52 protein-coding genes and 2 riboswitches (2 of these 54 only partly in view) are annotated in these 56186 nt (G+C 72.7%); of the genes, 22 read left to right on the top strand and 30 right to left on the bottom strand.

Features of this window, described 5'->3' with window-relative positions; genetic code table 11:
* Positions 1-888, bottom strand: the 5' portion of a protein-coding gene (locus tag AB0B57_RS12185) for a PrsW family intramembrane metalloprotease (RefSeq protein WP_357068183.1). It extends 594 nt beyond the left edge of the window; only the first 888 of its 1482 coding nucleotides appear in the window; it begins with the start codon at positions 886-888; its stop codon lies beyond the left edge, outside the window.
* Between the two features lie 22 nt (positions 889-910).
* A riboswitch (SAM riboswitch) is annotated at positions 911-1031 on the top strand.
* 70 nt (positions 1032-1101) lie between these two features.
* Here AB0B57_RS12185 and AB0B57_RS12180 point away from each other — a divergent pair.
* On the top strand, positions 1102-2346 hold the full coding sequence (locus AB0B57_RS12180; RefSeq protein ID WP_357068444.1) for an aminotransferase class V-fold PLP-dependent enzyme: 1245 nt from the start codon (positions 1102-1104) through the stop codon (positions 2344-2346).
* 60 nt (positions 2347-2406) lie between these two features.
* Here the strand turns inward: AB0B57_RS12180 and AB0B57_RS12175 are convergent, their stop codons facing one another.
* Complete coding sequence (locus AB0B57_RS12175) at positions 2407-3609, bottom strand: FUSC family protein (protein WP_357068442.1); 1203 nt, start codon at positions 3607-3609, stop codon at positions 2407-2409.
* 141 nt (positions 3610-3750) lie between these two features.
* Between AB0B57_RS12175 and AB0B57_RS12170 the strand changes: the two genes are divergently transcribed.
* Positions 3751-4413 carry a metal-dependent phosphohydrolase gene (locus AB0B57_RS12170; RefSeq protein WP_357068181.1) on the top strand — a complete coding sequence of 221 codons (663 nt, stop codon included), beginning with the start codon at positions 3751-3753 and terminating at the stop codon, positions 4411-4413.
* Here AB0B57_RS12170 and AB0B57_RS12165 read toward each other — a convergent pair.
* Entirely contained in the window at positions 4379-4669 is a 291-nt protein-coding gene (locus AB0B57_RS12165; RefSeq protein WP_357068179.1) for a DUF4031 domain-containing protein, read from the bottom strand. The two genes, AB0B57_RS12170 and AB0B57_RS12165, sit on opposite strands and share 35 nt — an antisense overlap.
* Before the next feature lie 56 nt (positions 4670-4725).
* Between AB0B57_RS12165 and AB0B57_RS12160 the strand changes: the two genes are divergently transcribed.
* Positions 4726-6126, top strand: a complete 1401-nt coding sequence (locus tag AB0B57_RS12160) for an FAD-linked oxidase C-terminal domain-containing protein (RefSeq protein ID WP_357068177.1) — start codon at positions 4726-4728, stop codon at positions 6124-6126.
* A gap of 12 nt (positions 6127-6138) precedes the next feature.
* On the opposite strand, the gene AB0B57_RS12155 is transcribed toward AB0B57_RS12160, so the two are convergent.
* Both AB0B57_RS12155 and AB0B57_RS12150 read right to left on the bottom strand, forming a co-directional pair.
* The gene (locus AB0B57_RS12155; RefSeq protein WP_357068175.1) at positions 6139-6672 is read right to left on the bottom strand and encodes a hypothetical protein; all 534 of its coding nucleotides are present in this window, start codon (positions 6670-6672) and stop codon (positions 6139-6141) included.
* Positions 6673-6760: 88 nt separating this feature from the next.
* A complete protein-coding gene (locus AB0B57_RS12150) occupies positions 6761-8575 on the bottom strand; it encodes a glycerol-3-phosphate dehydrogenase/oxidase (protein ID WP_357068440.1) in 1815 nt (604 codons plus the stop codon).
* 275 nt (positions 8576-8850) lie between these two features.
* Here AB0B57_RS12150 and AB0B57_RS12145 point away from each other — a divergent pair, with 275 nt between their 5' ends.
* The 3 genes from AB0B57_RS12145 to AB0B57_RS12135 all read left to right on the top strand — a co-directional run bounded on the left by AB0B57_RS12145 (position 8851) and on the right by AB0B57_RS12135 (position 12740).
* Positions 8851-11412, top strand: coding sequence for a S8 family serine peptidase (locus AB0B57_RS12145; RefSeq protein ID WP_357068173.1), 2562 nt, complete (start codon positions 8851-8853; stop codon positions 11410-11412).
* A 68-nt stretch (positions 11413-11480) separates the two neighbouring features.
* Positions 11481-12413, top strand: coding sequence for a GNAT family N-acetyltransferase (locus tag AB0B57_RS12140; protein WP_357068171.1), 933 nt, complete (start codon positions 11481-11483; stop codon positions 12411-12413).
* A gap of 78 nt (positions 12414-12491) precedes the next feature.
* Positions 12492-12740 carry a hypothetical protein gene (locus tag AB0B57_RS12135; RefSeq protein WP_357068169.1) on the top strand — a complete coding sequence of 83 codons (249 nt, stop codon included), beginning with the start codon at positions 12492-12494 and terminating at the stop codon, positions 12738-12740.
* Between the two features lie 58 nt (positions 12741-12798).
* Here the strand turns inward: AB0B57_RS12135 and groL are convergent, their stop codons facing one another.
* From groL to AB0B57_RS12120, 3 genes are all read right to left on the bottom strand, one after another.
* Positions 12799-14421 (bottom strand): chaperonin GroEL, encoded by a 1623-nt coding sequence (gene groL / locus AB0B57_RS12130; protein ID WP_030490078.1) that lies wholly within the window; start codon positions 14419-14421, stop codon positions 12799-12801.
* Between the two features lie 315 nt (positions 14422-14736).
* Positions 14737-15039, bottom strand: coding sequence for a hypothetical protein (locus AB0B57_RS12125; protein ID WP_357068167.1), 303 nt, complete (start codon positions 15037-15039; stop codon positions 14737-14739).
* Positions 15040-15111: 72 nt separating this feature from the next.
* Positions 15112-15315 carry a cold-shock protein gene (locus AB0B57_RS12120; protein WP_053654337.1) on the bottom strand — a complete coding sequence of 68 codons (204 nt, stop codon included), beginning with the start codon at positions 15313-15315 and terminating at the stop codon, positions 15112-15114.
* A 275-nt stretch (positions 15316-15590) separates the two neighbouring features.
* Between AB0B57_RS12120 and AB0B57_RS12115 the strand changes: the two genes are divergently transcribed.
* A complete protein-coding gene (locus tag AB0B57_RS12115; RefSeq protein ID WP_357068165.1) occupies positions 15591-16121 on the top strand; it encodes a GNAT family N-acetyltransferase in 531 nt (176 codons plus the stop codon).
* Positions 16122-16295: 174 nt separating this feature from the next.
* Here AB0B57_RS12115 and paaN read toward each other — a convergent pair whose 3' ends face one another.
* The 4 genes from paaN to AB0B57_RS12095 form a co-directional block, all read right to left on the bottom strand.
* On the bottom strand, positions 16296-17969 hold the full coding sequence (gene paaN / locus AB0B57_RS12110; RefSeq protein ID WP_357068163.1) for a phenylacetic acid degradation protein PaaN: 1674 nt from the start codon (positions 17967-17969) through the stop codon (positions 16296-16298).
* A gap of 150 nt (positions 17970-18119) precedes the next feature.
* On the bottom strand, positions 18120-19139 hold the full coding sequence (locus tag AB0B57_RS12105; protein ID WP_357068161.1) for a GNAT family N-acetyltransferase: 1020 nt from the start codon (positions 19137-19139) through the stop codon (positions 18120-18122).
* 470 nt (positions 19140-19609) lie between these two features.
* Positions 19610-20896 carry a threonine synthase gene (gene thrC / locus AB0B57_RS12100; protein ID WP_357068438.1) on the bottom strand — a complete coding sequence of 429 codons (1287 nt, stop codon included), beginning with the start codon at positions 20894-20896 and terminating at the stop codon, positions 19610-19612.
* Between the two features lie 11 nt (positions 20897-20907).
* Positions 20908-21043, bottom strand: a riboswitch (SAM riboswitch).
* A 100-nt stretch (positions 21044-21143) separates the two neighbouring features.
* Positions 21144-22106 carry a DMT family transporter gene (locus AB0B57_RS12095; RefSeq protein WP_357068159.1) on the bottom strand — a complete coding sequence of 321 codons (963 nt, stop codon included), beginning with the start codon at positions 22104-22106 and terminating at the stop codon, positions 21144-21146.
* A gap of 91 nt (positions 22107-22197) precedes the next feature.
* On the opposite strand from AB0B57_RS12095, the gene AB0B57_RS12090 reads away from it, so the two are divergent.
* Positions 22198-22503 (top strand): metalloregulator ArsR/SmtB family transcription factor, encoded by a 306-nt coding sequence (locus tag AB0B57_RS12090; protein WP_357068157.1) that lies wholly within the window; start codon positions 22198-22200, stop codon positions 22501-22503.
* 95 nt (positions 22504-22598) lie between these two features.
* Here AB0B57_RS12090 and AB0B57_RS12085 read toward each other — a convergent pair whose 3' ends face one another.
* Positions 22599-23054 (bottom strand): DoxX family protein, encoded by a 456-nt coding sequence (locus AB0B57_RS12085; RefSeq protein ID WP_357068155.1) that lies wholly within the window; start codon positions 23052-23054, stop codon positions 22599-22601.
* A 472-nt stretch (positions 23055-23526) separates the two neighbouring features.
* Here AB0B57_RS12085 and AB0B57_RS12080 point away from each other — a divergent pair, with 472 nt between their 5' ends.
* On the top strand, positions 23527-24207 hold the full coding sequence (locus AB0B57_RS12080) for a DUF4232 domain-containing protein (RefSeq protein ID WP_357068153.1): 681 nt from the start codon (positions 23527-23529) through the stop codon (positions 24205-24207).
* A gap of 9 nt (positions 24208-24216) precedes the next feature.
* Here the strand turns inward: AB0B57_RS12080 and AB0B57_RS12075 are convergent, their stop codons facing one another.
* Both AB0B57_RS12075 and AB0B57_RS12070 read right to left on the bottom strand, forming a co-directional pair.
* A complete protein-coding gene (locus AB0B57_RS12075; RefSeq protein ID WP_357068151.1) occupies positions 24217-25083 on the bottom strand; it encodes an ABC transporter permease subunit in 867 nt (288 codons plus the stop codon).
* Positions 25083-27947, bottom strand: a complete 2865-nt coding sequence (locus AB0B57_RS12070; RefSeq protein WP_357068149.1) for an alpha/beta fold hydrolase — start codon at positions 27945-27947, stop codon at positions 25083-25085. The genes AB0B57_RS12075 and AB0B57_RS12070 overlap by 1 nt, the downstream gene beginning before the upstream one ends.
* A gap of 371 nt (positions 27948-28318) precedes the next feature.
* Here AB0B57_RS12070 and AB0B57_RS12065 point away from each other — a divergent pair, with 371 nt between their 5' ends.
* The 8 genes from AB0B57_RS12065 to AB0B57_RS12030 all read left to right on the top strand — a co-directional run bounded on the left by AB0B57_RS12065 (position 28319) and on the right by AB0B57_RS12030 (position 37559).
* Entirely contained in the window at positions 28319-29497 is a 1179-nt protein-coding gene (locus AB0B57_RS12065; protein ID WP_357068147.1) for a hypothetical protein, read from the top strand.
* The gene (locus AB0B57_RS12060; RefSeq protein WP_357068145.1) at positions 29484-32009 is read left to right on the top strand and encodes an ATP-binding protein; all 2526 of its coding nucleotides are present in this window, start codon (positions 29484-29486) and stop codon (positions 32007-32009) included. Before AB0B57_RS12065 ends, AB0B57_RS12060 begins: the two co-directional genes overlap by 14 nt.
* Positions 32006-32479, top strand: a complete 474-nt coding sequence (locus AB0B57_RS12055; protein ID WP_357068143.1) for a roadblock/LC7 domain-containing protein — start codon at positions 32006-32008, stop codon at positions 32477-32479. Before AB0B57_RS12060 ends, AB0B57_RS12055 begins: the two co-directional genes overlap by 4 nt.
* The gene (locus AB0B57_RS12050; protein ID WP_357068141.1) at positions 32476-32964 is read left to right on the top strand and encodes a DUF742 domain-containing protein; all 489 of its coding nucleotides are present in this window, start codon (positions 32476-32478) and stop codon (positions 32962-32964) included. Before AB0B57_RS12055 ends, AB0B57_RS12050 begins: the two co-directional genes overlap by 4 nt.
* A complete protein-coding gene (locus AB0B57_RS12045; protein ID WP_357068139.1) occupies positions 32942-33688 on the top strand; it encodes an ATP/GTP-binding protein in 747 nt (248 codons plus the stop codon). Before AB0B57_RS12050 ends, AB0B57_RS12045 begins: the two co-directional genes overlap by 23 nt.
* A 38-nt stretch (positions 33689-33726) precedes the next feature.
* The gene (locus AB0B57_RS12040) at positions 33727-34272 is read left to right on the top strand and encodes a hypothetical protein (RefSeq protein ID WP_357068137.1); all 546 of its coding nucleotides are present in this window, start codon (positions 33727-33729) and stop codon (positions 34270-34272) included.
* 36 nt (positions 34273-34308) lie between these two features.
* Complete coding sequence (locus AB0B57_RS12035; protein ID WP_357068135.1) at positions 34309-36534, top strand: AAA family ATPase; 2226 nt, start codon at positions 34309-34311, stop codon at positions 36532-36534.
* Between the two features lie 92 nt (positions 36535-36626).
* On the top strand, positions 36627-37559 hold the full coding sequence (locus AB0B57_RS12030; RefSeq protein WP_357068133.1) for a superoxide dismutase: 933 nt from the start codon (positions 36627-36629) through the stop codon (positions 37557-37559).
* A 70-nt stretch (positions 37560-37629) separates the two neighbouring features.
* Here the strand turns inward: AB0B57_RS12030 and AB0B57_RS12025 are convergent, their stop codons facing one another.
* The 10 genes from AB0B57_RS12025 to AB0B57_RS11980 form a co-directional block, all read right to left on the bottom strand.
* The gene (locus tag AB0B57_RS12025) at positions 37630-38121 is read right to left on the bottom strand and encodes a GNAT family N-acetyltransferase (protein WP_357068131.1); all 492 of its coding nucleotides are present in this window, start codon (positions 38119-38121) and stop codon (positions 37630-37632) included.
* 132 nt (positions 38122-38253) lie between these two features.
* Complete coding sequence (locus AB0B57_RS12020; RefSeq protein WP_357068129.1) at positions 38254-39159, bottom strand: hypothetical protein; 906 nt, start codon at positions 39157-39159, stop codon at positions 38254-38256.
* Positions 39128-39442 (bottom strand): hypothetical protein, encoded by a 315-nt coding sequence (locus AB0B57_RS12015; protein WP_357068127.1) that lies wholly within the window; start codon positions 39440-39442, stop codon positions 39128-39130. The genes AB0B57_RS12020 and AB0B57_RS12015 overlap by 32 nt, the downstream gene beginning before the upstream one ends.
* Positions 39412-39726, bottom strand: a complete 315-nt coding sequence (locus AB0B57_RS12010; RefSeq protein WP_357068124.1) for a DUF3618 domain-containing protein — start codon at positions 39724-39726, stop codon at positions 39412-39414. The genes AB0B57_RS12015 and AB0B57_RS12010 overlap by 31 nt, the downstream gene beginning before the upstream one ends.
* A 22-nt stretch (positions 39727-39748) precedes the next feature.
* Positions 39749-40144, bottom strand: a complete 396-nt coding sequence (locus tag AB0B57_RS12005; protein WP_088950443.1) for a phage holin family protein — start codon at positions 40142-40144, stop codon at positions 39749-39751.
* Positions 40141-40788: a hypothetical protein gene (locus AB0B57_RS12000; protein WP_357068468.1), complete on the bottom strand. Its 648-nt coding sequence runs from the start codon at positions 40786-40788 to the stop codon at positions 40141-40143. Before AB0B57_RS12000 ends, AB0B57_RS12005 begins: the two co-directional genes overlap by 4 nt.
* A gap of 184 nt (positions 40789-40972) precedes the next feature.
* Entirely contained in the window at positions 40973-41377 is a 405-nt protein-coding gene (locus AB0B57_RS11995) for a DUF3263 domain-containing protein (RefSeq protein ID WP_357068122.1), read from the bottom strand.
* Positions 41378-41523: 146 nt separating this feature from the next.
* On the bottom strand, positions 41524-42540 hold the full coding sequence (locus tag AB0B57_RS11990; RefSeq protein WP_357068120.1) for an ABC transporter permease subunit: 1017 nt from the start codon (positions 42538-42540) through the stop codon (positions 41524-41526).
* Positions 42537-43547, bottom strand: coding sequence for an ATP-binding cassette domain-containing protein (locus AB0B57_RS11985; protein WP_357068118.1), 1011 nt, complete (start codon positions 43545-43547; stop codon positions 42537-42539). The genes AB0B57_RS11990 and AB0B57_RS11985 overlap by 4 nt, the downstream gene beginning before the upstream one ends.
* Positions 43548-43668: 121 nt before the next feature.
* Positions 43669-44454, bottom strand: coding sequence for a DeoR/GlpR family DNA-binding transcription regulator (locus AB0B57_RS11980; RefSeq protein ID WP_357068116.1), 786 nt, complete (start codon positions 44452-44454; stop codon positions 43669-43671).
* Between the two features lie 197 nt (positions 44455-44651).
* Between AB0B57_RS11980 and AB0B57_RS11975 the strand changes: the two genes are divergently transcribed.
* The 3 genes from AB0B57_RS11975 to nagA are packed head-to-tail and all read left to right on the top strand — an operon-like array spanning position 44652 to position 47667.
* Complete coding sequence (locus AB0B57_RS11975; RefSeq protein ID WP_357068113.1) at positions 44652-45581, top strand: sugar isomerase; 930 nt, start codon at positions 44652-44654, stop codon at positions 45579-45581.
* Positions 45578-46561: an ROK family protein gene (locus tag AB0B57_RS11970; protein WP_357068111.1), complete on the top strand. Its 984-nt coding sequence runs from the start codon at positions 45578-45580 to the stop codon at positions 46559-46561. The genes AB0B57_RS11975 and AB0B57_RS11970 overlap by 4 nt, the downstream gene beginning before the upstream one ends.
* Positions 46558-47667: an N-acetylglucosamine-6-phosphate deacetylase gene (nagA, locus tag AB0B57_RS11965; protein WP_357068109.1), complete on the top strand. Its 1110-nt coding sequence runs from the start codon at positions 46558-46560 to the stop codon at positions 47665-47667. The genes AB0B57_RS11970 and nagA overlap by 4 nt, the downstream gene beginning before the upstream one ends.
* Positions 47668-47743: 76 nt before the next feature.
* On the opposite strand, the gene AB0B57_RS11960 is transcribed toward nagA, so the two are convergent.
* Complete coding sequence (locus AB0B57_RS11960; protein ID WP_357068107.1) at positions 47744-48967, bottom strand: DUF4032 domain-containing protein; 1224 nt, start codon at positions 48965-48967, stop codon at positions 47744-47746.
* A 118-nt stretch (positions 48968-49085) separates the two neighbouring features.
* Between AB0B57_RS11960 and AB0B57_RS11955 the strand changes: the two genes are divergently transcribed.
* On the top strand, positions 49086-49823 hold the full coding sequence (locus AB0B57_RS11955) for a phosphatase PAP2 family protein (protein ID WP_357068436.1): 738 nt from the start codon (positions 49086-49088) through the stop codon (positions 49821-49823).
* A gap of 10 nt (positions 49824-49833) precedes the next feature.
* On the top strand, positions 49834-51072 hold the full coding sequence (locus AB0B57_RS11950) for an APC family permease (RefSeq protein ID WP_357068105.1): 1239 nt from the start codon (positions 49834-49836) through the stop codon (positions 51070-51072).
* Between the two features lie 28 nt (positions 51073-51100).
* Here the strand turns inward: AB0B57_RS11950 and AB0B57_RS11945 are convergent, their stop codons facing one another.
* The 4 genes from AB0B57_RS11945 to AB0B57_RS11930 form a co-directional block, all read right to left on the bottom strand.
* Positions 51101-51889 carry an ABC transporter permease gene (locus tag AB0B57_RS11945; RefSeq protein ID WP_357068103.1) on the bottom strand — a complete coding sequence of 263 codons (789 nt, stop codon included), beginning with the start codon at positions 51887-51889 and terminating at the stop codon, positions 51101-51103.
* Positions 51886-52875, bottom strand: coding sequence for an ATP-binding cassette domain-containing protein (locus tag AB0B57_RS11940; RefSeq protein WP_357068101.1), 990 nt, complete (start codon positions 52873-52875; stop codon positions 51886-51888). The genes AB0B57_RS11945 and AB0B57_RS11940 overlap by 4 nt, the downstream gene beginning before the upstream one ends.
* A 30-nt stretch (positions 52876-52905) precedes the next feature.
* On the bottom strand, positions 52906-55818 hold the full coding sequence (locus tag AB0B57_RS11935; protein WP_357068099.1) for a BTAD domain-containing putative transcriptional regulator: 2913 nt from the start codon (positions 55816-55818) through the stop codon (positions 52906-52908).
* A gap of 69 nt (positions 55819-55887) precedes the next feature.
* Positions 55888-56186 carry the 3' portion of a GNAT family N-acetyltransferase gene (locus AB0B57_RS11930; protein WP_357068097.1) on the bottom strand. The gene runs 223 nt beyond the window's last position, so 299 of the gene's 522 nt are visible here — the last part of the coding sequence; its start codon lies off the right edge, out of view — the gene reads right to left on this strand; its stop codon occupies positions 55888-55890.

The following is a 56186-nucleotide window of genomic DNA, read 5'->3' as shown; positions in this document are numbered from 1 at the left end:
CATGATCAACGCCTCGCCGGTGGCCTGGGTCAGCGTGGGCAGCAGGTTCCACGTCCCGTGCAACATCATCGCCAGCAGCAGGCCGGCGATCGGGGCGAGCACCCGGACCCGGCGGTCCGCTGTCCGGGCCGCGATGCCCAGCCCCACGCCGGTCATCGAGGTGAAGAGCGGGTGGGCGAACCCGAACAACAGGATCCGCAGGATGAAGATCCCGATGACCTGCTGGATGCCGGTGACCGGGCCATAGCGCTCGGCACCCGCCGCGTAGCCCAGACCGCCCAGGTAGAGGATGTTCTCCACCATCGCGAAGCCGACCGCGGACAGCCCGCAGTAGACCAGGCCGTCGGTGATCCCGGACCACTCCCGCCGGCGGAACACCAGCAGCAGGATCGGGCCCAGCGCCTTGGTCAGCTCCTCGATGAAGGGTGCCACCAGCACGCCGGTGAGCGCGTCCGGCAGCCCCCAGTCAGCGAACCGCCCGGCGGCGAACTCGTTCACCCTGAGTGAGGCGGCGGTGGAGACGAACGCCCCCCAGGTGAAGCAGAAGACCAGATACCGCAGTGGCTCCGGCTCGTACCGGTCCAGCCAGAGGAAGCAGGCGACCAGCACCGGCACCGGCAGGACGGCCGCGAGCAGGCCGACCAGCAGCGCCTGCAGCCCGAGCGACTGGCCGAGCTTGAGGACGATGAACGACGCGCACGCGGCGATGAACACCGCCACCCCGGCCAGCGCCAGGAACCGCCAGATCTTGTTTTGCTGCGGCATCGGGGGCGCCTCGCCGGTGGACTGGGCCGCGGGCACGGGCGGCGGCGACGGCAGCGGTGAACCGGGCGGGGTGTCGGCCATGCGGTCAGCGTAGCCATCCGCCGCCGGCTGGTCCGGTCGCATCGGCAGCGGTATGCTGCGGGCAGGTCACGAGCGCCAGCGTCAAGCCCCGGCTTGCTGGCCGGCAACCCTCGTCGAGTTCGCGGTGGGGTGCCCCGGGTGATGACCGGGCCCAGCCCGATCGGCGTGCTGGGCAAGCGCGGACCCCGTCCCGATGCCGCACCCGGGGTCCCTGACCCCGGAGGTTCCGGCGTGTCCGTCACCCTCGTTCCCTCGCTGCCCACCCTGCCCACCGTCGCGCCCGCGTCGTCGGCGCCCCTCGACGTCCTCGGTGTGCCGGGTGAGACCAACCTGGACTACGCGGCCACCGCACCGTGCGCGCGGGCCGCCGCCGACGCGGTGGCCGAGCTGCTGCCCTGGTACGCCAGCGTGCATCGCGGCGCGGGAGCGCTGTCCCGGCGCTGCACCCTCGCCTACGAGCAGGCCCGGCAGACGATCGGTGACTTCTTCGGCGCCCGCGCCGACGATCACGTGCTCTTCACCCGCAACACCACGGACGCGCTCAACCTGCTGGGGCGGGCGCTGCCGGCCGGCACGACAGTCGTCACCTTCGCGGGCGAGCACCACGCCAACCTGCTGCCCTGGCCGCGCGGCTCGGTGCGGCTGCCGGTGCCCAGCGATCCCGCCGGGGCGGTACGCGACCTCGCCGCCGCCCTCACCGAGTTGCGCCGGGGCAACAGCCCGGCGCTGCCGGTGCTCGTCGCGGTGACCGGGGCGAGCAACGTGACAGGTGAGCGGTGGCCGGTCGCCGAGCTGGCCCGGGTGGCCCACCGGCACGGTGCCCGGATCGTGCTCGATGCCGCGCAACTCGCCCCGCACGCCCCGGTCGACCTGCCCACGCTCGACGTCGACTACCTGGCCGTGTCCGGCCACAAGCTGTACGCGCCGTTCGGTGCGGGCGTGCTGATCGGCCGGGCGGACTGGCTGGACGCCGCCCCGCCGTACCTGGCGGGTGGAGGCGCCACCAGCCACGTCGGGCCGGCCACCCACGACGTGACCTGGGCGACCGGTCCGGCCCGGCACGAGGGCGGCACCCCGAACCTGCTGGGCGCGGTGGCGCTGGCGGCGGTGTGCGCGGCGCTCGACGACGCCGACCGGGTCGCGCTGGCCGCCCGTGAGCAGGCGCTGCTGGCCCGACTGCGGACCGGCATCGCCGCCCTGCCGCACGTGGTGGAGCTGCGCACCTTCGGCCCGGACGCGCCCCGCGTTGGCATCGTCTCGTTCGTGGTGGCCGGCTGGGACTCCGCCGACGTGGCCGCGCGGCTGGCCAGCGAGCACCGGATCGGCGTACGCGACGGGTTGTTCTGTGCCCACCCGCTGGCCCGGCGGCTGCTCACCGAGGCGGCGGGGCGCAGCGGCCGACGGGACCTTCCGCCCACCGCGTTGCGGGCCAGCATCGGCCTGGGCAGCACCGTCGATGAGGTGGACCGGCTCCTCGCGGCGCTCGCCGAGCTGGGCTGAGGCCCGACCGGCGGCGGAGGCCCGACCGGCGGCGGAGGCCCGACCGGCGGCGGAGGCCGTTCAGCCGACCGGCGGCGCGGTGGGCGGCTTCGGTGCCTCGCCCGCCTCGGCCGGCTCACCGGCCGGTCGTTCCTGCTCGTCGAAGGCGGTGCGGATCCACCGGTTCGCCTCCTCCTGCTCGATGCCGGAGGCCACCAGCAGGTCGCTGGCGGTGGTCCGGATCTGGGCGACGATCACGCTGCCGGAGAAACCGACGCCGGCACCGTACGCCCGGCCGGCCTCGCTGACCGCCCGCAGCGACCGTTCCCGGGCCTTCGCCGGTTCCTCGCCGACGGCGAACTCGTGTTTGAGCAGCCGGACCGACTCGGCGAGGTGGCCGATCGCGTCCGGCATCGGATCCGGCACCGGTTCCTCGTCCTCGACAAGCGTGACGGACCGGCGGATCAGCGTGCCGCTGTTGCGCATCGCCCGGTCGATCGGGTCGGCCGCCTCCGCGTAGTGGGTCAGCTCGCTGCGGCGGTGCCAGCGGGCCGGGGAGAGCGTGGCGGTCTCCTTCGCGCCCTCGATCGCCTCGGCCAGCGTGGCCAGTTCGTCCTTGTTGTTGCGCAGCCGGTCCAGGGCCCGCTGGATGCTGGCCCGGTCCCGGCTGCGCAGCCCGTCGGCGGTGACGTCGAGCTGGGCGGCGAGCAGGTCCAGGGCGGGTCGGGCGGCCCGGTTGATCACGCGGAGTGGATTCAGTGGCAGCAACACCGCGGTCACCAGCAGTGCGACCCCACCCCCGAGGAACGCGTCGACGAAGCGTGGGATCTCCAGGTTCTGCGTCGACGGGCTGAGCGTGACGATCAGCACGGCCGTGGCCGCCGCCTGGATGACGATGGCGACGCTCGCTCCGGCGAAGATGGTGAGCAGGATCGCCACCGTGACCACCAGGCCGAGCTGCCACGCCCCGGTGCCGAGCAGGTAGATCAGCAGGTCGCCGACGAACACCCCGACCCCGACCCCGACGATCAGCTCCACGGTCCGGCGGAATCGCTGGCCGACCGACGCGGCCAGGGTGCCGACCGCGGAGATCGGCGCGAAGACCGGTTGCGGGTTGCCGAGCAGCTTGTGCGAGATCAGGTACGCGAGCCCGGCGGCCAGTCCCGCCTGCACGGCCAGTCCACCGGCCATCCGGACCCGGTGCAGCCGGTCGTGCAGGGTGGCCCGGCCGCGATGGCGCAGTTGCTGGGTGGCCTCGGCGATGCGTGCGCCGTCGACGTCCACCAGCCCTTCGCGTAGTGCGGTGCGTCGCACCACGGGTGGTCGCTTGTCCCGGGCCACGGCCATGGGCGCGACTACCCGGGACAGGCCCGCTGAATCCTGCCGTGCAGGCGCGGCCTGGGTGGGATGCGGCAGACTCGGGCGGTGGTCGATCTCCTGGAACGGTGGCGGGCGGCAGCCCGGGGCGCTGGTGCGAGGGCGGGCGCGGGGTCGACCCGTGCCGGCGAGCAACTGCTGGACCGGTGGCGGGAGCCGCACCGGCACTACCACACGGTGGCCCACCTGACGGCGGTGCTCGACGTGGTGGACCAGCACGCCGGGCTGGCCGACCGGGCCGACCTGGTGCGGTTGGCGGCCTGGTGGCACGACGCGGTCTACGACCCCCGGGCCGCGGGTGACGCCAACGAGCAGGACAGCGCCGCGCTGGCCGAGAGCGTGCTCACCGGGCTCGGGGTGCCGGTGTCCACGGCGGCCGAGATACGCCGGCTGGTGCTGCTCACCGCCGGACACGCCGTGGGCCCGGACGACCGGGACGGTGCCCTGCTGTGCGACGCGGACCTGGCCGTGTTGGCCGCGCCCCCGGCCGTCTACGACAGGTACGCGGCGGCGATCCGACGGGAGTACGCGCACGTGCCGGAGCCCGCGTTCCGGGCTGGACGGGCCGCCGTGCTGGGCGGACTGCTGGCGCTGCCCGCGCTGTTCCGGCTGGCGCCGCTGGCCGACCGGTGGGAGGAGCCCGCCCGGGGCAACGTGCGCCGCGAACTGGCCACCCTCACCGCTGCGGTGCCACCGGCGGGCGCGGGCTGACCAGGTGTTTCGGGCGGCGCAGACCGGCGGCGCGGAGCAACTGGACCAGCTCCCGGCTCGGCACCACCTGCGCGCCGAGCCACACCGCCGCCGCGAACCGGTCGGCCGGGATGTCGTAGTGGTCCCGGTCGAAGCCGCGTCGGGGCGCGCCGAGTGCCTCGGCGAAGGCGTGCAGCTCGGCGTACGAGACGTCGCTGATCAGGTGCGACCAGAGCCGACCGCGCCACGGCCAGGCCGGCCGGTCCAGGTAGAGCATGGTGCCCAAGCTAGCCCGCGTTGATGATCGCCGGCCGGCGACCTAGCCTCGGCTGCATGGCCCCCACCACACTCCTCGACGACCTGCGCGCCGCGCTCGGTGCCGACGCGGTGCTCACCGACCCGGACCTGCTGCGCACGCACCAGCGGGACGAGGCCGACCTGTGCCCGGCCGGCACCCCGCTGGTGGTGACCCGCCCGCGCAGCACCGAACAGGTGGTCGCGGTGGTCCGGGCGGCGGCCCGACACGGCGTACCGGTGGTTCCGCAGGGCGCGCGGACCGGGCTGGCCGGCGCGGCGAACGCGGTGGACGGCGCGGTGGTGCTCAGCACCGTCGCGATGACCGAGATCCGGGAGATCGACCCGGTGAGCCGGATCGCGGTGGTCCAGCCGGGGGTGGTCAACGCGGCGCTGGCCGGAGCGGTGGCCAAGCAGGGGTTGTGGTATCCGCCGGACCCCGGCTCCTGGGAGTCGTCCACGATCGGCGGCAACGTGGCCACCAACGCCGGCGGCATGTGCTGCGTGAAGTACGGCGTGACCACCGAGTACGTGCTCGGCCTGGAGGTGGTGCTCGCCTCGGGTGAGGTGCTGCGCACCGGCCGGCGTACCGCCAAGGGGGTGGCCGGCTACGACCTGACCCGGCTGTTCGTCGGCTCGGAGGGCACCCTCGGCGTGATCACCGAGGTGACCGTGGCGCTGCGGCCCGCACCGGCCGACTCGCTGACCATGGTGGCGGTCTTTCCGTCCACGGCGGCGGCCGGCGCGGCGGTGGCCGACATCGCGGCGCGTGGGCTCACCCCCAGCCTGCTGGAGCTGCTCGACCAGACGCACCTGCGGGCGATCGAGGCGTACCAGCCGATGGGGCTGCGGACCGACGCGCAGGCTCTGCTGCTGGCCGCCACGGACACCGGCACCCGGGCCGCCGACGACCTGGCCGACCTGGCCGAGGTGTGCACGGCCGCCGGCGCCGACGAGGTGTACGCGGCCACCGACGCGGTGGAGGCGGCGGCGCTGTTGCAGGCGCGGCGACTGGCTCACCCGGCGATGGAGAAGTTCGCGGCCGACACCTATCCGGGCGGCAACGGCGGTCTGGTGATCGACGATGTGGCGGTGCCGCGTGGTTCGCTCGCCGCGCTGCTGGACGGCGTGGCCCGGATCGCGGCGGAGTGCGAGGTGCCGATCGGCGTGGTGGGGCACGCCGGGGACGGCAACATGCACCCGAACATCGTGGTCGACCGGGCCGACCCGGCGAGCGTGCAGCGCGGCCGGCGGGCGTTCGACGAGATCATGCGGCTCGGCCTGGACCTCGGCGGCACCTGCACCGGAGAGCACGGGGTGGGGCTGCTCAAGCGGGACTGGCTGGCCCGGGAGATCGGGCCGGTCGGCGTCCGGGTGCACCAGGCGATCAAGTCGGCGTTGGACCCGGCTGGTCTGCTCAACCCGGGCAAGGTGCTCTGAGCTGGCCCGGGGTCAGCCCTTGATCTCGGCCGGGGTCGCCTGCGTGAGCAGCAGCAGGATCTCCCCGGCGACCGGAGTGCGCTCCTCACCGGGGCAGTCCTGGGAGGTGATCAGCCCGGTGGAGGTCAGGAGGCTGGACGTCAGCGCGTCGATGCAGGTGGTCCGGTACCGCCGGGCCTGATCTGTCTCATCGGCCAGCGCCGGGGTCGCGAGCAGCACCTGGAGCCGTTCGGTCAGCTCCGGGGCGAGAGTGCCCCGGGAGGTGACCCCGTCGCCGGCGCAGTCGACGCACTGCCACGCCCCGTTGCGCTCGACGCTCAGGGTGCGCAGTGGGCCGTCCTCGCCGAGCCGCTGAATCAGGCTGACCTGGCCGGCGGCGACCGTGGTGGGGATCTCCAGCTGCGCGCCGCCACCGGCCGAGGCGGACGACTGTGCCTGCGGTGTGCCCGGCTCGTCCCGGTCGAAGAACGAACACCCGGTCAGGGCACCGCCGAGCGCGACGGCGAGAAGGGGTACGAGCAGACGAGGGTGCGCGCGGGGTAGCACGCGCGGAAACCTACCCCACCGTAGGTAGCGTTCGAAACCACCATCCGGGCCGGTATCGCCGGTTACCCTTCGGTAACGTCGCAATTCGTCACAGAGCGGACGGACGCAGCCCAACCTGGTCGTCGCCACCCCGATCGGCCGCGTAACCCCGGACGTCCGGAGCGCCCAACCGGGCCGCGTCCGCCGCGGCGTCGTCCGGCATCAACTGCGACTGCCGCTCCGCCTCCACCCGGGCGCGGTAGTGCTCGACCTCCCGGGCCCGCGTCGCCGCGTCCCAGCCGAGCACCGCACCCATCAGCTCGGCGGTGTGCTCCGCCGACTCCAACCCCCGGTGGCTGGTCTCGAAGGAGATCCGGGTCCGCCGGGTCAGCACGTCCTCCAGGTGCAGCGCACCCTCGGCCCGCGTCGCGTAGGCGACCTCCGCGGCCAGGTATTCCGGGGCACCGGCCAGCGGGGAGGCGAGCAGCGGATCGGTGTCGATGAGCGCCAACAGGTCCAGGGTGAGGGTGCCGTACCGCTCCAGCAGGTGCTCCACCACGCCCACCGGCACGCCGTGCCGGCGGGCCAGGTCGGCCCGGTCCCGCCACATCGCCGGGAAGCCATCCGCACCCAGCAGCGGCAGATCGGCGGTACGCGACGAGCGCCCGCCGCCGAGCCGACGGACGGCGCGGTCGACCACGTCGGACGCCATCACCCGGTAGGTCGTGTACTTGCCACCGGCCACCAACAGCAGCCCGAGCATCGGCTCGAAGACCGCGTGCTCGCGGGAGAGTTTCGAGGTCGAGTCGGCCTCGCCGGCCAGCAGTGGTCGCAGCCCGGCGTACACCCCCTCGATGTCGGCGGTGGTCAACGGGCGGTCCAGCACGGTGTTGACCTGCTGCAACAGGTAGTCGATGTCACGGGCCGAGGCGGCCGGGTGGGACCGGTCCAGTCGCCAGTCGGTGTCCGTCGTGCCGATGATCCAGTGCCCGCCCCACGGGATGACGAAGAGCACCGACTTCGCCGTCCGCAGGATGAGCCCCGTCTCGCCGGTGATCGCCGAACGGGGCACCACCAGGTGCACCCCCTTGGAGGCGCGCACCCGGACGCCGGGCCGCAGGCCCACGTCGTTGAGCATCCGGGACATGTCGTCGCTCCACACACCGGTGGCGGCGATGACGGTACGGGCCTGCACCTCGAACTCCGCGTCCGGTGAGCCCGCCGGCGCCTCCAGGTCCCGGACGCGTACGCCGGTCACCTCACGCGCCTGCCGGATCAGCCCCACTGCTCGGGCGCTGCTCACCACCGTGGCGCCGAGGCTGGCCGCGGTGCGGGCCAGCGTGACGACCAGCCGGGCGTCGTCGACCTGACCGTCGTAGTAGCGGATCGCCCCGGCCACCGCGTCGGCCCGCAGGCTCGGAAAGATCCGCCGGGCGCCCTCCCGGGTCAGGTGCCGGTGCAGGGGCATGCCCCGGCCAGCGCCGAAGACGCCAGCGAAGGCGTCGTAGGCGGCCACGCCGGCGCCGTAGTAGGAGCGGCGGAAGATCCGCGCCGGCAGGTCCCGCAGGCCCCGCCCGGCGGGCAGCGGCACCAGGAACGGCACCGGGCGCACCAGGTGCGGGGCGAGTCGGGTGGCCAGCAGCCCGCGCTCGGTGAGCGCCTCGTGGACCAGGTGGAACTCCAACTGCTCCAGGTAGCGCAGGCCACCGTGGATGAGCTTGCTGGACCGGCTGGACGTGCCCGCGGCGAGATCGCGCGCCTCGACCAGGGCCACCTTCAGGCCCCGGGACGCCGCGTCCAGGGCGGCACCCGCACCGGTCACCCCGCCTCCGATGACCAACACGTCGAAGCGCTCGGCGCGCAGTCGACGCAGGTCGGACGCACGGCGGATCGGCGAGAGCTGACCGGCGACGGATCGGGAGATATTGGGGTCACGCACCAGTCCACCGTAACCGCAGCGGCGGCATGTCGACATTCGCCGCCGCCGGTCCTGCACCCACCGCACGCGGCACGCCCGCTGCCCCCACCCACTCACCCGCCGCCGCGGCGAGCCCGACCCAATCGAAGATCTTGGACACTTTCCGTCCGGCGCGGACGGAAACCGTCCAAGATCTCACGCTCGGCCATGCGCCACTCTCGGGCGACGCACCGCGCGACCGTCGGGTCCGAAACCCTCCGTCGTGGTCGTAAGGTTCTCGGATGCACGCTGAGCCTGCGTACCCCGGAACCAGCGACCACAGTTCTCCGTGGCCGGTGGTCGCGGCCGTGTTCGTCGGCTGTTGGACGGTCGCGGTCACCGTCGCGGCGCAGGCCGGTGGCTGGCTCACCGATCAGGTGCTGCTCAGCTTCGGACGCGACCGGGTCGGCTGGCTCTGGCCGGTGCTCGGCTTGGCCACCGTCGTGCTGGTGGGCACACCCGCCCTGCTGTTGGCCGTGCTGCCCCGGTCGACGACGGTCCGGGCCACCGGGCGGGTCTGGCTGGCCGCCACACTCGCCCTCGGCGTGCTGACCCTGCTGCGAGTCGTACCGCCGGTGCACCACGAGGCGTACCTCGCCGCGCTGGCCGGCGGCGCGTTGCTCGGCGCGCTCGCCGTGCGCCTGTCGGCGCGCCGCCGGGCGTACCCCGGGCTGGTTGCCTCGGTCGGCGGCCCGGCAGCCGCCGGAAACGGCGACGCCATCCGGCCCGAGACCACCGGACACGCCGACCCCACCCGGCCCGGGACCACCGGACACGACTACGCCACCCGGCCCGAGACCACCGGGAACGCGGAGCCGGCCCGGCGCGGGCCCGGTGCGGTGCCGCTGCTCGCGGTCGCCGCCGGGTTGGCGCTGCTACTGCCGTGGGCCTGGCTGGGCGCGCTCGGCGGGCTCCTGGAGACCGCGCTCGCGCTCCTGGCCGCCGCCGCGCTCGGTGTGCTGGCCGCGACGCTGCTGGACGACACCTTCTGGTCCCGGTTCGCGACCGGCCGACCGCCCCGGCCGGCTCGGCTGGTGCTGGTCGGAGGTCTGGTCGCCGGGGTGGCGCTGCTGCTGCTCGCGGCCGGCACCGGCCAGTCCGGCGCACAGTTGCCCGCGCTGCTGATCCTGCCGCCGGTGGGTTTCGCGCTGGCCGCGCTGTGGGCGGCGGCCTGGCGGCCCGCCGTCGACCCGGCCGACGCCACCCGGGCCGGCCGATCGGCGACCGGCTGGCTGGTGGGCCTGGCCGCACTCGGGCCGCTGGCCTTCACCGACCCGGAAGAGATCACCCTGCTGCTGGTCGGCACCCGGGACGTCCCGTTCTGGGTGGCGGCCGCCGCCGGCGCCGGGCTCGCCGTCGCGGTCCTGCTCGCCATCGGGTACGCGGTGCTGCTCGCCCGGCCCACGGCACGTACCCCGAGCCGGCGGGTCGCCGCGGTGGCAGCCGTGGTGCTGCTCGTGGCGTTCGGCGTGGTCGACCTCGGCCCCGGCCAGCCGGGCCTGTACGGCGAGCGGCTGTTCGTGGTGCTGCGCGCGCAGGCCGACCTGAGCGATCTTCCGGCGGGCCAGCCCGGTCGGGCCGGGCGGGACGCCCGCGCGGCGGAGGTCTACCGGCGGTTGGTGACGACCGCCGAGCAGAGTCAGGGTGACCTGCTGCGGGGGTTGCACCGGCTGCGTCTCGACCCGGTGTCGTACTACCTGGTCAACGCGGTCGAGGTGGACGGCGGCCCGGCGGTACGGGCCTGGCTCGCCCGCCGGCCGGAGGTGGCCCGGGTGCTGGTCAGCCAGCGCCTGCGCCCGCTGCCGGCCCCGGCCGGGCAGAGCCGGGGCACCGCGCCCAGGCCCACCGGCCCGGAGTGGAACATCCGCCAGATCGGCGCCGACCGGGTGTGGTCCCAACTCGGGGTCACCGGCACGGGCATCGTGGTCGGCAGCTCCGACTCGGGCGTGGACGGCACCCATCCGGCGCTGCGAACCGGGTTCCGGGGTGGGGACGACTCCTGGTACGACCCGTGGGACGGCAGCCGCAGCCCGACCGACACGGGCGGGCACGGCACCCACACGGTGGGCAGCGCGGTCGGGCGCGACGGCATCGGGGTGGCACCGGACGCGCAGTGGGTGGGCTGCGTCAACCTGGACCGCAACCTGGGCAGCCCCGCGCACTACCTGGACTGCCTCCAGTTCATGCTGGCGCCCTTCCCGGCCGGCGGCGACCCGTTCACCGACGGCCGCCCGGAGCGCGCCCCGCAGGTGCTCACCAACTCGTGGGGCTGCCCGCCCATCGAGGGGTGCGACAACCGCGTGCTGCGGCCGGCCACCGCCGCGCTGGACGCCGCCGGGATCTTCGTGGTCGCCGCGGCCGGCAACACCGGCCCCTGGTGTGCGTCGATCGACGACCCGCCCGCACCGTACGCGGACGTGTTGACCGTGGGGGCGGTGGACGCGCAGCGGCGGGTCGCCGAGTTCTCCTCGCGCGGGCCGGTGGCGGGCGGCACGGGTAAGCCGGACGTGTTGGCACCGGGGGTGGGTGTGGTGTCGGCGATGCCAGGGGGCACGTACGCGGCGCTGGACGGCACCTCGATGGCGACCCCGCAGGTGGCGGGGGTGGTCGCGCTGATGTGGTCGGCGAACCCGGCGCTGGTCGGTGACGTGGACCGCACCCGGCAGATCCTGCGGGACACCGCCACCGCGGCGACGCCCACGTACCGCTCCGACGACCCGTCCGACGCCTGCGGTGCTCCGGCGAACGTCACAGGCGCCGGCCAGGTCGACGCCTTTGCCGCCGTCCGCGCCACCCAACAATAGGCAGGTTTCCTTCCTGATCCGACGGGCGGGAGCGCGGGCCGGCACGCGGTCATCTATGGTCGGCGACCATGGACGCCGAGATCACCGTCACCGAGCTGACCGCCGACCTGGCCCCCACCGTGGTGCGGCTCTGCGAGCAGGCCCTCGACCTGCCCGAGGACGCCGCCGAGGCCGCGTGCATCGTGGACGTGCTCTGGCCCCGAGGCAGCGCGGACCGATCCGTGGTCGGGCTGGGCGCGTACCGGGGCGTGGAGCTGGTCGGGGTGCTGTTCTGCTCGGTGTCGTCGACCGAGCCGGTCAGCGGGCACGTGGACCTGGTCGCGGTCCTGCCGGAGCACCGCCGCCGGGGCGTCGGCCGGGCGCTGCTGGGGCAGGCCGAGCGGGTGCTGGCCGAGCGCGGAGCGACGGAGGTGCTGCTGGCCGGGAACCCGCCGTACTACGCCTGGCCGGGCATCGACGTCCGCTACACCCCGGCGGTCTGCGCGGCCCTCGCGCTGGGCTACCAGCAGGACCGGACCGCCTGGAACATGACCGCCGACCTGTCGTACGACGGGTCGCCGGCGCTGCGGTCCACCGAGACCGCCGAGCGGCGGCTGGCCGATCAGGGCGTCACCGTACGCCGGGCGGAGCCGACGGACCTGCCGGCACTCACCGCGTTCGCCCGGTCCACCTTCGGCGGCACCTGGGACGGCGAGCTGGCCGGTTCGGTGGGGCGGGACGGCGCCGGTTGTCACCTCGCGGAGCGGGGCGGCGAGGTGCTCGGCTTCGCCGCGTACGGGTCGTCCCGGCCGAGCTGGTTCGGGCCGATGGGCACCGCGCCGGCCGCCGAGGGGCTGGGCATCGGTGGTGTGCTGCTGCGACGCTGCCTGGCCGACCAGCGGGCGGCGGGGCTGACCAGGGCGGAGATCGGCTGGGTGGGGCCGGTGCCGTTCTACTCGGGCAGCGCGGGTGCGCGAATCGAGCGGGTCTTCTTCCTGTACCGACGGACGCTGTCCGGATAACCAGGGCAAACAGGACATAGATCCATTCGCCCGCATCGGCCTTCGACGCCCCCTACCGTCTTGGTAGAGGAGGCAGCCATGACCACGGATGACGACCAGACCGAGGACGGCCCGCCGATCACCTGGAAACCGGTCGGCGAACTCCCCGGCCAACTGCCGTTCGACCGGCTCGACTACGGCGACGCCGAACAACTGGCCGAGATGACCACCGACGGCGAATCGTCGGTGGTCGAGCAGCCGCAGGAGATGGTGGACGCGCCGATCCAACTGCTCCCGCCGTACGACCGGGCGCACAAACGGCGCAACCAGCGCCGACTGCCGACCTGACGACGAACGGGGCGGACCGCGTCAGCGGCCCGCCCCGTTCGGTGTGTCGGAACTGGACTCAGAAGTCCATGTCCCCGCCACCCGGGCCAGCCGGGGCAGCCGGGGTCTTCTCCGGCTTGTCCGCGACGACGGCCTCGGTGGTGAGGAAGAGCGCCGCGATCGAGGCGGCGTTCTGCAGCGCCGAGCGCGTCACCTTGGCCGGGTCGATGATGCCCGCGGCCAGCAGGTCGACGTACTCGCCGTTGGCGGCGTTGAGGCCGTGACCCGCTTCGAGGTTACGGACCTTCTCCACCACGACGCCGCCCTCGAGGCCGGCGTTGACGGCGATCTGCCGCAGCGGGGCGTCCAGCGCGACCTTGACGATGTTCGCACCGGTCGCCTCGTCGCCGACCAGGTCGAGCTTGTCGAAGGCGGTCTTGCCGGCCTGGACCAGCGCGACGCCACCACCCGGGACGATGCCCTCCTCGACGGCGGCCTTCGCGTTGCGAACGGCGTCCTCGATGCGGTGCTTGCGCTCCTTGAGCTCGACCTCGGTGGCCGCGCCGACCTTGATGACCGCAACGCCGCCGGCCAGCTTGGCCAGCCGCTCCTGCAGCTTCTCCCGGTCGTAGTCGGAGTCGCTCTTGTCGATCTCGGCCCGGATCTGGTTGACCCGGCCCTGGATCTGCTCGGCGTCACCGGCACCGTCGACGATGGTGGTCTCGTCCTTGGTCACCACGACCTTGCGGGCGCGGCCCAGCATGTCGAGGCTGGCGGCGTCGAGCTTGAGGCCGACCTCCTCGCTGATGACCTGGCCACCGGCGAGGATCGCGATGTCGGTCAGCATGGCCTTGCGGCGGTCACCGAAGCCCGGCGCCTTGACGGCGACCGACTTGAAGGTGCCACGGACCTTGTTGACCACCAGGGTGGCGAGGGCCTCGCCCTCCAGGTCCTCGGCGATGATCAGCAGCGGCTTGCCCGACTGCATGACCTTCTCCAGGATCGGGAGCAGGTCCTTCACCGACGAGATCTTGCTGTTGGCGATCAGGATGTACGGGTCGTCGAAGACGGCCTCCATACGCTCCGGGTCGGTCATGAAGTAGGCCGAGATGTAGCCCTTGTCGAAGCGCATACCCTCGGTGAGCTCCAGCTCCAGCCCGAAGGTGTTGCTCTCCTCGACGGTGATGACGCCTTCCTTGCCGACCTTGTCCATCGCCTCGGCGATGATCTCGCCGACGGTGCTGTCGCCAGCGGAGATGGAGGCGGTGGAGGCGATCTGCTCCTTGGTCTCGACGTCCTTGGCGAGCTTGGACAGCTCCTCCGAGACGCTCGCGACCGCGGCCTCGATGCCCCGCTTCAGGGCCATCGGGTTGGCGCCGGCGGCCACGTTGCGCAGGCCCTCGCGAACCAGGGCCTGGGCCAGGACGGTCGCCGTCGTCGTGCCGTCACCGGCAACGTCGTCGGTCTTCTTGGCGACCTCCTTGACCAGCTCAGCGCCGATCTTCTCGTACGGGTCCTCGAGCTCGATCTCCTTGGCGATGCTCACACCATCGTTGGTGATGGTGGGGGCACCCCACTTCTTCTCGAGCACGACGTTGCGGCCCTTGGGGCCGAGGGTCACCTTTACGGCGTCGGCGAGCTGGTTCATGCCCCGCTCGAGGCCGCGGCGCGCCTCTTCGTCGAACGCGATCATCTTGGCCATACGGCGTTGTCCTCCTGGACACTCACGGGCCACCCGAGATGTGTGCCCCGGATGGGCCGCCTGGTGTACGCACCTTGGGACGTCGCCACCTGGCGACGACGACGTCCTTCGGCCGGGCCGGATAGCCCGCGACGACCGGCCATGTGCCGCCCCGGCGTCTCCACGCCGGTGCAACCTGGCCCCACCGTCCCGACCATTGGCACTCACGGTATGCGAGTGCCAATGACTTGTTTAGCACTCTCCCCTGCCGAGTGCAAGCACGATGGGGCCGCTCAGCCGAGTTCCGTCGTCAGTCCGGCAGTGTTCACCGGCTCCTCATGGGCGCGCTGCTCGGCGTACGTCACCAGCAGACCGACCTGGCTGGGCGAGGTAGGCCGGCAGGACCAGCACGGCGGTGACCCCGATCACCACCACCGCCCCGATCGCGGTGCCCGGCGACGAGAGGGGATCCGTGCCGAACGCGGCCGTGCCCGCCTCCTCCAGGCCACCGGAGATCACGTTGACGACGATGACCGCCAGGGCCACCCGACCGAGTAGGAGGTCGGGCCGGTCGTGGAACATCCGAGACGAGCGGCCGATCGGGTTGCGGTGTTCGAAGAGGTAGACCGGGCCGGCCAAACGGGCCCGATCTACCCGGTTGCGCGCCTCTGCCGCCAGCCCCGACGCGCGGGGCCGATCGAGGAGGAAAACTCAGGCGACGACGCGGACGTGCTCGGCCTGCGGGCCCTTCTGACCCTGGGCGATCTCGAACTCCACCCGCTGGCCGTCGTCCAGCGCCTTGTAGCCGTCCATCTCGATCGCGGAGAAGTGGACGAACACGTCCTGACCGCCGTCGACGGCGATGAAGCCGTAGCCCTTTTCGGCGTTGAACCACTTCACGGTGCCCTGTGCCACGGTGCACTTCCCTCACTCTGCGCGGTGTTGCCTGACCTGGCGCTCGGCACGGCCGGACGCCCACCGGCCACCACCTCGGCAATCGATGGCGACCATTGAATAAGGTGACCGAAATCGCACGCTACACGAGGAGTGACGGCCGCGCACGGCCACAAATCTGACACCTTCCGGGGCGGTCCGACCGGCTTGATTTTTCGATCCACCGGATCCACGTCGATGACTGCCCGGCGCAGCTCGACCGTGCCGGGCACCGCCCCTGTGGTAGGCATGCGGGCATGACCACCGATACGGGCGCCACTGCCCTACGGCGGGCGGAGATCCGCCGGGTCCGGCCGCAGGACGCCGCCCGGATGCGGGCACTGCGTCTGGAGATGCTCGCCGACGCACCGTTGGCCTTCCTGGAGACCCTGGCGGACGCGGCGGCCCGACCGCACGCCGAGTTCGCCGCCCGGGTCGCGTACACCTCGGCCGGCCCCGGCAACGCGCAGTTCGTCGCCGACCCGGGTGGCCGGCTGGTCGGGCACGCCGGTGGCACGGTCGCCCCGAACGAACCCGGGCTCACCGTGGTCTACGCCGTGTACGTCACGCCGGCCTGGCGGGGCAGCGGCCTGCTCGGCGAGCTGATCGACGGGGTGGCCGCCTGGTCACGGGCCTGCGGCCGGCCGAAGCTGCTGCTGGAGGTGGTGGTCGGCAACGACCGCGCCTACCGCGCCTACCAACGGCTGGGCTTCAAAGACACCGGCGAACGCGTCCCCCACCCCACCATCCCAGCCCTGACCGAGCTACAAATGCGCCGAACTGCATAACCCGAGAACCATCCTCCCAAGGCAAAACCACTCTGATGCCCCTAAAAAAGCCGGCACCGAAGCCACCAGCGTGCCCACGAAGGGTTTCCGGGGCAGCCCGCCCCGCGCAGGGATCAAGCCTGACCGCCCGGAGCGGGGCGGGCTGCCCCGGAAACCCGAACCGCAACCAAAGACTCAGACGTGACGCCGAGACTGCACGATCCGGAACCGGTTGGCCACGTACGCCCCGTCCGTCAGCGCCGAGTTCGCCGCCGCGTTGGCGCCACTGCCGTGGAAGTCGGAGAACGCCGCCGACTGGTTCACGAAGACCCCGCCGGTGAGGTTGCAGGACAGGTGCACACCGACCTCGACCGCCACCGCCTCGGTGGCGTCCAGCACCGCCTCGTCGGTGGAGTAGACCCCCGCCGTCAGCGCGCCCTTCTCGCCGACCGTCCGGCGCAGCAACTCCAGGCTGTGCGCGGTGGAGTCGGTCGCGATGGCGAACGAGATCGGCCCGAACCACTCCCGGCCGTACGTGTCCGCGTCGTCCGCGGCCAGCTTCACGATCGTCGGGGTACGCACCACCGCGTCGGCGTACGCCGGGTGGGTCACGGCCCGTGACTCCAGCACCGGCTCGCCCACCTTGGTGACCTCGGCCAGCCGATCCAGCACCCCGTCGTTGACGATGGCGCCGGTCAGCTCGACGCCCCGCGCCGGGTCGGCGGTCAGCTTGCCGACGGCGGCGGCGATCCCGCCGGCCACCTCGTCGAAGCTCTTGTGCCCCTGGTCGGTCTCGATGCCACCGGCCGGAATGAGGATGTTCTGCGAGGTGGTGCACATCTGACCGCTGTAGAGGGTCAGCGTGAAACCGAGGTTGCGACACATGCCGGCGAAGTCGTCGGTGGAGTCGATGACGACGGTGTTCAGGCCGGCCTTCTCGGTGTAGACCGACGCCTGCCGGGCGTGCGTCTCCAGCCAGTCGCCGTACTCGGTGGAGCCGGTGAAGTCGACGATCTTCACGGCGCGGTGCAGGGCCAGGTCGCTGGCGAGCTTCTCACCGGGCGCCTCGGCCGCCAACATGATCAGGTTCGGATCGAAGCCGGCCTCGGCGAGCACCTCCCGGGCGTACTTCACGGTGATGGCCAGCGGCAGCACCGCGCGCGGGTGCGGCTTGACGAGCACCGGGTTGCCGGTGACCAGCGAGGCGAACAGCCCGGGGTACGAGTTCCAGGTCGGGAAGGTGTTGCAGCCGATCACCAGCGCCACCCCACGCGGCACCACGTGGAACGTCTTGGTCATCCGCAGCGGGTCACCCTTGCCGGCGGCCTTCTCCCAGCCAGCCGTGCCCGGGTGCCGGGTCATCTCGGCGTACGCGTACGCCAGCGCCTCCAGCGCCCGGTCCAGCGCGTGCGCACCGCCGGCCTGGAAGGCCATCACGAACGCCTGCCCGCTGGTGAACTGCACCGCGTTGGCCAGCTCGAAGATGTGCTTGTGCAGCCGGTCGAGGATCTCCAGGCAGACTCCCACCCGGGCCTGCGGGCCGGCATCACGCCACGCCGGCAGCGCGGCGGAGGCGGCGTCGACCAGCTCGCCGGGGCCGGCATGCGGGTAACGCACCGCCAGCTCCACCCCGAACGGGCTCGTCTCGGTGGCGACCCGATCGCCGGTGCCCGGCTGGTCGAGCGGAAAGTCACCACCGAGGTACGCCTCGAAGGCGGCCTTGCCGTCGGCGGCGGCGGTCTCGCCGTACACCCGGGGGCTGGGAGATTCGGGATAGGCGGACCAGTAGCCCCGCTCCGTGATCGCGGTCAGCGCACGGGTGAGGGTGTCGGCGTGCCTGTCGTACAGGGGATGCGGGGTCTCCGTCATGCCCGCCATCATGCCTGAGTACGGCCCGCGAGCAGTAGCGCGAATGCCCGGCAGCGGCGCATGCCTGAGTACGGCCCGCGAGCAGTAGCGCGAATGCCCGGCAGCGGCGCATGCCTGAGTACGGCCCGCGAGCAGTAGCGCGAATGCCGGTCAGAGCGTGAGCTGCCAGTCGGTCCAGGCGTCCACCGGACGGAAGCCGAGCTGCTCGTTGATCGCCACCATGTAGCTGTTGCTGGCCGCGTTCCAGGTGTCGATCACGCGGACGGCAGGCTCGTGGGTGAGCAGGTGGTGCAGGTTCTCGGCCTTGGCGATGAGGCCGAGCCGGTGCCCACGGTGATCCGGGTCGACGATGGTGATCTGCTGGAACGCGTGCCAGTCGGCGGAGGCGCCCACGTCCAGCATGGTCCAGGCGACCAGCCGACCGGTCGCCTCGTGCCGCATCCCGAGGTGGTAGCACCGCCGGCCCTGGGCGTCCAGCGCCCGTTCGTTGCCACGGATGCGCTCGGCGTCCACCCGCTCCGGTTCCCACTGCACGTCACCCATGGGCGCGTCCGTGAGCAGCCGGCCGTCCAGGTAGGCGATGTCCGCGACGTACTCCTGCGGGGTTGCCCCCTGCCAGCAGACCGACCGGTAGCCCTCGGCCCGCGGTCGAGCCTCGGCCAGCGCCGCACGCAGCGCGACCCGGTCGATCTCCTCGACCTCGAGCCGGCGCCGCACCTCGGCGAGGGCGGGCTCGGCACCGGTGGCGGCGGCGAACGCGTCGCCCGCCCCGCTGCGGGCTGGCCCGTCGGGCAGCGCGGAGACGGCCATCGCGACCACCCGCTTGCGGCCGTGCTCCCGCAGCAGGCGCACGCCGTACTCGTGCAGCGCCCGGCCGACGCCCCGCCGCCGCAGCTCGGGATGCACCGTCAGCTCGGCGCCGGCGTTGTCGGGGTTGTCGAGGTACGGCAGGTCCAGCTGGAGAAAACCGGCCGCCACCCCGTCGAGCCGGGCCAGCGCCCAGAGCGACCTGGTGCCGGGCCTCGGCGTGTGGAAGTACGCGTCGAAGCGTCGCCGGCAGAAGGGCGGCAGATCCGGCAGATCGGCGTCTTTGGCCGCCGCGCCGATCCGGTACGCCTCGTCGACGGCTGCTCGGTCGGCTCCGTCGAACGACGCGATCGTGATGCTCATGCGGTGAGCGTGCGCCTCCGGAAAGCGATCGGGCCAGCGAATTATTCGCTGGCCCGATCGGACGTGGTCGGGAGGGACACTCGCACAACGCCTCCGGCGTTGGGTCGCAAGAACTTCAAAAGTCTTCGGCGAAATGCCCTCCCGCACGGAGCATCTTGCGCCGTCCGGTTCCTGCCGTCAAGTCCGCAGGGGCGGGTTTTCCATACTCACAGCGAAAGCCCAGTTACACGAATGATCAACCCGGTCCCCCGTTCGGGCGATCCCCCACTCCCCGCCAAGCCAGCACGACCTGCCGTGCCCCGGCACGGCACGGCACGGCACTTGATCCACTCGGGTTCCCGAAAAACGGGGTGTCCGGGCCCGCCGGATACCGCACCTTTCAGGAACCCGAGTGGATCAACCTGACCGACAGCGGCCGGCGAGCCACGGCCGAGCGGCGAGGCGGCCGAACGGCGAGGCGGCGAAGCGGATCAGCCGAGGAGGCCGGCGTCGCGGGCGGCGCGCAGCGAGGGCTTGATGTGGTGGGTCGGCCCGACCTGGCCGGCGACGGCGTCGATGGTCTTCAGACCTTCGCCGGTGTTGAACACGACGGTCTCCACGGTCGGGTCGAGCCGACCGGACTCGACAAGCTTGCGAAGCACCGCCACGGTCACCCCGCCAGCGGTTTCGGCGAAGACCCCTGTGGTGCGGGCCAGATCGCGGATGCCGGCGCGGATCTCGTCGTCGTCGGCGTACTCCATCCAGCCGCCGGTGCGGCGGACCGCCTCCAGGGCGTAGAGGCCGGCGGCCGGGTCGCCGATGTTGAGCGACTTGGCGATGCCGGTGGGCTTGACCGGGATGATCGTGTCGGTGTCGGCGTGCAGCGCGGTGGCGATCGGGTTGCAGCCGGCGGACTGGGCGCCGAACACCTTCCAACCGCCGGCCGGCGCCTCGACCAGGCCGATCTCGACCAGCTCGGAGAACGCCTTGTCAATCTTGGTGAGCAGCTCGCCGCTGGCCATCGGGATGACCACCTGCGCCGGGATACGCCAGCCGAGCTGCTCGGCCACCTCGTAGCCGAGGGTCTTGGAGCCCTCCGCGTAGTACGGCCGGACGTTCACGTTGACGAACGCGGTGTCCTCGAATTCGTCGGTCTCCACCAGCTCGCCGCAGAGCCGGTTGACGTCGTCGTACGAGCCGTCGATGGCGACCAGCTCGCCGCCGTAGACAGCGGTGGTGATGACCTTGCCCTGTTCCAGGTCGCTGGGGATGAAGACCACCGAGGGCACCCCGGCGCGGGCGGCGTGCGCGGCCACCGAGTTGGCCAGGTTGCCGGTCGACGCGCAGGCGAACCGGGTGAAGCCGAGCGCCTTCGCGGCGGTGAGCGCCACCGAGACGACCCGGTCCTTGAACGAGTGGGTCGGGTTGGCGCTGTCGTCCTTGACCCACAGCGGCGCGGAGATGCCCAGCTCGGCGGCGAGGTGCGGGGCCGCGACCAGCGGGGTCAGCCCCGGGTCGAGGGTGACCCGACCGGCCGGGTCCTGACCGGCCGGGAGCAGCGCGGCGTACCGCCAGATGTTCTTCGGACCGGCCTCGATCTGCTGGCGGGTGACGGTGGCCAGCGCGGCAGTGTCGTAGTCGACCTCCAGTGGGCCGAAACACTCATAGCAGGCGTGCTGGGCGGCGAGCGGATAGCGGGCCGAACAGGCACGACAGACCAGGGCGCGGGCGGGGCTGGCGGAGGTGTCGATGCCGGAGGCGGCGAGCGTCGACGTCATGTCGAGAAGTCCTCTCATCTTTCCCCACATCGCACCGTGCGGCGGGGACGGAATTGGCACCTGCCCCGCGGGTCGCTCAGCGGTGAGCGCGCGGGGTGGTTGCCGGGGCGTCGTCGGGCCGTATCCCTCAGCCCCTCTGGATGAGGTATGCAGTTGTGCTGCCGAGTCTAGGCAACTCTGCCCGCCGCTTCCACCGCGGATCCCACGCTGTGAGCCGACCGACTCAGCCAGTTACCGGCAGGTGGGGTCAGTGGGCGCTCACCGCCACCGGGTCGATCACCGCGATCCGGTCCGTGGTCGCGGTCGACTGCGGCGGAGCCGAAGGCCGGGTCCGTGGCCTGGTGGCGAGGTTCGCGGCGACCAGCGCACCGATCGTGATGGCGGCACCGACCAGCTCGATGGGCTCCGGGCGGTAGCCGCGGGCGATCTGCACCGCGAACGTCACGACCGGGACCAGGTTCATGAACAGCGCGGCGTTGGCGGCACCGAGCCGCTGCACACCGGTGTTCCAGGCCAGGACGGCGATCACCGCGCCGATGACCACGGCGTACGCCAACTGTGGGGTGACCGCCGCGAGGTCGGCGGCGGACGGCGCGTGCTGCCAGCCGACGGCGTCGGCGGCGATGCTCGCGGCCAGCATGGCCGCCGTGCCGGCGAGCGCGGTCAGGGTGGTGAAGCGCAGCGGTGACCAGGCACCGAACCGGCTGGCGCCGTGCGTGTAGATGCCCCAGCCGAGCACCGCGCCGACCATCATCAGCCCACCGAGACCGAACTGGCCGAGCCCGGCCAGGCTCCCGCGGGTGATCACCAGGCCGACTCCGAGGAGCGCCACCAGGGAGAGGACCAGCAAGAGCGGCTTCGGCCGTACGCCGTCACGGGCCCAACGGACCAGTTGGGTGATCAGCGGGGTGGTGGCCACAAAGAGAGCGATCTGCTGCGGGGCGGCGTGTTCGAGCGCCAGGTTGGTGAGCACGTTGAAGCCGGCGAAGCCGACCACGCCGAGCACCACGATCTCGCCTGTGCGGTGCCGCAGCGCACCGGTGCCTTCGCGGAGCAGTAGGACGGCGACCAGGATGGCGGCGGCGAGCAGGTAGCGGGCGGTGGTCAGGTTGAGCGGGTCGACCCGGGTCAGCGCACTGGCCAGGACCGGAAACATCACGCCCCAACCGAGCACGGCGAGCAGCGGATAGGCGGCGGCGCGGGATCGCATCGTCAGCTCCAATGTTCGAGTATCGTCGAACCAATGACACCGACCATAGGGCGTTGTTCGATTCTTGTCGAACAAGGGTTACACTGGTCACATGGAGCCGCACGAACCCGACCTGACCGACATTCCGGTCACCGCTGTGCTGGCCGCACTCGCCGACGACGTGCGGCTACAGATCGTTCGGGCGCTCGTCGAGAATGGCGAGGCCGCCTGTGGCAGCTTCGACTTCGGCGTCTCCAAGGCGACCCGCAGCCACCACCTCAAGGTGCTGCGCGAGGCTGGCCTGACCCGCACCCGAGCCGCCGGCACCAGCCGCCTGGTCCGGCTACGCCGCGACGAGGTGGACCGCCTCTACCCCGGCCTCCTGGACGCGGTGCTCAGCACGCGCTCTTCGGCCTGACACTCCCGCCCCTCCTGTCGTCGCTTTAACCCCGGACCGGGCGCGTCGCCGGACCTGCCTCGTCGAGGCCCGGCGACGCGCGGTAGCAAGTGCGGTCAGATGACCATCGAGCTGGGCTCGGTCATCGGTGCCGCCGGCGCGGGCCGAATGTCGCGGCGACGGGCGAGCAGCGTGTCGAGCGCCCAGGAACCCGGACCGAGGGCCGCCACCAGCAGGAACGACCAGCAGAAGAGCGCCGACAGTTCACCGCCGTTGTGCAGTGGCAGCAGATCGTCCGGCTGGTGCACCACGAAGTAGGCGTATGCCATCGAGCCGGAGGCGAGCAGAGCGGCGGGTCGGGTGAGGAGCCCGGCCAGCACCAGTGCGCCGCAGGCCAGTTGGATCAGCGCGGCCCACCAGCCCGGCCAGGTGCCGAGGGGTATCGCCGCACCGGTCACCGGGTTGCCGCCGAACAACCCGAAGACCGAGGTCAGGCCGTGCAACGTGAACAGCAGGCCGATCACGATGCGGAACAGGGACAGGGTCGGTCCGCCGAGCCGAGAAACGTCCATGGGAACCTCCATCGAAGGAATCTGATCTCTTCAATGTGAGGCATGAAACTATCGAAGCTCATAAATTCCTTGCTGGTGGGAAATTCCCCGGTCGGAATGTACCGGTGTCCACGGTCCCACGTCGAGCGTCGGTAGCGCCGCAGGCCGGCCGCCAGGGCCCCTGAGCTGCAGATAGCACGAATTCGAAGGCACGCCAACCAGCGTGGGCACGCTCCCATACTGTGGGTACGACCTGCCCGACGGGCGACCTTGGGGCCAGTTCGACTCGATCGCGGATGCCCAGCGTCGATCGCGGATGCCCAGCGTCGATCATGGATGCCCAGCGTCGATCATGAGGTTATTGTCACGACACGCCGAGAAGGACGGCAATAACCTCATGATCGACGGGCCGGGGGGCGGGGGCCGGGCCGCCGGGGGGCGGGGGGGCGGGGGCGGGCGATGGCGGCGCGCATAGGTGGGCGAGGATCAGGCGATGGTCTCCCGCGACACGTCAGCACGGCGGCGCATCAGCGCGACGGTCGCGATGGCTCTCGCACTCGGCGGCTGTGCTTTCGACGACCACCACGGCCAGGGCGGGGACCCGCCGAGCCGGCCGCGGACCGCGCCGAGCCCGGCGGCGAGCACCGATCCGCCGCCCGACTGCCCGGCCTCCGGTGTCCGGATCCGGTCGACCGGCGGGGACGCCGCGATGGGGCTGCGCGCCCTCGGGCTGGAGCTGGTCAACTGCGGTGACCAGCCGTACCAGCTCACCGGGTACCCGGTGCTGCACGTGTTCGACGACCAGCGCGAGCCGATCATGTTGCGGGTGGTCAACGGCGGCAAGGAGATCACGTCGGGCTTCGACCAGCCGCCCCGGACGGTCACCCTCGCGCACGGCGAGCGGGCCACGGCCGTGGTGCTCTGGCGCAACCTGGTCACCGATCCGACGGTGGTGGCCACCAACGGCGAGTACCTGACGGTGGCACCCGCGGCCGGGCAGCCGGGCGAAGAGGTCGACCCGGACGGGCCGATCGACCTGGGCAACACCGGCCGGATCGGCGTCAGCGCCTGGAAGAAGGCCGACCCGTCCGCGCCGGTGCCGACCCGTCCGGCCCCGCCGCCGGCGCCGAGCGCGGTGCCGTCCTCGGTGAGCCCACCCGACAGCCGGCTGTGAACCCCGCCGCTACGACGTGATGTCCTTGCGGGTGAAGCGCCAGAACGCCAGCCCCCAGAACAGCGTCGCGTAACCGATCGCCGAGATGCAGCCGCGCACCACGTCGTCGGTCTGCACCGGGGTCGAGAGCAGCCCCAACCAGGCGGTGCTGAAGTGGGTGGGCAGGAAGTCGCGCAGCGCGCCCAGGGCGGTGATCTGGTCCAGGATGCTGGACAGGATCCAGAGCAGCACCGCACCGCCGACCGCGCCGAGCGCGGCGTCCGTGGTCACCGACAGCAGAAATGCCAGCCCGGCCACCACCAGCAGTACGACAGCCAGGTAGCCGAGCACGGCCAGCAGCCGGAGCAGCCCCTCGGTGGGTTCCAGCTCGGCGGCGACCGTGCTGCGCAGCGGCGACCAGCCGTAGCGCAGGGTGCCGGCCAGCAGCGCGGTGCCCGCCAACAGGACCAGAGCCAGTCCGGAGTACGCGAGTGCGACCACCAGCTTCACCGTCAACAGCCGTGCCCGGGGCACCGGGATCGCCAGCAGGTAGCGCAGGCTGCCCCAGCTCGCCTCGCTGGCCACCGTGTCGCCACAGAACAGCGCGACGACGACCACCAGCAGGAACGACGCCGACACGAAGATCGAGAAGAGGGTGAAGTTGAGCCCGCCGGAGGTGGCCAGGTCGACCAGACTCGCGAACTCGTTGTTGCCGTTGTCGTCGTCGCCACCGGAGTTGAACTGGAACGCGATCAGGATGATCAGCGGCAGCAGCACCATGAACCCGAGCGCCAACTGGGTGCGCCGCCGGGACGCCTGCCGACGGAACTCCGCCGCGAACGGCATGGTGGCCGACGGCCGGTAGCCACGGGCCGCACCCGCGTCGGAAACAACCATCACCGGTCACCGCTTCCCCGAGAGTTGTCGCCCACCAGGGCGAGGAACGCGTCCTCCAGGCGGCGCCGGGGCACCACCCGGTCCACCCCGATGCCGGCGCGCACCAGCTCGGCCACCACCTCGCTGCGGGCCGTGCCGTTGGTGTCGACCACCAGCTGACCATCGCTCTCCGGCAGCACCCGTACGCCGTGCAGGCGGTCCAGCACCACCCGCGCCGCCGCCGGGTCGCTGACGTCGAAGAGCACACTCGGCGACTCGCCCACGATCTCCTCCACCGGCCCGGACGCCACGATCCGGCCCTTGTTCACCACCACGGCGTGCGTGCAGGTCTGTTCCACCTCGGCCAGCAGGTGGCTGGAGACCAGCACCGCCCGACCGTCGGTGGCGTAGCGCTGGAGCACCCGGCGCATCTCGGCGATCTGCGGCGGGTCGAGCCCGTCGGTCGGCTCGTCCAACACCAGCAGCTCGGGCAGGCCCAGCATGGCCTGGGCGATGGCGAGGCGCTGGCGCATACCGTGGCTGTAGTTCTTGATCCTCCGCTGCACGGAGTCACCCAACCCGGCGATCTCCAGGGCCGCGTCGAACTGGGCGTCCTCCCACGGCCGGCCGGTGGCCCGCCAGTACGCCTTCAGGTTGTCCAGACCCGACAGGTGCGGCAGGAAGCCGGGCCCCTCGACAAGCGCGCCGATCCGGGACAGCACCGGTGAGCCGGGCACCAGCCGACGACCGAAGACGTAGATCTCCCCGGCGGTCGGCTGGGTCAGCCCCATCAGCACCCGCAGGGTGGTGGTTTTACCGGCGCCGTTGGGCCCGAGCAGACCCACGACCTGACCGGGGTGCACCTCGAAGTCCACGTTCGACACCGCCACGAAGCCGTCCGCGTACTCCTTGCGCAGTGCGCGCACGGCCAGCGGCGTGTCCGCGTACTCCGGATGCACCGACCGGTCCTGGCGGCGATGCCGGCGGCGGAGCACGGCGACGACCACGACGAGCCCGATCACGATGGCGGCGAGCAGGCCGGCGAGCACCCAGCGCCAGATCGTCGCCGCGGTGGGGATCGGCTCGCCGCTGACCGTGGGCAGGCTGACCGCGCCGTCCGCGGCCACCGTGTAGACGGTCGGTTCGGCGGGCGTGGTGTACGCCTGGTCGGAGGTGGCCACCACCAGGCGCAGCCGGTGCCCGGCCTCTACCCGGCGGACGATCCCGGGCAGCGTCACGGTGACCGGGCGGGCGTCCTGCACCTGTTGCGGCAGGCCGGTGAGCCGGATCGGGGCGACCAGCCCGTTCGGCAGGGTCGCCGTGCCGTCCTTGTCGACGTCGTAGAGCTTGACGAAGAGCACCGCCGAACCGGTCGGCGAGGCGGCCCGCAGGGTGATGGTGGGCGCACCTGCCACGTCCACCGCCTCGGCCAGCGGCGTCGACTCGAACCGGGCGTGTTGGCCGGGCACGTCGCCGGCCACGCCGTCCAGCAGCGAGGTGAGCCCGCCGGCGAACGGGATCGAGGAGATCGCGGCCGGGTTGCCGTTCGGTGGGTTCGCGATCGGCTGGGCGGGACCGGCGACCGTGACCTCCCGGCGGGCGTTGCCGGTCAGGCCCGGATAGTCGGCGCGGCGGAAGCCGGTGGCGACCAGTCCCCGGTCGAGCGCGTCGAAGCCGGCGATCCGCGACCAGGTGAAGTCGTCGCCGGGCACTTTGCCCTCGCCCTTGACGTAGTGGTCGAGCCACTGGACGGTCAGGAACTTCACCCGGTCCTCGTCCGAGCGGGGTCCACTGCCACCGTCGTGCCCGCCGGTGAACCAGGCGACCCGGACCGGGGTGCCGATGGCGGCGATGCCCTTCGCGTTCGCGTCCGCCTCGCCGAGAGGAAAGAGCGTGTCCGCCTCGCCCTGCACCAGCAGGGTGGGCGCCTTGATCCGGTCCAGCACCCCGGCCGGGCTGGAGCGGCGCAGCAGGTCCACGGCCGCCTGGTCGGCCCGCCCGGTGGTGGCGATCCGCAGGTAGGCGGCGCACACGTCGGCGGCGAAGCGCCCGCAGGACGGGTCGGCCGCACCGGCCGGGGCACCACCGGGGCCGCTGCCCGGGCCGGCACCCGGTGCCGGGCTGGGTGGGCCGGCCGACGCGGGCGCGCCCTGCGGTTGGGCGGCGGTCTGGCCGGACAGGCCGGCCGGGCCGGAGCCCACGTTGCCGCCACCGCCGAAGAAGAGACCGGCCCAGCCCTTCTTGAACACGCCCTCGGTCGGCGCCCCACCGGTGCTCTCCGGCAGGAAGGCACGGGACAGGTCGTTCCAGGTGATCATGGGAACGATCGCGTCGACCCGACGGTCCTGGGCGGCCAGCAGCAGCGCGAGACCACCGCCGTACGAGCCGCCGACCACGCCGACCTTCGGGTCACCGGCGGCGTCGGTGCGGACCTCCGGTCGCGCGGCCAGCCAGTCCAGCAGCCGTTGCGCGTCGCGTACCTCGTAGTCCGGGCTGTCCAGGTGGATCTCGCCGCCGCTGCGGCCGAAGCCCCGCGCGGTCCAGGTGAGCACCGCGTAGCCGCGCCCGGCGAACTCCTCCGCGTCGGAGCGCACCGACTCCTTGGTGCCGCCGAACCCGTGTGCCAACAGCACCGCCGGGACCTGCCGACCGGACGACGCGTCGTCGGGCAGGTAGAAGGTCGTGTCCAGGTCCACCGGCTGGTCGTCGGACGGTCCGGAGCGGACGGTGAGCATCGCGCTCTCGGTGCGGACGCCCGGCCCCTGCGGCCACACCGCCCAGGTCACGGCGGCGGCCAGCAGCACGACGACCGCCGTTGCGGCGATCGCGCGACGGCGGGTGGGCAGGGCACGCCGGAACCACGCGGCCGGCGACGGCGATGTCATGCGGCACACGGTACGGCTCACAGCCTGAGCGTTGGCTGAGATCCGCCGTACGTCCGTCCGGTTGCCCCGATCGGTGCCCGGCCGGCTGCGAGCGCGCCTTGTCCGACGCGGCCCAGTGAGTTGAGTTCGGATCCCGTGAATTCCGATCTTTCACAGATTCCCCCTCAATCCCCACATGTCACACCCACTGACGAAACAGAGCGTGTCGGGAACGCGCGCAAATGGTGACGTTGCTCGAACTGACGCGAACCTGACTCGTCGACCGAGGTCAGAGCAGCGAGGGGTCGGTTAGTTTTCCGGTCCGGTGCACGGGACTTGTCGGGCCACCCGACACCGCGCCGATCCGCGCCCCCATGCCGGAGGAGACACACATGACAGTCCCCGCGCCGCGGGCCCGACGACGTCCGTCCACCCTGGGCCGACTGCTGCCGCTGCTCCTCATCGGGGCACTCCTGGCCCCGGTGGGTCTGCTCGGCACGTCCGCCTGGCGGCAGACCACCGCCGACCGGGACCTGGCCGTTCGGGAACGGCTCGGCGTGCGGTACCTCACCGCTCTGGGCTCGGTCACCGACGCCCTGGTCGAGGCCCAGTCCGCCGCGGTCAACAACCGACAGGTGTCCGGCGACGCGCTGAACCGGGCGGTCGAGGAGGCCGCAGCGGTGGACGCCCGCATCGGCACCGAGCTGCTCAGCCAGGAACGCTGGGCCGGGGTGCGAGCCAAGCTGGAGGCACTGCGCGGGCGCAGCCCCGCCGACCCAGAGTCCGCCTACACCGCGTACGGGGAGGTGTCGGACCTGCTGCTGGCGCTGCACCGCAAGGTCCGGGAGAGCTCCGGGCTGGTCCGCGATCCCGTCGCCGACTCCTACTTCCTGCAGGACAGCGCCGGCCAGGAGCTGCCCGAGGCGGTGGTGGCCGCCGGCCGGCTCGCCGATCTGGGCACGCTTGTCGCCCGCCGGCCAGCCGCCGAACAACCACGCGGCCTGCTGGAGCTGACCGGTCTGCGGGTGGCCGCCCTGGCACCCGCCGGTAACGCCGTCGACAACCTGCGTTCCGCCGTGGACGGCTCGGAGAGCACCGATCTCGGCGCCAACGTGCTGACCCCGCTGGACACCTACCAACGCTCGGTGGAGGCGCTGGCCGCGTACTCGGCCCCGGCCCGGGGCACGAGCGTGGTGGACCCCGGCCAGCTGAGCGCCGCCGGGCTCAACACGCACCGCGCGGCCCGCCAACTTCAGCCGGTCATCCTCGCCGAGCTGGACGCCCTGCTCGTCGAGCGCATCGATGAACTCGACCGGGACCGCTGGCAGACCGCCGCGGCGACAGCGCTCGCCGTGCTGTTGCTGGGCTGGCTCGCCGCGCTGCTGTTCGCCGCCCGCGGTCGGGCCCGACGCCGGGCCACCATGGCCGCGACCCACGCGGAGACCGCCGACACCCCGCCACCGGCGGATGCCTGGCAACCAGTGCCGGGCGACCTGCGCGGGCTGCAACCCGCCGGTACGGCCCGTGACCCGGAGCCCGCACAGTGGGGGGCCTTCGATGCTGCTCGGTAGGCTCCGGATCCGCGGCAAGCTCGCGCTGCTCGTGGTGATCCCGCTGCTCAGCATGGTCGGCCTGGCCGTGCCCGTGGTGCTCGACCGGGTGGCCGCGGCACAGCGGGCCAGCGACACCGCCGAGCGGGTACGGCTCGCCAGCCGGGTCGGCAGCCTGGTCCAGGACCTCCAGCAGGAACGCATCCTCTCGGTCGGTTTCCTGCTCGGCCGGGTCGAGCGCAGCGAGGTGGTCCGCAAGTCCGCCGACGTGGACGACCGGGTGGCCGACCTGCGGGCCGGCGGGAGCGACGCGCTGACCGACCAGGTCGACAACGCCCTGGACGGGGTGTCCAGCCTCATCGACCTGCGCACGTCCGTGCTGGCCCGGGTCGCCAACCCGGGCCAGGTGATGGAGGCCTTCGGCCCGGTGAACGTGGGGCTGATCGAGTCGCTGCGGCTGGCCTTCGGTGTGAACACCGAGACGTTGCCGGGTCGTCAGGTGCTCGCCCTCGACGGGCTGCTGCGCGTCGACGAGGGCCTGGGCGCCTGCGCCACCCTGAGCCTGCTGGTCAAGGCGATCGGCAGCTCGGACACCATCACCGGGTACGTGGCGTGCATCGCCGCGCTCATGGTCGACAACTCGCGCTTCCGTAGCCTGATCACGCCCGAGCAGCTCAAGGTGGCCCAGCTCAACGACGCGGCAGTGGCCGCGCGTACCAGCTCGGACTTCCTGGTCACCAGCGCCCGGGACCCGGCCGCAGCGGTCCGCGACGTGCCGCTGGAGGCGCTCTTCCCGGCCGTCCGCACGATGATCCGGCTCGGTCAGTTCGTGGAGAAGAAGCTGGTCGCCGACGTCCTCACCGAGGTGACCGCCGACCAGCGGCGCGCGCTGACGGCCGCGTACCTGGTCGGTGCCGCGGCGGCACTGATCCTGGCGTTGGTGGTGCTGCTCAGCGCGGCGGTCGCGCGGACGGTGGCCCGACCGCTGACCCGCCTCACCCACTCGGCCGACCGGGTCGCCCGGGTCGCCGAGGCCGAGCTGGTCCGGGTCACCGACGACGAGGGGGAGAGCCCACAGCCCATCCGGCTGGAGCCGGTGGACATCCGGGCCAACGACGAGATCGGCGACCTGGCGCGGGCCTTCGACCGGGTGCAGAGCACCGCCGCGCGGCTGGTCGAGCGGCAGGTCGCCGGCCGACGCAACGTGGCGCAGATGTTCGGCCACGTCGGGCGGCGCACCCAGAACCTGGTGGGCCGGCAGATCGCACTCATCGACCGGCTGGAGCAGCAGGAGGCCGACCCGGGTCGGCTGGAGCACCTGTACCGGCTCGACCACATCTCCAGCCGGTTGCGGCGCAACGCCGGCAGCCTCGTGGTGCTCTCCGGCTCGGCCGGTGCCGACGCCCACACCGCACCGGTGCCGCTGGCCGACGTGGTCCGGTTGGCGCTCGGCGAGATCGAGGACTACACCCGCGTGGAGGTGCGGGTGCCGGCGGGCATCTCGGCCGCGCCGGCCGTGGTCGGTGACCTCATCCTGGCGCTGGCCGAGCTGATGGAGAACGCCACAGCCTTCTCCCCGCCGCACACCCGGGTGCTGGTCACCGCCGAAACGTCCGGCATCGGCGCGCGGATCACCGTCGTGGACCACGGCATCGGCATGGGTGAGCAACGGCTGGCCGAGGAGAACGCCCGGTTCACCCGCCGGGAACGGCTCGACCTGGCGCCGACCGAGGTGCTCGGTCTCTTCGTGGTGGGCCGGTTGGCCCGCCGCCACGGCTGGCAGGTGGGCCTGGCCGCCACCGCCGGCGGTGGGGTGACGGCATACCTGGAGATCCCGTCGGCGGCACTGGTGCTGCGCCGCGCCGACCGGGCCGGGAGCACCGTCGCCCGGGCCGCGGTGCCGGAACGGGACAGGCGTACGGCGGCAGCGTCCGATCGCGGCGCGCGGTCCAGCACGGCGGCCGTCGCCGAGCCAGCCCGCTTCGACTCGGACCTGCTCAGCCGGGCCACTCGCAGCCTGGACGCCAGCCCGTCCTGGAACGCGTTCGGCTCCGGCCAGCCACCGCAGCCCGACCCCGCGCCCCCGGAGCCGGCGCGGTCGGGCTCGCCGAGCACGCCGCGGATCCGGCAGCGGGTGCCCGGGGCCAGCCTGCACGCCGCCGCCGCACCGACCCGGCCGGTGGACGCCACCGGCGCGGACCCCGCCGCCGCCCGCGCGCTTGTCGAGGCGTTCCAGGCCGGTGTACGCCGGGCCGAAATGCACACCGTCGACCTGCCGAGCACACCCGGAGGCGTCGGCCCGACGGCGGCCGGTGGCGTCGGCCCGTCCGACACCAAGTCGGATCGACCCCGACTGAGCCGACGGGTGCCGGGGGCGAACCTCACTGTCGTCCCGGCCTGTCAACCGCTCAGTACGCACCTCGGTGACCCGGCCGAGGTCCGCAAACTCATCACCGACTTCGAGGAGGGCGTCGCCCGCGCTCTCCGCGAAGTCAGCCCAGACCGCCGGAACGAAGAAGGATCATCACGGTGACCAGCCCCTTCCTGCACGAAAACATCGACCAGAGCCAGTCCGGTGCCAACGGGGACCTCAGCCCGGAGGCCCGTACGTTCAACTGGTTGCTGGACTCCTTCACCTCCGGCACCGCTGGTGTCCTGGAGGCGATCGCGGTCTCCTCGGACGGCCTGTTGATGGCCATGTCGGCGATCAAGGACCGGTCCAACGCGGAACGGTTGGCCGCGGTGGTCTCCGGGATGACGAGTCTCGCCGGTGGGGCGGCCAGTTGGTACGCGCTCGGCGGCCTCAACCGGGTGATCGTCGACATGGCCGACGGCTACCTGCTGATCAGCGCGATCAGCAGTGGTTCCGTGCTCGGGGTGGTCGCCGACCGGTCGGCCAACCTGGGCACCGTCGCGTACGAGATGACGCTCTTCGCCGGTCGGGCCGGTGGTGCCCTGACCCCGCGGCTGATCGTCGAGTTGAAGAACGCCGCTCAGCAGTGACCCCCGACCTCGCCGGCGAGGACCCGGACCCGGAACCGACGGTCCGGATCCGTCCGTACCTGCACACGGCCAGCCCGACCGAGGCCGACGTGGTGGAGACACCGGCGCAGCCGGAGCCGGAGTCGGGTGGCGGTCGCCCGGCCGGCCCCCGCCCGTTCGTGCTCACCTCCGGCCGGGTCGCGGGTGCCGACCCGGCGATCGGCTTGGAGACGCAGGTGACCGCCCGTACGGACAGCGGCTGGTCGACCGGGCCAGCCGGTGCCCTGCTGGCACCGGAGTTCCAGGCGATCATCGCGCTCTGCGCGGAACCGATCTCGGTCGCCGAGATCTCGGCCCGCGCCCGGTTGCACCTCGGCGTGACGCGGGTCCTGGTCGGCGACCTGCGGGCGGCCGGACACCTGGACGTGCACGTCACCGACACCAACGACGCCGTCGACCCCGACCTCATCCTGCGAGTGATTGATGGACTCCGTGCGATCTCCTGAATGGCCGGTCGCCCCGCTCGGCGGGGTTGCCGGAAACAGCGCCGCCGGCCGTTACGCGGTGCCGGGCACCGGGCCGGTCATCGGGCGTGCCGGTCCACCGCCGCCGCCGTACCAGCCGCCGTCCGGCGCGGGAGCGTCGGCGCCGCCGGTCGGCAAGCCGGCGGCGCCGCCGATCCCGGTCAAGATCCTGGTGGCCGGTGGGTTCGGGGTGGGCAAGACCACCACCGTGGGTGCGATCTCCGAGATCGCTCCCCTGACCACCGAGGCCGAGATGACGAGCGCCGGGATCGGCGTGGACGATCCGGGTGTCCGCTCCACCAAGACCACCACGACTGTGGCGATGGACTTCGGCTGCGTGACCATCGACCGCAGCCTGAAGCTCTACCTGTTCGGCACGCCGGGGCAGGCCCGGTTCGGCTTCATGTGGGACGACCTGGCCCGGGGGGCGCTCGGCGCGCTTGTGGTGGTGGACAGCGCCCGGCTGGACGACTGCTTCCCGGCGATCGACTTCTTCGAGCGGGCCGGGCTGCCGTTCGTGGTCGGGGTCAATGCCTTCGACGGGCGGTTGGCCCTGGAACTCGGCGAGATCCGCTGGGCGCTGGCCATCGGCGACCATGTGCCCCTGGTGCAGTTCGACGCCCGGGACCGACTGTCGGTGCGGGACGCCCTGTTGGTCGTCCTGGACCGTGCGCTGGAACGTGCCACCCGGGAGAGACAGGCCTGAGCCGACCGGCTCGGGCCGTGACGGGAAGAGGTGATCTGGTGAGGGGCGACCTGGACGAGACGCTGGCCCGATTGGCCCGGCGCGAGGAGGCGCTGCGCCGGCGGGCCAACGACCGTGACGACACCGCGCCACCCTCGGGCCTTCCCGGTCCCGGCGGCGGCGATGCCCCGAGCGCCGGGCCGGGCCGTGGCGACGCCCCGAACGCCGGGCCGGCACGGCACGACGCCCGGCACGCGGGGGCGGACTCCCCGGGCGACGTGGCCGGGTGGGGGCCGGTCGAGGAGGTGGCCGAGGCGGTCCGTCAGGTCGTCGGCACCTATCCCGGGCTGGTCGTGACCGTGCAGGTGCAGCACGAGGGTCGGACGTACCCCCTGCGGGTCTCCTGGGACGGCCCGGACGTCACGGTCGGGCCGGTGCCGCCGACGGCGCCGGTGGAACCCCCGCCGGCGTGGCCCCTGTCCGGCCGGACGGTGCCCGGGTGGGCGCCCGGCCCGGACGGGTTGACCCCGGACCCGGCGGCCCGGTTGGCCGAGCTGATCCGGCGGGACCCGTCGTTGTTGGACGAGTTGGATCCGCGGCGCTGACCGGCGGGGCTGGCCGGCGGCGGCTACGGTCGGGCGGTGGCGCAACCCGACCTGACCCTGACGGCGAGCCTCCGGCCGGCCGCGCTGGACGCCCGACGGGGCATCGTGCGGCTGCATCCGGAGGCGCTGACCGCGCTGGGGCTGCGGCCCGGCGACCCGGTCCGGCTTGCCGGCCGCCGGGAGACGGCGGGGATCGTGGCGACCGCCGCGCCGGGCGCGAGCAGCGCCCTGCTGTACGCCGACGACCTCACGCTGGGCAACCTGGGCGTGCGCGACGGCGCTCAGGTGCGGGTCAGCCCGGTGCCGCTGGTGCCGGCGGGGCGGGTCGTCCTGGCCGGGCCGGTCGGGGTGGTCGCGGCGGTGAGCCCGGAGATGCTGCGGCTGGCACTGCTGGGCAAGGTGCTCACCGCCGGCGACGACGTGTCGCTGCTGCCGCAGGACGTGCTGCCGGACGCCTCGGTGCGCAGCCTCATCGAGGCGGCTCGGGGCAGCCTCGCCAACACTGTCGGTTTCGCCTGGACCAGCACCCTGCTCACCGTGCGCACGGTCGAGCCGGCCGCCGGCGCGCTGGTCACCATGGACACGGTGGTCGGCTGGGAGCACGGGCCGGCCACCCACGGCGGGCCCGTCGCGGTCGACGCCGAACGGGCGCGGCCGCCTCGGACGGCCGACGCGGCACCGAGGGCGGACCAGCCGGACGACGCACCGGACGTGGACGAGCTGCCCGGGTTGCGGGCCCAGGCCGAGGAGCTGACCGAGCTGCTCGACCTCGGCTTCCACCACCGGGAGGTGTTGGGTCGGCTGGGCACCACCATCTCGCTGGGGGTGCTGCTCGTCGGCCCGGCCGGCTCCGGGAAGTCGGCGCTGGTCCGGGCCGTGGCCACCCGGGTCGGTGCCCGCGTACATCCGCTGTGGGCACCCGAGCTGGCCGCGTCGACGAACCAGGCCGCCGCCGACCGGCTGCGCGGTGCGGCGACGGCGGCCCGAGCCGGCGGGCCGGCGGTGTTGCTGGTCAGCGACGTCGAGGCGCTCGCACCGGCGGACGAGCCCGGCCCGGTGGCGACGGTGTTCCGCCAGGTGCTCGCGGAGTGCGTCCGGGCCGGTGTCGCGGTGGTCTGCGCCACCGGTCGACCGGAGGCGGTCGACCCCGCGCTGCGCGCACCCGACCTGCTGTCGCTGCGGATCAGCATTCCCCTTCCCGACCAGGCGTTACGCCGCGAACAGCTCACCGTGCTGACCCGGCAGGTGCCGTTGGCCGACGACGTCCGCCTGGACGAGGTGGCCGCGCGTACCCCCGGGTTCGTCGCGGCGGACCTGGCCGCGTTGGTCCGGGAGGCCGGGGTACGCGCGGCACTGCGGCAGAAGTCCGCCGAGACGCCGACGGTGTCGATGGCGGACTTCACGGCCGCCCGGGAGGTGGTCCGGCCGACCACGATGGCGGCGTCGACGCTGGATCTGGCTTCGGTGACGTTGGACGACGTGGGTGGCCTGGACGACGTCAAGCAGACGTTGACCGAGTCGGTGTTGTGGCCGTTGACCTACCCGGACACCTTCGCCCGGCTCGGGGTGCAGCCGCCGCGCGGCGTGCTGCTCTACGGGCCACCGGGCTGTGGCAAGACCTACCTGGTCACCGCGCTGGCCGGATCGGGGCGAGCCAACGTGCTGTCGGTGAAGGGCGCGGAGTTGCTCTCCAAGTGGGTCGGCGAGAGCGAGCGCGCGGTCCGCGAGCTGTTCCGCCGGGCCCGGGAGGCGGCCCCCACCCTGATCTTCCTGGACGAGGTGGACGCCCTGGCGCCGGTACGCGGCCAGGCCACCGACGGAGGCACCACGGACCGGGTGGTCGCCGCACTGCTCACCGAGTTGGACGGGGTGGAGACGTTGCGCAACGTGGTGGTGGTCGGTGCGACCAACCGCCCCGACCTGGTCGACCCGGCGCTGCTGCGGCCGGGCCGGTTGGAGCGGCTGGTCTACGTGCCACCGCCGGACGGTCCCGCCCGTGCGGAGATCCTGCGAGCCGCGTCCCGGCAGGTGCCGCTGGCACCGGACGTCGACCTCGGCGCCCTCGGCGACGAGCTGGCCGGCTTCTCCGCGGCGGACTGCGCGGCACTGGTCCGGGAGGCGGCGCTGGCCGCGATGCGGGAGTCCCTCGCCGCCGCCACGGTCACCGCTGGGCACGTGGCGACGGCACGGGCACGGGTGCGCCCCTCGTTGGACCCGGCTCAGGTCGCCGCGCTGGCCGCGTACGCCGCCCGGCGGGGTTGACCACCCCGCCCAACCTTCTGGCAGCTCCGGAGTGTTCTTAGGGCGTCACACTCCTCTGTGGAGAAGTCCACATGGACGTCAGGCGGTGTTCCTTGCGAAAGCTGCTGTCTCTTTTCTTCGTCCCCGTGCTCGCGGCGGCGACCCTGGTCACGGCCGGTGCGCCGGCGACCGCCCATCCAGCGAAGCCGTTCCCGGCCCGGATCGCCCTGCCCGACGGTTTCACCCCGGAAGGGTTGACGATCGGTCGCGGCACCACGGTGTACGTCGGTTCCGTCCTGGACGGTGCGGTGTGGCGGGGTGACCTACGGACCGGGCGCGGCTCGGTGCTGATCCCGGGCACCCCGGGCGCCGCCAAGGCAGGGCTCAAGATCGATCCACCGGGCCGGCTCTGGACCGCCGACTTCACCGGCGGCGGGGCCAGCGTGTACGACCCGGGCAGCGGGGCCCGGCTGGCCCACTACCAGTTCACCACCGACCCCAACAGCCTGGTCAACGACATGGTGGTCACCAAGCGGGCGGTCTACTTCACCGACTCCACCCGGCCGGTGCTGTACGTGGTGCCGCTGGGCCCGGGCGGCCAACTGCCGGCCCCCACCGCCTTCCGGGTGCTGTCGCTCACCGGTCCGGGCGCGACGCCTGACGCGTTCAACAACGGGATCGTGGCGCTTCCGGACGGTGACCTGCTCGTCGCGCAGATGTTGACCGGCCAACTCGTCCGCGTCGACCCGCGCACCGGAGGCAGCCGCGTCTTCGGTCTCGGCGGCTACTCGGTGGACCGGGCCGACGGGCTGGTGCTGCGCGGTCGCACCCTCTACGTGATCCGGAACCTGAGCAACGTCATCGCGGTGGTCCGGCTGAACGCCGGCTACACCGCCGGGGTGGTGCAGCGGGAGATCACCGGTCCGCAGCTACGGTCACCGGCCACCGGTGACCTGCTCGGCTCGGCGCTGTACGTGGTGAACGGCCGGTTCGACGTGGAGCCGACGCCGACCACCGACTTCGACATCGTCCGGGTGCCGGCCTGATCCAGGCGGTCGGCGGTGGCCCGCGCGGTCGCCGCCGACCGGCCCGCCGGTACGCCGCAGAGCGCCGGCCTTAGTCCAGGCAGATCTCGGCGCGTACCTTGCCGTCGTCCTCGTGCAGTTTGGCCCCGCAGGTGCGCAGCACGGCGACCGCGCCGACGTTGTCCGGGGTCGTCTCGGCGACCACCACCCGCATGCCCGCCCGAGCGGCGGCGTTCAGCAACTCCCGCAGGGCAGCCGCGCCGATCCCCTGCCCGCGTGCCGAGCGCCCGAGCCACATTCCCGTCTCCACCGTGCCGGGCTCGTCACAGCGTGTCATCCGGACCATGCCCAGCACCTCGCCGCCGACGACGATCGCGTACATCTGCGATCGGGTCGGGCCGTCCAGCCCGCCGAAGCTCGCCCGGTGGAACTCCCGAAACGCCTCTCGGCGGGCGAGGGACCAGCCGGCGGGGGCCTCGACCGGAGGCATCACGTCACTGGGTTCCGCCTCGGCAGCCGCTACGGAGAGCAACGGCTCCAGGTTCTGCTCGTCCACCGGCTCCAGCCGGACCGCACCCGCCACGTGCCGCAGTCTGCCGCCCTCATCGGCCGAAGTCCACCCTATTCGCCATCCACTGGCGGTCCGGCCAGCGGTACCGGCCGGTCGGGCGGGCGCGGTGTTCCACATCACGCTCTGTTGTCACCCGACCGGGTGTCAGGGTGTGGAAACCGCCGGTCCGAACTCGCAGAACACCACCGACGCGTCGTCGGTGGGCTTGTGCCGACGCAACCGGTCGGGATGCTCGCGCTCGGCGGCCCGGACCCGGTCGAGCAACGCGCCCGGCCCCTGGGCCTCCAACAGGTCCAACAGGCCGGCCCAGTCGGTGAGCGCGAACTGCTCCACCGCGCTGGACGCGCCGTCGCTGAGCAGTGCCGCCCGGCGGATCGCCGCCGGACCTCGCCGGGGCATCGTCCCGGTCACCGCGTGGAAGGCCGCGTCCGGGTCGGCAGCCGCCACCCAGTAGCCGTGGGTGCGGTTCATCCGTTCCCGCTGGACGCTCACGGCGTGCCGGAACCGGGTGACCGGGTCCGCCGAGCCACCCGGCACGGCGGCCACCGTCTCCCGCAGCTCGGCCATCGCGGTGTCCAGCCGGTTGTCGGTGACCACGCTGACCTGACCACCCGCGTCCAGGACCAGGGGGCTGTCGCAGAGCACCAGGTAGTCCACCTGGTCACCGCAGTCGCGCAGGAGGCAGACCGTGCTGGACGGGGTGCCCGGATGGTCCAGGTCGCACTGCCCACCGTGGTCGGCACGGACCGCGAGGATGGCGGCGGCCAGGTTGCTGGTCAGCCGCGCCGCCGGGCGGACCGCCTCGGCGACGCCGATCCGGGCGGCCAGGTGCCGGACGTACCACTCCGGCCCGTGCACGCAGCCGGTGTCGAAGCCCTGCGGCACCGTCGCGCCGTCCAGGACGCCGACCAACGGGCCGACCTGGAAGACCAGGTCCTCGTTGACCGGCCGGCCCGGTGCCGGCGCCGACGCGGAGCGCACCCGCATCACCGGCGCCGGCCCCGGTACACCTGTCGGGTCAGCGCTGTCGGAGGTCGTCGACGGCCGCATGCGTCTCTCCCTGCACCTGACCGGCGGCCGAACGGCCCTGGTCGCGTACGGCGGACACGCCCTGCTGGGCGCTGGACCGCACCGACTGTGCCGCCTGCTGTGCGGGCTCGCGCAGGTTGTCCTGCATCTGGTGGCCCACCTGGCTCGCCTGCCCCCGCAACTGATCGGAGTGCTCGCTCACCATGTCGCGGGCTCGTCCGGCGAGTTGCCGCTCGCGGCCGCTCGGCGGAATCAGCGAGGCGGCCAGCAGACCTACACCGAAGGCGACCAGGCCGGCAGCCATCGGGTTCCCTGCGCCTGCTCGCGGGACTGCTGCCCGAGTGAACGGGTCTCGTCGCGGACCGAGCCGGCCGCGTGCGACATCCGCTGGCCGGCCTCCTGCCCCAGATGGCCTGAGCTGCCCATCATCTTCTCCTTCGCTCGGGCGAACGCGTCCCGGGCCTGTCCGGCACGGTCACCGGCGATCCGACGCGGGTTGACCCTGTCGGTCAGCGCGTCGACGTCATTGCTCAACTCGGTGCGGGTGGTCTCGATCTCCCGCCGGATCCGATCCGGATCACTGGACATGATCTGCTCCCTACCGATTCCGTCACCGACCCCGCAGGGCGTCCGGCAACTCCCGGGCAGTCTGCTTCGTCCTGGGCAGCACCGCACGTGCCCGCTTCAGCTGGGTCCGGGCGTTGATGAAGAGACCACCGGCCACGGCGGCCCAGAGCACCGCGACGATCAACGCCGCCCACCCCTGGTCCATCGTGTTGGACAACCCCCACCACAGGGCGTACGACACGAAGAGCACCGCCAGGAACCCGGCCAACCCGGCACCGCCGAACATGCCGCCAGCCTTGCCGGCCTGGCTGACCTCCTCGCGGAGTTCGGCCTTGGCCAGCTCCACCTCCTTGCGCACCAGGGTGGACATGTCCCGGGTCACGTCGCCCAGCAGCTCGCCGACCGAGGCCTGGGTCCGTTCCTTCTCCGGGGCGCTCACGGGGCCACCCCACCGGGCAGGTCCCGCGCTGGTTCGCTGGCAGGCGAGACGTTCTGCGCCCGTGCCGTACCGACGTACGGCTGATCAGGCTCCGCTGGCGTGCCCTGCGACTGGGACGGCCCGCCGGGTCCGCTCCCGCCTCCACCGTTGCTGGACGGCGGAGCGGTCAGACCACGGGTGAGCCGCCCGACCAGCAGCCCGGCCACCGCCGCGCCCGCGAGGAACGTCCCCGGGTGGCGTCGCGCGTACGTGCGTACCTCGTCGAGCACCTCACCCGGCTCGCGCTCGTCGAGCCATCCGGCGGCCTGCTGGGCGGCGTCGGCCGCCCTGCGTACCACCTGACCGGCCAGCCCGGAATCGCCGTCCCGCTCGGCCATCGAACCGAGGTTCTGGCCCAGGTCGCGCAGGCTCGCGGCGGCCCGCCGCTGCTGCGTCTGCGCCTGGTCCCGAAGCTGCCCGGTGGCCTCGCCGGTCAACTGCCGGGCCTGTTGTCGCACTTCTGCGGCCACCTGCCCGCCCTGCTCGGCGGCGGCATGGACGACCTGACCACCGGCCTGGGTGGCCTGCTGGCCGACCCGGGAGGCCTCCTGCCGGGCCTGCTGCGCTCGACCGCTCGGCGATCCGCCCTGGTTCGTTGCCGTCATCCCCCGCTCCCTTCCTGAGTCCGGGGTCGCCTGGCGGCCCCAGAACGCCTCCCGCCTACCCGCCTGACCAGCCGACATGCGGAGGCGGGCCGGCAACTGACTGCGCGATCTTGCATTTTGTGCCCGGGCAAATGCCCGCAAAAGCCGTGGAACGGCGACAGAAAGTGCAAGATTGCGGGGTGGGTCAGCGGCGGCGGTTGCGGGCGCGCGACGAGCGCAACCGGCGGAGCCGGCCGACCAGTAGCGGGTCGGCGGCCAGCGCGGCCGGGTTGTCGAGTAACCCGTTGAGCAGCTGGTAATAGCGGGTCGACGAGATCCCGAAGGTGTCTCGGACGGCCTGCTCCTTGGCGCCGGCGTGTCGCCACCACTGCTGCTCGAAGGCGAGGATGGCCCGTTCCCGCTCGGTCAGCCCGGGTGTTGGCACGCTTGGCGCGACGTCGGCCCCGTCGTCCAGCTCGGTGTCATCGGTGTTCTCGATGGGCGGCACCGGCCGCGGCGTCGGAACCGCCGGCGCGACGGCACCCGGGACGTCACCCCGACGAGCGTCGGTGGACGGCTCGGGGGCGGCCGGGGTGGCGTCGGCGGACATGGCACTCAGCCTAGCCAGGGACGACCTGGGTCGCACCAGCCGGCGCGGCCGGCAGCCCCAGCGTCGCGGCAGGTGGCCCGCACCCACGAACACACGGAGGCCCCCGACATCTCCCGAGCCGGGGACCTCCGTGCCGAACGCGGAAACTACGAGATGTCGCGGCGACGCATCACCCAGAGCGACGCCCCGAGGATCACCACCACGGCGACCGAGAGCAGGATCGAGGACTGCTGCCAGGTGATGTCCATCGTGGCCGGCTTGCACTCCCCGCTGAAGGTCGCGTTGCAGGAGTTCCAGTCCTCCAGCTTTACCGTCTTCGTCATCCAGGCCAGCATGTACGTCGGCAGCAGCCATGCCTCGGCGAACCGCACGCCCGCCATGGAGAGCAGGATGCCCAGGCCGAACTGGCCGACCACCATCACCGCCACCACGCCACCGAGGGCCATCGCGGTGTGCCGGCCCAGCGAGGCCAGGGCGAAGCCGATGGTGGTGACCACCAGCACCAACACCAGCCCCCGCACGCCGGTCAGGACTGACGACTGCCAGGCACCGGAGGTCATCTTCTCGGTGGTCCCCCGGAAGTTGGCGATCGCCCAGAACCCGGCGAACCACAGCACCGCGGCGGGCAGCGTCACCGCCAGCATGCCGGTGAGCAGCGCGGCCAGCTTGGTGAGCAGGACGGTGAGCCGCTTCGGCCGCCAGAGCAGCAGGTTCATCATGCCGCCGGTGCTCCACTCGGCACCGACGAAGGACGCACCGACCACGAACCCGACCAGGGCGAAGATCGCCGCGAACGGAATCAGCGTCTCGTCGAACGTCTCCCGGAAGTTGAACGTCGAGGGCAGGAACCATTCCGCCGAGATCTGATCGCGGGACGGCGGTGTGATCACCGAGCAGTCTTCCGGGTAACGGCCGTCGTTCGTCGTGCCGGCCGTCTTGGCCTGCTCGCACGCGACTCGCTCCTGCTCGCTCCAGCGCACCTGCTGCTGGTACTGCTGGTCGGCCTCCCGCTCGGCCTGCGCGTACTGCGCCGCGCCGATCTTCTGGTTGGTGAAGAACACCCCGACCACCACCGCGGCCAGCACCAGCAGGCCGAGCAGAGTCATGTACCTGCTGAACCGCCGCTTGGTGAGCCGGCGCAACTCCGTACGAAAGAGGCTCACGCGCCCCACCCTCCTCCGGCGGGGCCGGGCTGAGCCGCCCCGCCGACGTGCATGGACTCGTCGACCTGCCGGTGCTGACCGGGGACCGGTGCGGTGGCGGTCAGTTCGAGGAAGACGCTCTCCAGATCGACGGCGATCGGCGCCAACTCGCTGACGTAGAGGTGCTGCTCGGCGAGCAGCCGCGTCACCGAGGCCGGCTTGTCGACGCCGGCCAGCATCAGATGGTCGGGGTGCTCGGTGACCTGGATCCCCGCCCGGGTGAGCGCCTCGGTGGCCGCCGGCAGGTCGCTGGCCGCCTCCAGCCGGATCCGGACGGCACTCGACGAGTGCTGTGCGAGCACCTCGTCGACCGGGCCGAAGGCGACCCGCCGACCCAGCGAGATGATGGTGACCGAGTCGCAGATCAGCTGGATCTCGCCGAGGATGTGGCTGGACAGCACCACTGTCATCCCGGATTCGGCGAGGGTGCGCATCAGCCCGCGCATCTCCCGGATGCCGCCCGGGTCGAGGCCGTTGGCCGGTTCGTCGAGGATGAGCAGCTTCGGGTTCTTCAGCAGGGCGGACGCGACCGCGAGCCGCTGCTTCATGCCCAACGAGTACGTCTTGACCCGCTCGCCGGCCCGGTCGCGCAGCCCGACGAGCTCCAACACCTCGTCGACCCGGACGGCCGGCACCTCGCCCGCCCCGGCCAGCAGGGACAGCGTGTCCCGGGCCGAGAAGTGCGGGAAGAACTGCGGGCTCTCCACGATCGCGCCGACCTGGCCGGCGACCGTGGGCAGCGCGTCGGGCACGTCGTGCCCGAGCAGTGACATCCGGCCGCCGTCGGGTCGGATCAGGCCGAGCAGGGTACGCAGCGTGGTGGTCTTGCCGGACCCGTTGGGGCCCAGGAAGCCGTGCACCTGCCCTGCCTCGACCCGCATGTCGAAGCCGTCGAGCGCGTTGCGGGTGCCGCGTCGACGACTCTTGTACGTCTTGCGTAGACCTTCGATCTCCAGGACAGCTGGCAAGCTGCACCTCCCCCGATGGGTGGGCGTGACAGCCGACACCATACGCGGTATGCAGGCACGCGCAATACGCGGTATGCATCGACGCGCCGAAGGGGCTCATTCATCGACGGAGCGTGACCGCTCAGGCGCAGATCACCTGTACGCCCGCGACGCGGAACGCGTCCACCACCTCCGGGGCGGCACCCGAGTCGGTCACCAGCGTCTCGACCCGCTCGATCGGACAGATCCGGGCGAAGGCGTGACCCCCCAGCTTGGACGAATCCGCGATGATCACCACGCGTTTCGCCCGGGCCACCATCAGGTTGTTCATCGCGGCCTCCCCCTCGTGGTGGGCGGCCGCGCCGAGGTGCGGATCGATCGCGTCCACGCCGAGCAGCGCGACGTCCAGGGTGACCTCGCGCAGCAGCGCCCCGCCCAGCGGGCCGACCAGCTCGAACGACTTCGGGCGCACCACCCCGCCGGCCACCACGACCTTCATCCGCGACCGGACCAGTAGCTCGTTGGCGATGTTCAGCGCGTTGGTCACCACGGTGAGCTGGGCGCCCTCGGCACTGGTGTTCAGGTCCGGGCGCACGGCGAGCGCCCTGGCCACCTCGGTGCTGGTGGTGCCGCCGTTCAGGCCGACCACGGTGCCCGGCGTGACGAGCGCCGCCGCGGCCGCCCCGATCCGCTGCTTCTCGGCCGAGTGCTTGGCCGTCTTGTAGCGCAGTGGCAGGTCGTACGACACGCCGTTGGCGACCGCGCCACCCCGGGTCCTGGTGATCATCTGCTGTTGGGCGAGCTGGTCGAAGTCACGCCGGATGGTGGCCTGGGAGACGTCCAGCCGCTCGGCTGCCGCCTCGACGCTGACCCGGCCGTTGTCGGTCAGCATCTCGAGCAGGGCGTTCCATCTGGCGTACCGGTCCACCGCGGGGGCCCTCCAGTGACACGGACGGTGATTGATTGCGTGCACACTAGTGCGCGAAACTAGGCTGGCGCAAAAGACTGACCTGCGCGATCGGGTGGTCGGTTGCCACGGCCACCGGCGTTCGCGCAGAATGACGCGCGAAATACGTGCCTAACGAGCCGTATTGCGCACCGGTCGCCTCTGCGAGGAGTTTTCCCATGGCGTACGTGCACGCGGAGATCGCGAGCCAGCCCGACTGCTGGCGGGAGGCCGCCGAACTGGCCGGCGTCGTCCACGGTGACCTGCCACGCCCCGGCGAGCGGGTCGCCGTCGTCGGTTGCGGCACGTCGTGGTTCATGGCGATGGCGTACGCGGGCCGCCGCGAGCAGGCCGGCCAGGGCGAGACCGACGCGTTCCAGGCATCCGAGTTCCCCGCCGGCCGCCACTACGACCGGTTGATCGCGATCACCCGCTCCGGCACCACCACGGAGGTGCTGGAGCTGCTCGCCGCGCTGCGCGGGACGACCCCCACCACCGTCATCGTCGGTGACCCGGCGTCGCCGGCCGTCGACCTGGCCAGCGCCGTGGTGACCATGCCCTTCGCCGACGAGCGGTCGGTGGTGCAGACCCGCTTCGCGACCAGCGCACTGGCCCTGCTCCGGGCGCACCTCGGCGACCCGGTGACCGCGCTCGCCGCGGACGCCGAAGTCGCGGTGCGATCCCCGCTGCCGATCGACCCGGCCACCATCGGGCAGGTCACCTTCCTCGGTCGGGGGTGGACTGTCGGGCTGGCCCAGGAGGCAGCGCTGAAGTGCCGTGAGGCGGCCACCTTCTGGGCCGAGGCGTACCCGGCGATGGACTACCGGCACGGCCCCATCTCGGTCGCCGCACCGGGCCGGCTGGTGTGGGCGTTCGGCGAGCTACCCGACGGGCTCCCCGAGGACGTGGCCGCCACCGGCGCGGCCTTCGTGCACAGTCGCACGCACGGTTGGCGCACGGTGCTGGGCAGTTGGTCCGCCGGTCGTACCCCTGTCGACCCGATGGCCGACCTCATCCTGGCGCAACGCTTCGCGGTCGCGCTGGCGACCAGCCGGGGCCTCGACCCGGACGCGCCCCGACACCTCTCCCGGTCGGTGGTGCTGGCGTGACCGGCGGCGACGCCGGGCCCGCCGACCAGGTCGTCGTCGCGCTGGATGTGGGCGGCACCGGCATGAAGTGCGCCCTGGTCAGACCGGACGGCGTCGCGGTAAGCACCGAGCGGCACCCCACGAACGCCGCGCGCGGCCCGGCAGCCGTGGTCGACACGATCCTGGACGTGGCCGACGGGCTGGCCGCCAAGGCCCGCGCCGACGGGCTCACCCCGATCGCCGTCGGCATCGCCGTACCCGGGGTGGTGGACGAGGCGCGCGGCGTGGCGGTCTGGTCGGCGAACGTGGGCTTTCGTGACGTACCCCTGCGGGACCTGGCGGTGGCGCGGCTCGGCCTGCCCACGGCGCTCGGCCACGACGTGCGCGTCGGTGGTCTCGCCGAGGCCCGCCTCGGTGCTGGACGCGGCACCGGGCAGGTGCTGTTCGTGGCGATCGGCACCGGCATCGCCGCCGCGCACGTGGTCGACGGCTCGGCCGCGACGGGCGCGCACGGCGCCGCCGGGGAGATCGGCCACATCCTGGTCCGGCCCGACGGCCCCCGCTGCGGTTGCGGTCGACCCGGCTGCCTGGAGGCGGTCTCCTCCGCCGCGGCGATCGGCCGCCGCTACGCGGAGCTGGCTGGTGCGGCGGCCACGGCCGCCGAGGTGGCCGAGCGTGCCGCGGCCGGGGAACCGCTCGCCGGCCAGGTCTGGCAGGAGGCGGTCGAGGCGCTCGCCGACGGCCTCGCCACCGGGCAGGCGTTGTTCGACGTGGCGACGATCGTGCTCGGCGGCGGCCTGGCGCAGGCCGGGGACCGGCTGCTCATCCCGCTACGCGCGGCGCTGCACGAGCGGATGACCTTCCACCGGGAGCCGCGGCTGGTCGCGGCGGCCCTCGGTGACGAGGCTGGCTGTCTCGGCGCCGCCCTACTCGCCCTGGACGCGGTAAGCGTCCGAGACCACGACGCGGTGCGCGTCGGAGACCATCTGGAGGAGCGATGACCGTGCGGGTGGACGGCCGAGTGGTGACCCCGACCGGTGTCATCCGACAGGGCTGCGTCGAGTGGGACGGGGATCGGATCACCGCGGTGGCCGAATACCCGTCGGTCCGGGACGGACACTGGATCCTGCCCGGCTTCGTCGACATGCACACGCACGGCGGTGGTGGGCACACCTTCACCACCGGGGACGCCGCCGAGGCCCGGGCGGCGGCCGACTTCCACCTCGCGCACGGCACGACCACCCTGTTGGCCAGCCTGGTCAGCGCGCCCTTCCCGCTGATGCGCGCGGCCACCGAGGCGTACGCACCGCTTGTCGACGAGGGCGTGCTCGCGGGAGTCCACTTCGAAGGGCCCTACCTCTCCGCTGCGCGTTGCGGCGCGCAGAACCCCGAGTACCTGCGCGACCCCTCGACCGACGAGCTGGCCGAGCTGATCGAGCTGGGTCGGGGAGCGGTCCGGATGGTCACCCTCGCTCCGGAACGCGACGGCGCGTTGGAGGCGATCAAGCTGCTCACGGCGCAGCGGGTGGTGGCGGCGGTCGGGCACACCGACGCGACGTACGAGCAGACCCGCGCCGCCATCGCCGCCGGCGCAAGTGTCGGCACCCACCTGTTCAACGGCATGCGTCCCGTGCACCACCGCGAGCCAGGCCCGGTGGTGGCCCTGCTCGACGCGCCCACCGTCGTCTGCGAGCTGGTCGCCGACGGGGTGCACCTGCACGACGGCATGCTGACCTTCGCCACCGCGACCGCAGGCCCGGACCGTGCGGCGTTGATCACCGACGCGATGGCCGCCGCCGGGATGGCCGACGGCGACTACGAGCTGGGTGGCCAGGCCGTCACCGTGACCGACGGGGTGGCCCGACTCGCCCGCGACAAAGCGATCGCCGGCAGCACACTGACCATGGACGCCGCGCTACGGCACGCCGTGAATGCCGGAATCCCGATCGCCGACGCGGCGCGGATGGTGGCCACCACCCCGGCGCGCGCCATCGGCCTGGGCAACCGGGTGGGCTCCCTACAGGTCGGCCTGCGCGCCGACCTGGTGGTGCTGGACGCCGACCTGAACGTGGTCCGGGTGTTGCGCGCCGGCTCCTGGGTGCAGTGAGCCCGACCGTCGCCCAGCTCCGCAGCCACCCGCCTTCAGCTCCGGCCACCAGCAGCCAGGACGTGCGAAGCTCGCCCTAGCTGAAGGTCGGCACGTCGACGCCGAGCACGGCCTGCTCGTCGGGGCGGTGCACCAGCACGTCGGCCAGGTACGACTGGACCGCGTGGCGCATGCCGACATCTCGGCCGGCCCGCTCGGAGAGCAGCCACTTGTGCTCGATGATCTGCGCGAACAGCTCCTGCGGCTCCAGCTTCTGCCGCAGGTGCGCGGGAACGGCGCGGACCACCGGCTCGAAGACCTCGGTGAGCCAGCGGTGCGCGGCCTGCTGTTCGTCGATCAGGTCGCTCTCCGCCCGGTACGCGTCCAGGTCGTTGAGTAGCTTGCGGGCCTGGTTCTCCTCGGCGTCCAGGCCGGTCAGCCGCAGCAGCCGCCGGGTGTGGTAGCCGGCGTCGACGACCTTCGGCCGGACCAGGTAACGCCCGTCGTCGATGGACGACATGGCCACCTCGGCCACGTCGAAGCCCAACTCGTTGAGGCGGCGGATCCGGCCCTCGATGTCGTGCCGGGCCTCCCGCTCGACCGCCTGCTCGTAGGTGATCTCGTGCCAGAGCCGCTCGTAGCGCTGCACGACCTCCTCGCAGACCACCTCCGGGTCGATGGACTCGTGCAGCAGGCCGGCGGCCTGCAGGTCCAACGCCTCGCCGAAGATGTTCACCCGGGCGATCTCCAGGTCCTCGCCGCGCTGCCCCTTGGAGAGCGAGTTGTGCAACGCGCCCGTCTCCGCGTCCACCAGGTAGGCGGCGAACGCGCCCGCGTCCCGGCGGAACAGCGTGTTCGACAGCGAGCAGTCGCCCCAGAAGAAGCCGGTGAGATGCATCCGGACGATCAGCGCGGCGAGCGCGTCGAGCAGTCGGCTCATCGTCTCCGGCCGCAGGGTGTGCGAGAACAGCGCCCGGTACGGCAGGGAGAACTGCAGGTGCCGCGTGATCAGCACCGATTCGAGGGGCTCCCCGTCGTCGGTCTGCCGGTCGGCGACGACCGCCACCGCCTCGACCGACGGGAAGTCGATCCGCTCCAGGGCCCGGAGCAGGTCGTACTCCCGCTCGGCGATCCGCTCGCGGGTCTCCTTGAACGCGTACACGTAGTCGCCCAACCGGACGAACCGGACGATGTGTCGGGAGATGCCCTGCGGCAGCGCCACCAGGTGTTGGGCAGGCCACTCCTCCAGCGGTGTCGACCAGGGCAGGTCGAGCAGCGCCGGGTCCACGAGGGCAGACGTGATCCGCACGGGCACAAGCATGACGCCTCGCCCCCCGCATCGCCTCACATCGTGGTTGGGCCCACAGCGCGCACACCCCGACCTCGCGCCAGGCCGGTAGCGTGGTCGCGTGCTCAAACCCACGGCGGTACGACGTGACCTGCGGCTACGGCCTGTCCGCCCGGCCGGCTGGTGGTTCGACGCCCTACTGCTGGTCGGGTTGGTCGGTTTGACGGTGGCGCTCGCCGCCGACCAGCTCTTCGGGCTGGACCGAGCGGTCGCCGACTGGGCCGAGGGGCACCGGCCGACTGTCGCCTACTGGGTGGCCCGGGTGTTCAACCTGCTCGGCCAGGGCAGCCCGCTGACCCTGATCGCCGCCGGGCTGGGCGTGCTGCTGGCCGTCCGGTTGCGGTCGGTGCGGCCGATCCTGCCGCCGGTGGTCGGGTTCGTGCTGACCCTCCTGACCATCGGCCCGCTCAAGGTCTGGACGGCCCGGGCGGCACCGAGCGCCAGCGTCAAGGAGCCGTTCCTGACGCCCGAGCAGACCCTGCCGCTGTTCCACGACGACCTGCCGGTCCGATTCGCGCAGTCCTACCCGTCGGGGCACGTCGCCAACGCCATCGTCTGGTACGGCGTCATCGCGCTGCTGCTGGCCCCGCTGGCCCGCAGCTTCGGCCGGCAACTGCCGGCCCGGCTCAGCACCGTGATCCGGGTCGCGCCGCCGCTTGTCGTCCTCACCACCACCACCTACCTGGGCTGGCACTGGCTGACCGACTCGGTGGCCGGGCTGCTGCTGGGCCTGCTCCTGGACCGGCTGCTGCACCGGGTGCCGTGGGACGACCTGCCGCTCCCCGGCCGGTTACGCGGCTGGGACCGGCCGTTCACCTCGTACCCCTAGGGTTTTGGACGTGGATCAACTGGCGCGGCGGCTCGGCGTACCCGATGCGGTTGTCATCGGTCTGGGCTCGATGCTCGGTGCGGGCATCTTCGTGGTGTTCGGCCCGGCCGCGGCGGAGGCCGGCGGTGCCGGCCTGCTGCCCGCGCTGGTGCTGGCCGGCTTCATCGCCTTCTGCAACGCGACAAGCTCGGCGCGGCTGGCCGCCCGTTATCCGGAATCCGGCGGCACCTACGTCTACGGCCGGGAGCGCCTCGGGCCGTTCGCTGGTTTCCTGGCCGGCTGGGGCTTCGTGGTCGGCAAGACGGCGAGTTGCGCGGCGATGGCGTTGACCATCGGGGCGTACCTGTGGCCGGGGCAGGCCCGGCTGGTCGCGGTCAGCGCGGTGCTCGCGGTGACCGCGGTGAACCTGCGCGGCATCGGCAAGACGGCCACCGTGACCAAGGCTCTGGTCGCGTTGGTGCTCGCGGTGTTGGCCCTGGTCGCGGTCGTCGGCCTGGTGGGCGGGCCGGTGCACCTGGATCGGCTCGGCGAGCCCGGCGGCTCGGCCCGGGGCGTGCTCGCCGCCGCCGGGCTGCTGTTCTTCGCGTTCGCCGGGTACGCCCGGATCGCCACGCTCGGTGAGGAGGTCCGCGACCCGCAACGGACCATTCCCCGCGCGGTGCCGCTGGCGCTCGGGGTGGTGCTCGCGATCTACCTGGTGCTGGCCGTGATCGCGCTCGGCGTGCTCGGCGCCGACCGGCTGGCCGACTCCGCCGCGCCCCTGGTCGACGTGGTCACCGCCGCCGGGCTGCCCGGCCTGGCCTGGGTGGTTCGCGCCGGGGCCACCATCGCGGTCGTCGGGGTGCTGCTGTCCCTGGTCGCCGGGGTCGGCCGGACGACACTGGCGATGGCTCGCCGCCGCGACCTGCCCGGCGCGCTGGCCACCGTGCACCCGGTACGCCAGGTGCCGCACCGCGCCGAACTGGCCGTGGCCGCCGTGGTGATCGTGGTGGTGCTGCTCGGCGACGTGCGCGACGCCATCGGCTTCTCCAGTTGCACGGTGCTGGTCTACTACGCGATCACCAACGCGGCGGCGCTGACGCTGGGCCGGGAGCCGGGCCGGCGGCTGCCGGTGCAGGTGCTCGCCGGCCTGGGGCTGCTCGGCTGTCTGCTGCTCGCGATCAACCTGCCGACCGGCAGCGTCCTCGCCGGCTTCGGTGTGCTGGCCGCCGGTGCCGCCTGGTACGCGCTGCGCCCCGCCCGCCGGTGACCCGGAGAGGCCACCGGCGCAAGAGGGGTCAGCGGCTCAACCGCCGGTATCGGCGCACCGCGAGCGGCGCGAACGTCGCGATCAGCAACACCGGCCACAGCACGGCCAACAGCATGGCGTGCTCCGCCGGCCAGGAGTCGCCACCGAGACCCGGATTGCCGAACAGTTCGCGGATCGCCGCGACCGTGGCCGACAACGGGTTCCACTGCGAGATCGTCCCGATGACCGATGGCATCAGCTCGGGCGACACGAAGACGTTGGAGATCGCGGTGAACGGAAACGCCGCCGGGAAGACGATCACGCCGACCGTGTCCGGGTTACGGACCAGCAGCGCCAGGTAGATCCCGACCCAGGTGATCGCGACCCGGAGCAGCAGGAGGAGCCCGACGGCGAGCAACGCCCTACCGACACCCTGTCGCCACTGCCACCCGACGAGCAGACCACAGACCAGCAGGGTGGACATCTCCAGCAGGGCGCGCAGCAGGTCGGCGGCGCTGCGGCCGGTCATCAGGGCGGAGCGGGCCATCGGCATCGACCGGAACCGGTCCACGACACCCCGGCTGAGGTCCAGTGCCACGCCGCTCGCGGTGGCGCCGAGCCCGTACAACATGGTCATCACGAAGACTCCGGGCAGCAGGAACTCCCGGTAGTTGCCCCCACCGGGCACCTGCATGCCGCTGCCGAACACGTACCCGAAGACCAGCACGAACATGATCGGCAGCGAGAAGTAGAGGATCAGCTCCTCGGGGGCGCGGACCACGTGGATCATGTTCCGCCTGGTCATCGTCCAGCCGTCGACCACCGCCGTCGTCGTCATGCCCCGTCCGCCTTTGCGCCGACGCCGACGGGCTCGCGGGCCTCGTCCGGCCGGTGCCCGGTCAGATACAGAAACGCCTCGTCCAGCGTGGCCCGCCGCAGGCCGATGTCCTCGACCGCGATCCCGGCGTCGTCCAACGCCCGCACCACGTCCACCAACCCGGCGACCCGGTCGACCACCGGCACGCTGAGCCGCCGAACCGCACGATCGTGCTCCGGCTCCGCGCCACAGATCGGCGCGACGATGCCGGCAGCCCGGGTCAGGTCGTCGGCGTCGCGTACCACCACCTCGATCCGGTCCCCGCCGGTCATCGCCTTCAACTCGTCCGGCGAGCCCTCGGCCACCACCCGACCGGCGTCGATCACCGAGATCCGGCCGGCGAGCTGGTCGGCCTCCTCCAGGTACTGCGTGGTGAGCAGCACCGTGGTCCCGTCCGCGACCAGGTCGCGGACCAGGTCCCACACCTGGTTGCGGCTGCGCGGGTCCAGGCCGGTGGTCGGCTCGTCCAGGAAGAGCACCCGGGGTGTACGGATCAGGCTGGCCGCGAGGTCCAGCCGGCGGCGCATCCCACCCGAATACTCGACGGCGGACCGTCCCGCCGCCTCGGCGAGCCCGAACCGTTGCAGCAGTTCGTCGGCGCGCTGGCGGGCCGCCCGTCGACCCAGCCGGAACAGCCGGCCGAACAACTCCAGGTTCTGCCGGCCACTGAGGGTTTCGTCGACCGCGGCGTACTGGCCGGTCAACGCGATCCGGGCCCGCACCTCGTCCGGCTGACGCCGCACGTCGAACCCGGCCACGGTGGCCCTGCCGGCGTCGAAGCGCAGCAGCGTGGTGAGAATCCGTACGGCAGTCGTCTTGCCGGCGCCGTTCGGCCCCAGCAGCCCGTACACCGTGCCGGTCGGTACGGTCAGGTCGAACGCGTCCAGCGCGCGGGTCGGGCCGTACCGCTTACCCAGCCCCTCGGCCACCACCTCGTATGTCGTCATGCCGCCAGGGTGCGGTCGGGCGCTGACGGGTCACGCACCGTCCGCTGACGGCGGCGCACCGGGCCCGCTCGCGGCCCCGGCCTTCTCCTCCTCGGTGATCTGCTGAAGAAGGAGGATGATCTCCGAGCGCGTCGCCTCGCCGACGTACCAGCCGGTGAGCCCGCCGGCCAACGCCGCTTCGCAGAGCCGCCTCGTCTCGGCGAGATCACCGCTTAGCCGTGCCACCTGGGCGAGGCCGAGTCGGGCGGCGGACACGAACTCGGGCGCCCCACTGCCCTGCGCGAGGAGCAGCGCACCGGCGAAGTCGTCCCGGGCCGCCGTGAGGTCACCGGCACGCAGCCTGATCTCGCCCCGCGTACGCAGCATGTCGGCCTGGTCGACGGCCGAGCCGAGTTCCTCGGCCAACCCCATGGCCTGGTTCATGTGCTCGCCCGCGGCCTCCGGGTCACCCCGCCAGGCGGCCAGTTCGCCGAGCGCACCAAGTGTGATCATGGAACCCCACCGGTCGCCGGTGCTCCGGAAGCCGTCGAGCGCCGTGGAGAACGCGACCCCGGCCCGGTCCGACTGGCCACCCCACATCTGCGCCGAGCCGTGCCCCATCGCGCCGAGCGCGTTGATCCAGGTGTCCGGGCCGACCAGCCGCCGCAGCTCCCGCATCAGCTCTTCGACGTCCTCGGCCCCGCCGGGTGGGGGCCCGGTCGAGATGCCCGACAGATACAGCAGGAACGGTTGCCGAGGGGGCCGGTCGAGGCTGCGGATCACCGAACCCTGCGTGCCGAGCGACGGCAGGTGACCGCCACCGGCGAGCGAGGCGTTGTAGACGCAGAGGGCGAACTCCTCGCCCAACCCGGGCGGCGCCTCGGCACCGAGCACGTCGAGGACGTCGCTGGCCAGCCGGGCACCTTCCCCACGCATGCCGCGTAACCACCAGTAGAACGACAGGGCGGCGACCATCCCGGCGGCCTCGGGCGCGTCACCCGCCGCGGTGGCACGACGCAGCGCCGCGTGCAGGTTGTCCCGCTCGGCGTCGAGCCGTCGCAACCAGTGCAGTTGCTCCGCTCGGCGCAGGTGGTCGCTGGCGGTCCAGGCGAGTTCCAGAAAGTACGCGGTGTGCGCGCGGCGCAGCCGCTCGGCCTCGCCGGCTTCGGCGAGGCGTTCGGCGCAGAAGGCCCGCACGGTCTCCAGCATCCGGTAACGGCCTCCGGTCAACTCCACGAAGGACTTGTCGACCAGACCGGTCAGCGCGTCGACGAACTCGGCCGAGGGCATCTCGGAGACGCGCCCGGCCGCCTCCAGCGTGGCACCGCCGGCGAAGACGGTCAGCCGTCGGGCCAGTGTCCGCTCGGCATCGTCGAGCAGGTCCCAACTCCACTCGACCACCGCCCGGAGCGTCCGGTGCCGGGGTGACGCGGCCCGGCTGCTCATCGACAGCAGCCGGAACCGGTCGTCGAGGTGGGCGGCCACCTCGGCGATCGACAGCGCCCGCAGTCGCGCGGCGGCCAGCTCGATCGCCAGCGGCAGACCGTCGAGCGTGCGGCAGATCCGCAGCACCAGCTCGGCGTTGGTCGGTGTGACGCTGAAGTCGGGCGCGACGTCGGCGGCCCGCTGGGCGAACAGGCTGACCGCCGCGTAGTCGTCGGCGTCCAGTGCGGACGCGTCGGGCGGTGGCAGGGTGAGCCCGGACATCTGGCACAACGCCTCGCCGGCCAGCCCGAGCGGTTCGCGACTGGTGGCCAGGACTCGCAGCGCCGGGCACGCGCCGAGCAGCCGCGCGGCCAGCCGGGCCGCGTCGGCGACGACGTGCTCGCAGTTGTCGAGCACGAGCAGCAACCGCCGCTCGGCGAGCGCCTCGACCAGCCGGTCGGTCGGTTGCCGACCCGGCTCGGCCGGGGCCCGCAGGCCCGCGTCGCGCAGGCCCCCTCCCCGCAGGCCCGCGTCGCGCAGGCCGAGGGCGCTCAGCACCGCCTGCGGTACGTCCGAACCGTGGGCCAGCCCGGCCAGCTCGACGAAGCGGACCTCGCCGTCCGAACGGCCCGCCGCCTCGATCGCCAACCGGGTCTTCCCCGCTCCGCCGGGGCCGGTGAGGGTGACAAGCCTGCGCTCGCCGAGCAGCTCCCCGACGCGCTTGAGCTCCTCCTCCCGCCCGACGAACGTGGTGAGTTGGCTCGGCAGCGCCGCTTCGGCCGCCGCGCGTTCGGCCGGGCGGTCCGCACCACGCAGCACCGCCAGGTGGATCGCGGCCAGCTCCGGCGACGGGCCGACACCGAGCTCCTCGGCCAGCGTGCGGCGGGCCGCCTCGAATTCGGCAAGCGCCTCGGCCGGCCGGCCCAGTGCGGACAGCGCACGCATGAGCTGGCCCCGCGACCGCTCCCGCAACGGGTGCGCGACGACCAACTCCCGCAACTCCGGGACCAGCGCGGCGGACGCGCCCACCGCCAGGTCCGCCTCGATCCGATCGTCGACGGCGGCCAGCCGCAGCTCGTCCAGCCGGGCGGCCTGCGCGGGTGCGCCGGCCACGTCGACGACGTCGGCCAGGGCGGGACCCCGCCACAACTCCAACGCCGCCCGCAACTCGGCCGCCGCGCGGGCCCAGTCACCGCCGGCGAGCGCCCGGCGCCCCGCCTCGGCGAGCCGTTCGAACCGGTACGCGTCGACGTCGGCGGGATCCACGGCGAGCCGATAGCCGGTCGGATGGAACTCGACCGGGGCGTGCTCGGCGGGCACGGCCTGACGCAGGCGCGACACCTGGGACTGGAGTGCGTTGGCGGCACCCCGGGGCGGGTGCTCGCCGTACAGGTTGTCGATCAGCCGCTCGGCGGGGACCACCCGGCCCGCGTCGAGCAGGAGCAGCGCCAGTAGTGCGCGCAGCCGCGGACCGCCGACGGGAATCTCGCGCCCGTCGGCCAGCACCACCTGGGTCGACCCCAGGATGCGAAAACGCATGGCACCGATTGTCGCGCAACGCCGGCCAGTTCCCGCTTACCGATCCGCCGATCCTGCTGATCAGGAGGATCAGCCGCTGAGCGCGCGGCGGAGATCCTTCATCAGCAGCAACAGGTGCATGGGGTCGGTGGGGCTCGCCTCGAACTTCGCCAGTCGCTGGTAGAAATCCCGGGCGGCTTCGGTTTCGCAGTGGATGAGCACCGCCCGCACGCCGATGACCTCGCCGGCGGCCGCGATCCGCCGCAGGGCATCGACCACTAGCGCCCGACCCAGCCCGACGCCCTGGGCGCCGCGGTCGACCCCGAGCCGGGTCAGGATCACCACCGGTTGGTGGTAACGGCCGGCACCCTGCCGCAGCCGGGGCGACG

Origin of the sequence: Micromonospora sp. NPDC049101 (assembly GCF_040648675.1) — a bacterium.
Lineage (GTDB): Bacteria > Actinomycetota > Actinomycetes > Mycobacteriales > Micromonosporaceae > Micromonospora.
Note: the sequence above shows the minus strand (reverse complement) of the source record. Positions and strands in the feature narration are given on the sequence as shown.

What these genes read in the sequence shown, in the direction of transcription:
- AB0B57_RS12165 (WP_357068179.1), bottom strand. Translation starts at nt 4,669, where the DNA reads ATGCTCTACCTGGACCGGCCGGCCTGGCCGTGGCGCGGTCGGCTCTGG.
- AB0B57_RS12160 (WP_357068177.1), top strand. Translation starts at nt 4,726, where the DNA reads ATGGCCCCCACCACACTCCTCGACGACCTGCGCGCCGCGCTCGGTGCC.
- AB0B57_RS12145 (WP_357068173.1), top strand. Translation starts at nt 8,851, where the DNA reads ATGCACGCTGAGCCTGCGTACCCCGGAACCAGCGACCACAGTTCTCCG.
- AB0B57_RS12140 (WP_357068171.1), top strand. Translation starts at nt 11,481, where the DNA reads ATGGACGCCGAGATCACCGTCACCGAGCTGACCGCCGACCTGGCCCCC.
- AB0B57_RS12135 (WP_357068169.1), top strand. Translation starts at nt 12,492, where the DNA reads ATGACCACGGATGACGACCAGACCGAGGACGGCCCGCCGATCACCTGG.
- groL (WP_030490078.1), bottom strand. Translation starts at nt 14,421, where the DNA reads ATGGCCAAGATGATCGCGTTCGACGAAGAGGCGCGCCGCGGCCTCGAG.
- AB0B57_RS12115 (WP_357068165.1), top strand. Translation starts at nt 15,591, where the DNA reads ATGACCACCGATACGGGCGCCACTGCCCTACGGCGGGCGGAGATCCGC.
- paaN (WP_357068163.1), bottom strand. Translation starts at nt 17,969, where the DNA reads ATGACGGAGACCCCGCATCCCCTGTACGACAGGCACGCCGACACCCTC.
- AB0B57_RS12105 (WP_357068161.1), bottom strand. Translation starts at nt 19,139, where the DNA reads ATGAGCATCACGATCGCGTCGTTCGACGGAGCCGACCGAGCAGCCGTC.
- thrC (WP_357068438.1), bottom strand. Translation starts at nt 20,896, where the DNA reads ATGACGTCGACGCTCGCCGCCTCCGGCATCGACACCTCCGCCAGCCCC.
- AB0B57_RS12095 (WP_357068159.1), bottom strand. Translation starts at nt 22,106, where the DNA reads ATGCGATCCCGCGCCGCCGCCTATCCGCTGCTCGCCGTGCTCGGTTGG.
- AB0B57_RS12090 (WP_357068157.1), top strand. Translation starts at nt 22,198, where the DNA reads ATGGAGCCGCACGAACCCGACCTGACCGACATTCCGGTCACCGCTGTG.
- AB0B57_RS12085 (WP_357068155.1), bottom strand. Translation starts at nt 23,054, where the DNA reads ATGGACGTTTCTCGGCTCGGCGGACCGACCCTGTCCCTGTTCCGCATC.
- AB0B57_RS12080 (WP_357068153.1), top strand. Translation starts at nt 23,527, where the DNA reads ATGGTCTCCCGCGACACGTCAGCACGGCGGCGCATCAGCGCGACGGTC.
- AB0B57_RS12075 (WP_357068151.1), bottom strand. Translation starts at nt 25,083, where the DNA reads ATGGTTGTTTCCGACGCGGGTGCGGCCCGTGGCTACCGGCCGTCGGCC.
- AB0B57_RS12070 (WP_357068149.1), bottom strand. Translation starts at nt 27,947, where the DNA reads ATGACATCGCCGTCGCCGGCCGCGTGGTTCCGGCGTGCCCTGCCCACC.
- AB0B57_RS12065 (WP_357068147.1), top strand. Translation starts at nt 28,319, where the DNA reads ATGACAGTCCCCGCGCCGCGGGCCCGACGACGTCCGTCCACCCTGGGC.
- AB0B57_RS12060 (WP_357068145.1), top strand. Translation starts at nt 29,484, where the DNA reads ATGCTGCTCGGTAGGCTCCGGATCCGCGGCAAGCTCGCGCTGCTCGTG.
- AB0B57_RS12045 (WP_357068139.1), top strand. Translation starts at nt 32,942, where the DNA reads ATGGACTCCGTGCGATCTCCTGAATGGCCGGTCGCCCCGCTCGGCGGG.
- AB0B57_RS12020 (WP_357068129.1), bottom strand. Translation starts at nt 39,159, where the DNA reads ATGCGGCCGTCGACGACCTCCGACAGCGCTGACCCGACAGGTGTACCG.
- AB0B57_RS12015 (WP_357068127.1), bottom strand. Translation starts at nt 39,442, where the DNA reads ATGGCTGCCGGCCTGGTCGCCTTCGGTGTAGGTCTGCTGGCCGCCTCG.
- AB0B57_RS12010 (WP_357068124.1), bottom strand. Translation starts at nt 39,726, where the DNA reads ATGTCCAGTGATCCGGATCGGATCCGGCGGGAGATCGAGACCACCCGC.
- AB0B57_RS12000 (WP_357068468.1), bottom strand. Translation starts at nt 40,788, where the DNA reads ATGACGGCAACGAACCAGGGCGGATCGCCGAGCGGTCGAGCGCAGCAG.
- AB0B57_RS11995 (WP_357068122.1), bottom strand. Translation starts at nt 41,377, where the DNA reads ATGTCCGCCGACGCCACCCCGGCCGCCCCCGAGCCGTCCACCGACGCT.
- AB0B57_RS11975 (WP_357068113.1), top strand. Translation starts at nt 44,652, where the DNA reads ATGGCGTACGTGCACGCGGAGATCGCGAGCCAGCCCGACTGCTGGCGG.
- nagA (WP_357068109.1), top strand. Translation starts at nt 46,558, where the DNA reads ATGACCGTGCGGGTGGACGGCCGAGTGGTGACCCCGACCGGTGTCATC.
- AB0B57_RS11960 (WP_357068107.1), bottom strand. Translation starts at nt 48,967, where the DNA reads ATGCTTGTGCCCGTGCGGATCACGTCTGCCCTCGTGGACCCGGCGCTG.
- AB0B57_RS11945 (WP_357068103.1), bottom strand. Translation starts at nt 51,889, where the DNA reads ATGACGACGACGGCGGTGGTCGACGGCTGGACGATGACCAGGCGGAAC.
- AB0B57_RS11940 (WP_357068101.1), bottom strand. Translation starts at nt 52,875, where the DNA reads ATGACGACATACGAGGTGGTGGCCGAGGGGCTGGGTAAGCGGTACGGC.
- AB0B57_RS11935 (WP_357068099.1), bottom strand. Translation starts at nt 55,818, where the DNA reads ATGCGTTTTCGCATCCTGGGGTCGACCCAGGTGGTGCTGGCCGACGGG.